The organism is Pseudomonas sp. Ant30-3 (assembly GCF_000690905.1).
GTDB lineage: Bacteria > Pseudomonadota > Gammaproteobacteria > Pseudomonadales > Pseudomonadaceae > Aquipseudomonas.
Genome location: NZ_JMCL01000001.1, coordinates 1 through 54,916, shown reverse-complemented (window position 1 = coordinate 54,916; position 54,916 = coordinate 1). Strand labels below are relative to the sequence as shown.

The following is a 54,916-nucleotide window of genomic DNA, read 5'->3' as shown; positions in this document are numbered from 1 at the left end:
TGCCAACACTTAACACAACATAGGAGCATTGAACGGCTTCACCAGCCGTCCAGTAACTCTGAGTGAGCGTTCACAGATTTAGTTCCGGAACCTCAGAAACCTTATGAAATAAGCCCGATCGATTTCTGCACTATGCGCGTTGGGTACGGGCGAAGGTTGCTGCTGGTGTGCTGATGTATAAATCTTGCACCTGATTGTGGCGAGGGGATTTATCCCCGCTGGATTGCGCAGCGATCCCCAGAATGGGACTGCTCCGCAGTCCAGCGGGGATAAATCCCCTCACCACAGGTCCCTTCTCGAGTTCTGCGCAAGAGACAGAAATCTACAAAAGCGCGATCAGTGCGCTTCGTCCCAGTTATTCCCCACGCCCACTTCGACCAGCAGTGGCACATCAAGCTTCGCGGCCTGGCTCATGTGCAAGCGAATCTCCTCGCTAACCTTGTCAACCAGGTCTTCCCGCACCTCGAGCACTAATTCATCGTGCACCTGCAGGATGACTTTGGCGTCCAGATCGGACAGGGTCAGCCAGTTATCCACAGCCACCATGGCTTTCTTGATGATGTCCGCTGCGGTGCCCTGCATCGGCGCGTTGATCGCGGTGCGTTCGGCACCTTTGCGCAAGGCCGGGTTCTTCGCATTGATGTCCGGCAGGTACAGGCGGCGGCCGAAGATGGTTTCAACGAAGCCCTGCTCGGCAGCTTGCGCCCGGGTGCGTTCCATATACTCCAGCACGCCGGGATAACGGGTGAAGTAGCGGTCGATATACGCCTGGGACTGCTTGCGATCCACGCCGATCTGCTTGGCCAGACCAAATGCGCTCATGCCGTAGATCAAACCGAAGTTGATCGCCTTGGCACTCCGGCGCTGATCAGTGCTGACATCTGCCAGCTCAACCCCGAACACTTCCGCCGCTGTGGCCCTGTGCACATCGAGGTCGTTACGAAAGGCGTGCAGCAAACCCTCGTCCTTGGCCAGGTGCGCCATGATCCGCAGTTCGATCTGCGAGTAGTCGGCGGCCAACAGTTTGTAGCCTTTTGGTGCGACGAACGCCTGACGAATCCGTCGGCCTTCGGCGGTACGGATAGGAATGTTCTGCAGGTTGGGATCAATCGACGACAAGCGCCCGGTGGCGGCGACGGCCTGTTGATAAGTTGTATGGATACGGCCGGTGCGAGAATTGATCTGTTCAGGCAGGCGATCGGTATAGGTGCTCTTGAGTTTGCTCAGCGAACGATATTGCATGAGCACTTTAGGTAGCGGGTAGTCCTGCTCGGCCAGTTCGGCCAACACCGCTTCGGCCGTGGAAGCCTGGCCCTTGGCGGTTTTGCTGAGCACTGGCAAACCGAGCTTTTCGTAGAGGATTACGCCCAACTGCTTCGGGGATCCGAGGTTGAACTCCTCACCGGCAATGGCGAAGGCTTCACGCTCCAGCGCCACCAGTTTCTCGCCCAATTCGACGCTCTGGATACCCAGCAGATTGGCGTCGACGAAGGCACCCTGGCGCTCGATCCGCGCCAGCACCGGCATCAATGGCATTTCGATTTCGTTCAGCACTTTGCCCAGACTTGGCGTCGCCGCCAGTTTTTCCTGCAAGGCCAGGTGCAAGCGGAACGTGACATCGGCATCCTCAGCCGCGTACGGACCGGCCAGCTCCAGCGAGATCTGGTCGAAACTCAGCTGTTTGACACCTTTGCCGGCAATGTCCTGGATATCGGTTTTGCTTTGCCCCAGGTACTTCAGCGCCAAACTGTCCATGTCGTGACGGGTGGCGGTCGAATCAAGCACGTAGGACTCAAGCATCGTGTCGAAGGCAATGCCCTGAACGAGAATCCCGTTGGCCTGATCACCACCGATTGCGCAGTTGGCAAGGATGTTGGTTTCGAACTTGGCATGCTGGCCGACTTTCAGCTTCTGCGGGTTTTCCAGCAGCGGCTTGAGGGCCCGCAGCACGTTGTCACGGTCCAGCTGATCCGGCACGCCCATGTAGGAATGAGTCAGCGGGATGTAGGCCGCTTCGTTGGCTGCGACGGAAAACGCCAGCCCCACCAATTGCGCGTGCTGCGCATCGATACCGTTGGTTTCGGTCACGAGGGCGATCAGCGGCGCCTTCTCGAGCTTGTCCAGCCAGACGTCGAAGCGCGCCTGATCGAGGATGGTTTCGTATTGGGCTTCGACCGCATCCGCCGGCTGCTCCTCGGCGACTTCGACAATCTCCTGGCCGGAACGCTTGGCGTCGCGCTGGTTTTCGTCGGACCAACTCTTGAATTCCAGCAGGGCGTAAAGCTCGGCGAGTTTGTCGTGATCGGGCTGGCCCATCTGCAGGTCGTCGAGGCCGATATCCAGCGGCACGTCGATTTTGATCGTTGCCAGTTGGTAAGAGAGAAAGGCCATCTCGCGGTGCTCTTCGAGCTTGGCCGGCAAGGTTTTTGCGCCGCGGATCGGCAGCGTCGGCACGATGTCGAGCTGCGCGTAAAGCTCTTTCAGGCCACCGTTGACGCCCACCAGCAAGCCGGATGCAGTCTTCGGCCCGATGCCTGGCACGCCCGGGATGTTGTCGGAAGAATCGCCCATCAGTGCCAGATAATCGATGATCTGCTCGGGAGCGACGCCGAATTTCTCTTTCACGCCCTCTACGTTCAGCGCGCTACCGGTCATGGTATTGACCAAGGTAATGTGCCCGTCGACCAGTTGTGCCATGTCCTTGTCGCCGGTGGAGATCACCACCGGTCGGTCGGCCGCCGCGCTGCTGCGGGCCAGGGTGCCGATCACGTCATCGGCCTCGACGCCATCGACACACAGCAGCGGGAAGCCCAGGGCTTTCACGCTCTGGTGCAGCGGTTCGATCTGTACACGCATGTCGTCGGGCATGCTCGGCCGGTTGGCCTTGTATTGGGCGTACATGTCATCGCGAAACGTCCCACCCTTGGCGTCGAACACCACGGCGAACGGGCTGTCCGGGTACTGCTTGCGCAGACTCTTGAGCATGTTCAACACGCCCTTGACCGCACCGGTCGGCAGTCCTCTGGACGTGGTCAGCGGTGGCAGCGCATGGAAGGCGCGATAGAGGTAAGAAGAACCGTCCACCAGGACGAGGGGGGCTTGGCTCATGAGCACGATCAACCTTTTCGGCGGGTCCGGCGCTAGAATAGCGGGACCATTGACGACAAAGGGACAAGGTTATCATGCGCACACTAAATCGCTTGCTGCTGGCTGGCTTGTTTGCAATCGCACCGCTGGCTGTCATGGCTGCCGATGATGCGCCGACATCCGAACCTGACGTCACGATCCGCACGGAAGGGGACAAGGTTATTCAGGAGTACCGCCAAAACGGATTCCTGTATGCGATCAAGGTCACGCCGAAGGGCGCACCACCGTATTTTCTGGTGCGAGCAGACGGTAGCGATGCGAATTTCATCCGCTCGGATCAGCCGGATATGCTGATACCGTCGTGGAAGATTTTCGAGTGGAAGTAGTTTCTTAATTTCAACCGGCGTTGGCTCAAGCAGCGGCGCCCGTACTGGCAGTTAAAAAATGTCTGTGTTCACCCCGCTGGCTCGGCCCGAGCTGGAAACCTTTCTCGCCCCTTACGGGCTCGGCCGCCTGCTTGATTTCCAGGGGATTGCCGCCGGTAGCGAAAACACCAATTTCTTTATCAGCCTGGAGCAGGGCGAATTCGTTCTGACGCTGGTGGAGCGTGGTCCGGTCCAGGAAATGCCGTTCTTCATCGAGCTGCTCGACGTGCTGCATGGCGCCGACCTGCCGGTGCCTTACGCGTTGCGCACCATCGATGGCGTCGCCTTGCGTGAGCTCGCCGGCAAGCCTGCCCTGTTGCAGCCGCGCCTGGCTGGTAAACACATCAAACAGGCCAATGCGCAGCATTGCGCTCAGGTCGGCGAGTTGCTGGGGCACCTGCACCTGGCGACGCGCGACAACATGATCAAGCGCAAAACCGATCGCGGGCTGGACTGGATGCAGGAAGAGGGCACTCAACTGCTGTCGCATCTGAATGACGAGCAGCAAGGTCTGTTGCAGCGAGCGCTGGAAGAAATCGCACAGCAGAAAGCGAAAATCCTGGCATTGCCACGCGCCAATATCCACGCCGACCTGTTCCGTGATAACGCGATGTTTGAAGGCACGCACCTGACCGGTCTGATCGATTTCTACAATGCCTGCTCAGGGCCGATGTTGTACGACGTGGCCATTGCGTTGAACGACTGGTGCTCGGACGACGACGGCGTCATCGACGGGCCGCGGGCGAGGGCGTTGCTGGGAGCGTATGCGGCACTGCGTCCGTTCACCGCGGCCGAGGCCGAGTTGTGGCCGACCATGCTGCGCGTGGCGTGTGTGCGGTTTTGGCTGTCGCGCCTGATTGCAGCGGAGTCGTTTGCCGGCCAGGACGTGTTGATTCATGACCCGATGGAGTTTCAGCGGCGCCTGGCGCAACGGCAGAAGGTCAGCACACCGCTGCCTTTCGCCCTTTAAAAGCATCGCGGGCAAGCCACGCTCCCACAGGTTTTGTGCCGTTCACACTATTGGCGAACGACACAAACCCTGTGGGAGCGTGGCTTGCCCGCGATTGGAGTCGACACAACTTACTGCACTACAACGACTCCAGGCACCCCGCCAGCTCATTCCCCAACTTCTCCAGCACCTGCTCATACCCCTGAGCAGTCGCTGGCGTGTATCCGCCTAACGCATCCAGTTCTGCCAGTTTCACCGGCAACCCCGCCACCAGCGTTTCCGCCAGGCGTGGGCGTAGCGGCGGCTCGCTGAACACGCACGTCTTGCCCACTTCCTGCAATCGTGTGCGCATCGCCGCTACGTGCTGGGCGCCGGGCTGGACCTCTGCGGCGACGCTGAATACACCGGCGTGCTTGAGGCCGTAAGCCTCTTCGAAATAGTCGAACGCTTCATGGAAAACGAAATAAGGTTTGCCCGCGATCCCCGCCAGACGCGCCTTCAAACGCAGGTCCAGCGCATCCAGACGTTCATCGAATGCTTTCAGGTTGCTTTGATACCGCGCTGCGTTGGCGGGATCGGCGGCACTCAAGTCAGCGGTCATTTTTGCCGCGATTACCCGCGCGTTGAGTGGCGACAACCACAAATGCGCGTCGAGGGTGCCGGGACGATGATCATGGTCATGGTCGTCCGCTTCGTCGGAATGGGAGTGGCTATCTTCGGCGAAACGGCGAAGTTTCATGCCTGGAAGGTCCTGTACTGCAACACTCGGCAACGTGCGGCCGTTGAGCACGCGGGGCATGAAGCCTTCCATGTCCGGACCGATCCAGTAAAGCAGATCGACCGACTGCACCTTCCGTACGTCGGAAGGGCGCAGCGCATAGTTATGCGGCGATGCGCCCGGCGGCAGCAGCACTTCCGGGATCGACACACCGTCCTGCACCGCTGCAGCAATCAGCTGCAGCGGCTTGATGCTGGTCAGGACCTTGACGTCGGCCTGGGCCGAGCCAAGCAGTAAAAAACTTGCGAAAAAAGCGACAAACACGGAAAAAAGTCGGGACACGATGACCACTCGAAGAGGCGAGAACGGGTAACATAATAACGTCTCTCACAAAACTCGTCGCCGCCCATGCCAAAAACTCCGATAGCCAGCCGTCCCCACGACCACTCTCATTGCGTTCACAGCGCTCTGTCGGAGGCCGATGCCTTGTGCGCCCGTCAAGGCCTGCGCCTGACCGCGCTGCGTCGGCGGGTGCTGGAACTGGTCTGGCAAAGTCACAAGCCGTTGGGCGCCTACGACATCCTTGCCGTGCTCAGTGAGCAGGACGGTCGCCGCGCCGCACCGCCGACTGTTTACCGTGCGCTGGATTTCCTCCTGGAAAACGGCCTGGTGCACCGTATCTCCTCGCTGAATGCCTTTGTTGGCTGCAACCACCCGGAGCACGCGCATCAGGGCCAGTTCCTGATCTGCCGCGAATGCCACGCCGCCATCGAGTTGGAACAGAAATCCATCAGCGACGCGATTGTCAGCAGCGCTCTGGATGTTGGCTTCATCGTGGAAAGCCAGACGGTTGAAGTGGTCGGTCTCTGCTCGGGCTGCCAGGGGGCTTGATGAGCGACGCTCTGATTCGTCTCGAGCACGTAACCGTTACGTTTGCCGGACAAAACGTATTGGATAATATTCAGCTGAGCGTTGAGCCGGGGCAAATTGTCACCTTGATCGGCCCTAACGGCGCCGGCAAGACCACGCTGGTGCGCGCCGTACTCGGCTTGTTGAAGCCCGACAACGGCAGCGTCTGGCGCAAGCCGAAATTGCGCGTCGGTTACATGCCGCAAAAACTTCACGTCGATCCGACGTTGCCGCTGTCGGTGCTGCGCTTCCTGCGATTGGTGCCGGGAGTCGACCGCGCCCGCGTTTTGGCCGCACTGAAGGAAGTCGGCGCCGAGCACGTGATCGACAGTCCCGTGCAAAGTGTTTCCGGTGGTGAAATGCAGCGGGTGCTACTGGCGCGGGCGCTGTTGCGTGAGCCGGAATTGCTGGTGCTCGACGAGCCCGTGCAAGGTGTCGATGTCGCCGGTCAGGCCGAGCTCTACAGCCTGATTACCCGGTTGCGCGACCGTCACGGCTGTGGCGTGTTGATGGTCTCCCACGACTTGCATCTGGTGATGAGCACCACCGACCAGGTGGTTTGCCTCAATCGCCACGTTTGCTGCTCCGGACACCCTGAGCAAGTCAGCGGCGACCCGGCTTTCGTCGAGTTGTTCGGCAAAAACGCACAAAGCCTGGCGATTTATCACCACCATCACGATCATGCCCACGATCTGCATGGCTCGGTTGTCAATACGGCCCCAGCGACCCAACCCCACGTTCACGGAGATGGCTGCAAGCATGGCTGATTTTCTGCTTTACGCCCTGCTTGCAGGCCTGGCTCTGGCGCTGGTCGCGGGGCCGTTGGGATCATTCGTGGTCTGGCGGCGCATGGCCTATTTTGGCGACACCCTTTCCCATGCAGCATTGCTCGGCGTGGCCTTGGGCTTTCTGCTGGACGTCAGCCCGGCGGTGGCGGTGACCGTCGGCTGTCTGCTGCTGGCGGTGCTGCTGGTGACGTTGCAACAGCGCCAGCCGCTGGCGTCCGACACGCTTTTGGGAATTCTCGCACCCAGCACGCTCTCTTTGGGCCTGGTGGTACTAAGCTTCATGCACGAGGTGCGGATCGACCTGATGGCTTATCTGTTCGGCGATTTGCTGGCGATCAGTCCGACCGACCTGGCGTGGATTCTCGGCGGCAGCGCGGCGGTTTTGGGGCTTTTGGTGGCGCTTTGGCGCCCGTTGCTGGCAATTACTGTCCATGAAGAGCTGGCCAGAGTGGAGGGCTTGCCGGTACCGGCGTTGCGCTTGACGTTGATGCTGTTGATTGCCGTGGTTATCGCCGTAGCGATGAAAATCGTTGGTGTGCTGCTGATTACCTCGCTGCTGATCATCCCGGCCGCTGCGGCACAACGTCACGCCCGCTCGCCCGAGCAGATGGCCCTGGGCGCGAGCCTGCTGGGCATGCTCGCGGTGTGTGGCGGGCTGGCCTTATCCTGGTTCAAGGACACCCCGGCGGGGCCATCGATTGTGGTTGCAGCCGCCGGGTTGTTTTTGCTGAGTTTTGTTCTGCCCCGTCGAGGGGTGTAGACTTGCTCGTTTTTTGCGCAAATAGAGAGTCGCAGGAATGAAGCCGTTCGCCTCCCGTTATCTGCTCCTTGTCGCATTTTCTCTGCTACTGGGTGCCTGCCAAAGCACGCCACCGGCGGCTACTGAAGCCCCCGACGCGCGGGCCACGGCCATCGCGCAGCTGGAGCAAAGCCTAGCCAGCAGCGAGCTAGCCACCGCCGAAGGGCAGTTGGCTGCTTTGCAGGCCGCATCACCTAATGATCAATCCCTTGAGCAATACCAGCGGCAATTGGCTGAAGCCTATCTGCGCCGCAGCCAGATCGTTCTGCAGAAAGGTGACGTCAACGCGGCCGCCACAGCACTGAGCCGCGCCCGGGTGTTGATGCCCAAGGCTCCAGCGCTGACTGGCGGAGTCAACGGTGCCATTGCTGAAGCGCGCAAAGCCGAGCTGGAAAAAGCTGAGGCTGCACTTCAGGCAGCCGAAGCCAAGCCGCCGGCGAAAGTGATCGATCCGACAGCAGAAAGCACCACGGTGGCGTTGAATCTTACTGACATGGCCAAGCTTCGCCGGCAGTTGGACGCGATTGCGGCCGACGTGGTGAATTACCAGTGCGATGTGAGTATTCAGGCGCCGCGCAACCAGGATTTCCCTTGGTTGACGACATTGCTGAACAAGCGTGTGAAGAGGCTGGATTCAGCGTTCGAGCTGAACCTGGAGAAGCAGTTGTTGCGTAATATCCCGGCGCAGATGGTATTGAGTCCGCGTAAACCGTAAGAGCGTCGTCGGAACGCCGCCCGGAGCAAGCTCGCTCCCACATTTGACCTCCGGCTTACACAATTGTGTGAGCCACTGAGATGAATTGTGGGAGCGAGCCTGCTCGCGAAAGCGTCCTTGCTATCGCAGCACGACCTTAAGCCGGAACAGCCTTGGCTTTAGGTTCGCGATCCCAGACCCGATGCTGTGCAATCGCAGCGAAGAACGGCTTGATCAGGCTCGCATCCGTGCCCACGACCAGTCCCGCATCGACTTCCAGTTTCAGCACATCCAGCAACTGCTTGGCTTCGCCATGCAGGGCGATCGCCTTCAGGTGCTTGTACGCTTCGAGCACGTAGTGCAACGCGACGCCATCACCGCTCAACGCCTTGATCGACGCCGCGCCGCCCGGAACGAATACCGCATCGAACGCAATGGACGGCATGCCTTCCATCGACGCATCAACTGGCAGCGCTTTGCCGTCCGCTGTCGTCACCGGCGCCGAGGTCGGGCCGAGCAATTTGGCATGCGCGCCTTCAGCTTTCAGCGCAGCCTTCATTGCATCGATCGCCGCGCCATCGACGCCGTTAGCCGCCAGAATCGCAACTTTACGAGTCTTGATGTCGCCCGGCAGCAGGTTGGCCTGGCTTAACGCTGGCGAGCGGTCCAGAGAGGTTTTCGGCACGTCGACAGTGCCGGCTTTCGGTGCTGGCAGGCCAAGGTTCTTGGCAACGCGAGCCGCCAGTTCCAGGTCAATGTTGGCGAGAATCTCGTTCACTTCACGGGCACGAATGTACTCACGCTCGACTTTGCCCAGCTCGAAGCTGTACGCCGCGATGATGTGCTCTTGCTCGTGCTTGCTCATGCTGTGGAAGAACAGCCGCGCTTGCGAGAAGTGGTCACTGAACGATTCGCTGCGTTGACGAATCTTGTTCGCATCGATGCGCTCTGGATACGACTCGAAACCGCCATCCTGTGCAGCAGGCGGAGTCTCTTTCGGCCAGCCGCCATCGATGGAGTTCGGTTCGTAAGAAGCGCGTCCCTTGTCGATCGTGGTGCGATGCAACGCATCCCGCTGGCCGTTGTGGAACGGTGCAACTGGACGGTTGATCGGGATTTCATGGAAGTTCGGCCCACCGAGTCGGCTGATCTGCGTATCGGTGTAGGAAAACAATCGACCTTGCAGCAGCGGATCATTGGAGAAATCGATCCCCGGCACGATATGGCCAGGACAAAACGCGACCTGCTCCACTTCGGCAAAGAAATTGTCCGGGTTACGGTTGAGCACCATTTTGCCCAGTGGCGTGATCGGAACGATTTCCTCGGGAATGATTTTGGTCGGGTCGAGAATGTCGAAATCGAAGGAATGTTCGTTTTCTTCCTCGACGATCTGAACGCCGAGTTCCCATTCCGGGTAGTCGCCCATCTCGATCGCTTCCCACAGGTCGCGACGGTGGTAATCGGTGTCTTTACCCGCCAGTTTCTGGGCTTCATCCCAGACCAGCGAGCAGGTGCCGGCAGACGGGCGCCAGTGGAATTTGACGAAGCGCGATTTGCCTTCGGCGTTGATCAGACGGAACGTGTGCACACCGAAACCCTGCATGCTGCGCAGGCTTTTCGGGATCGCCCGGTCGGACATCGCCCAGATAACCATGTGCGCCGATTCCGGCACCAGCGAGACAAAATCCCAGAAGGTATCGTGGGCCGAGCCGCCGGTAGGAATTTCGTTATGCGGTTCAGGTTTTACCGCGTGCACGAAGTCAGGAAACTTGATCGCGTCCTGAATGAAGAAGACCGGCATGTTGTTGCCGACCAGATCGAAGTTGCCTTCGTCGGTGAAAAACTTCACGGCAAAACCGCGTACGTCGCGCACGGTATCGCCCGAACCGCGTGGGCCTTGCACCGTGGAAAAGCGTGTGAACACCGGGGTTTTTTTCCCAGGGTCTTGCAGGAAACCGGCCTTGGTCAGTGCGGAATGATTTTCGTAGGTCTGAAAGTAACCATGAGCGCCGGTACCGCGGGCATGCACGATGCGCTCTGGAATGCGTTCATGGTCAAAGTGCGTGATTTTTTCACGCATGATGAAGTCTTCCAGCAGCGATGGGCCGCGAGCGCCGACTTTCAAGGTGTTCTGGTTATCCGCGATCTTTACGCCCTGGTTAGTGCGCAGGGCCTGATCGGTAGCATCGGAGCGAAATTGTTCCAGGCTTTCCAGCTTGGCATTGGTGTTGCTGCGGTCCAGGGTGTCGGTCCCGGCCAGCGCGCTTGTTGGGGCGGCAGGTTTTTTCGTACTCATCAGTCGTAAACTCCTCGTTGCGATTCCCGTCGTAGCCAGGATGCTTGTCCATTCCCCGGTCACGGCACCGGGGGCGGTGTGAGTTGCTTTATTAGTGACTGATGACCTTTTGCGGCGTTCCTTTTTTCTTACCTTTGATCGCGTTATTGCCAAATCGCAGGATCAATGCGAAATAAATGCTAAGAACCTCTATACGGACAGGCTAAAATGCGCGCCCGGCTAACCGCTGATCCTTTTCCAACGCGCCCCACAAGGTTCGCTACGTGATCGAGTTTCAAAACGTCCATAAAACCTACCGCGTCGCCGGTAGGGACATTCCCGCCCTGCATCCGACCAGTCTGTCGATTGAGAACGGTCAGGTTTTCGGCCTGATTGGTCATTCCGGTGCGGGAAAAAGTACCCTGCTGCGTCTGATCAATCGCCTGGAAAACTCCAGCGGCGGCAAGATCTTCGTCGACGGCGAAGAAGTTACCGCGCTGGATGCCAACAGCCTGCGGCGCTTCCGTCAGCAGGTCGGGATGATCTTCCAGCATTTTAATCTGCTGGCCTCCAAGACCGTCGCCGACAACGTTGCGTTGCCGTTGACCCTGGCCGGTGAACTGTCCCGTAGCGAGATCGACCAGCGCGTCGCAGAACTGTTAGCGCGAGTCGGCCTGTCTGACCACGCCAAAAAGTATCCGGCGCAATTGTCCGGCGGCCAGAAGCAGCGCGTCGGCATTGCCCGCGCGTTGGCGACCAAACCGAAAATTCTGTTGTGCGATGAAGCCACCAGCGCGCTGGACCCGCAGACCACTGCGTCGGTCCTGCAACTGCTGGCCGAGATCAATCGCGAGTTGAAGCTGACCATCGTGCTGATCACCCATGAGATGGACGTGATCCGCCGCGTGTGCGACCAGGTGGCTGTAATGGACGCGGGCGTGATTGTTGAGCAAGGCTCCGTCGCCGACGTGTTTCTGCACCCGAAACACCCGACGACCAAGCGCTTCGTGCAGGAAGATGAGCAGATCGATGAAAGCGAACAACGCGATGACTTCGCTCATGTCCCGGGCCGCATCGTGCGTCTGACGTTCCAGGGCGAAGCGACCTACGCGCCGTTGCTCGGCACCGTCGCTCGCGAAACGGGCGTGGATTACAGCATTCTTGCCGGTCGCATCGACCGCATCAAAGACGTGCCTTACGGCCAACTGACCCTGGCGATTACCGGCGGCGACATGGAGGCGGCGTTTGCGCGCTTCACCGCAGCCGACGTTCACATGGAGGTACTGCGCTGATGGAAGGTTTGCTGCATTACTTCGACAATGTCGACTGGGCGGATATCTGGATTGCGACCAGCGATACCATGATCATGCTCAGCAGCTCCCTGTTCTTCACCGTCCTTATTGGTCTGCCGTTGGGTGTCCTGCTGTTCCTGTGCAGTCCGCGCCAATTGCTTGAGCAAAAAGGCGTCTACTCTGTGCTGTCGTTCGTGATCAACGCGATTCGTTCACTGCCCTTTATTATTCTGCTGATCGTGATGATTCCAACGACCATCCTCATTACGGGGACTTCGTTGGGGGTTGCTGGCGCTATTCCACCGCTGGTGGTGGGCGCTTCGACGTTTTTCGCCCGACTGGTGGAAACCGCGTTGCGTGAGGTTGATCGCGGCATTATCGAGGCGACTCAGGCCATGGGCGCATCGACTCGGCAGATCGTCATGAAAGCCCTGTTGCCCGAAGCGCGTCCCGGCATCATCGCGGCTATCACCGTGACCGCTATCGCCTTGGTAGGCTATACCGCCATGGCCGGTGTAGTCGGCGCCGGCGGTTTGGGTGATCTGGCTATTCGCTATGGTTATCAGCGTTTCCAGGACGACGTGATGGTTGTCACCGTTGTGCTGCTGATCGTGTTGGTACAGATTTTACAAACCATCGGCGACAAGCTGGTTGTGCACTTCTCTCGTAAATGACAAATGAGCCGGCCATTCGCTGGCAGGCGCCAAACGGGCGCCCACATGGAGTTAGCTGAATGAAAAAATTACTCGTCGCATTGGCTGCCGTTACAGCGTTTTCCGCCCACGCCGAGACGCTGACCGTCGCGGCCACCCCGGTCCCGCACGCGGAAATCCTCGAATTCGTCAAACCGGCTCTGGCCAAAGAAGGCGTGGACCTGCAGGTTAAAGTCTTCACCGATTACATTCAGCCAAACGTGCAAGTGGCCGAAAAACGCCTCGACGCCAACTTCTTCCAGCACCAGCCGTACCTCGATGAGTTCAATAAGGCCAAGGGCACCAATCTGGTCTCGGTTGCCGGTGTGCACCTGGAGCCACTGGGCGCTTACTCGAGCAAGTACAAAGCGCTGACCGAATTGCCTGGCGGCGCCCACGTGGTGATCCCGAACGACGCCACCAACGGCGGCCGCGCACTCTTGCTGCTGGCGCGGGCTGGCTTGATCAAACTGAAGAACTCGAACGATATCCTGTCGACCGTCAAGGACATCACCGAGAACTCCAAGGACCTGAAATTCCGAGAACTGGAAGCGGCGACCATCCCGCGCGTGCTGACCCAGGTTGACCTGGCGCTGATCAACACCAACTACGCGCTGGAAGCCAAGCTTGATCCGGCCAAGGATGCATTGGTCATCGAAGGCAGCGATTCGCCTTACGTGAACATCCTCGTTGCGCGCCCGGAAGAAAAAGACAGCGAAGACATGAAGAAACTGATCGCCGCGCTGCACAGCCCGGAAGTCAAAGCGTTCATTATCGAGAAGTACAAAGGCGCGGTCGTGCCGGCGTTCTGATTTGAAGCAGTAATGAAAAATGGGGCGCATTGAATGCGCCCCATTTTTTTATGCCTGAAATACCGAGTCTGTAGGAGCCAGCTTGCTGGCGATGGCGTCGGTGAAATCGCTATCGCCAGCAAGCCGGCTTCTACAAATGTGTGCCGTTACTCTCGCTTCAGCATCACCGGCAACTGCACCACCAGTTTCACGTTATTCAACGGCGCCCGAATAAACCCGCGCTGTGTGCCGTCAGGGCCGATCACAGCCAGGTTGCCGCTGTGATCCACCGTGTAATTGGGCTTGCTGGTGTCCGCCGGGATAAACGGGATGCTCACCGCGTTGGCGAACTTTTGCAGGTCTTCGATCGAGGTCGGCGTCAGGCCAATAAACTGCGGATCGAAGTAACCGAGGTACTGCTTGAGTTGCTTGGGCGTGTCGCGGTTCGGGTCGACGCTGACCAGAACGATCTGCAACTTGTCCCTGACGTCTGCTGGCAGTTCGCTTTTGATCTGACGCAGCTGCGCGAGGGTGGTCGGGCAGATGTCGGGGCAGAAGGTGTAGCCGAAGAACAGCAAACTCCACTTGTCTTTCAACTCGTTGACCTGCACCGCTTTGCCGTCCTGATCGGTCATCTTCACGTCAGGCAGATTGCGGCTTTGCGGCAACAGGATAATCCCGGCGTCGATCAGCGCCGTCGGATCGCCCTGACCTTTGCCGGACAGTACTTTGTTGATGGTCAGGCCGAGAATCAGTGCGACCAGGGCGACGAGAATGAAGACGGTTTTCTGGGTTCGAGTCATAGGTTCAACAGTAAGTAGTGATCTACGAGCAGCGCGATAAACAGCAGGAACAAGTAGTAAATAGAGTACTTGAAGGTGTTGATCGCCGCGTGCGGCCGAGTGCCACGGTACAGCACGATGGCCCATTGCAGAAACCGCGCGCCGAGTGCCAGTGCGCAGACGAGATACAGCATGCCGCTCATGTGGATCACAAACGGCAGCAGGCTCACGGCCAGCAGCACGAAGGTGTAAAGCAGAATGTGCACTTTGGTGTAGTGCTCGCCATGGGTGACCGGCAGCATGGGAATGTCGGCCTTGGCGTATTCCTCTTTGCGGTGGATGGCCAGCGCCCAGAAGTGCGGCGGGGTCCAGGCAAAAATAATCAGCACCAGCAACAGCGGCTCGGCGCTGATATGGCCGGTGGCAGCCGTCCAGCCGAGCAGCGGCGGGGCGGCACCGGCGAGGCCGCCGATAACGATATTCTGTGGCGTCGCACGCTTGAGGAAACCGGTGTACACCACCGCGTAACCGAGCAGCGAGGCAAGGGTCAGCCAGGCCGTCAGTGGATTAGTGAAGGTCAGCAGCAGCGCTTGCCCCAGCAGTGCCAACACCAGCGCAAAGGTCAGCGCGGCTGCGGGCGAGATCCGGCCTTCAGCCAAGGGACGTTTATGCGTGCGCGCCATCACCGCATCGATGCGCCGGTCGACCACATGATTGACCGCCGCCGCACCGCCAGCGCACAGCGCAATGCCGAGATTGCCGAACACCAGCACCGTCCATGGCACTCCGGCGCGGGTCGCCAAAAACATGCCGACCAGCGAGGTGATCAGCATCAGCACCACGACTTTCGGCTTGGTCAGCTCCAGGTAATCACGCCAGATCGCCTGGCTGTGACGTTCGCCAATCAGAGTCGCCATGGCATTTCTCCTTTTATTGTTATGGGCCCGTGCGAGTGTTTGCGCGGGCTGAATCGCCATCGAGCAAAGCGTTGTTGCTTGACTCGAACCAGGCTGGTTCGCGCGTGATAATTGACCAGCACCATCGTCAGCAACAGCGCGGCGCCACCGGCGTTATGCGCAACGGCCACCGGCAGCGGCAGATGAAACAGCACGTTGCTGATGCCGAGCATGATTTGCGCAGCGAGGGCAATCAGCACCAGTTTGGCCAGACGGCTCATGCCGACCACTTTCAGCTGCCACGCCAGACCGAGCAGCACCAATGTCACCAGCAGTGCGCCGATACGGTGAGTCACATGAATCGCCGTGCGCGCATCGCTGTCCAGTTGCCCGCCGAGGTAGTTGGGACCGATGTGTTGCGTCAGGTGAAAACCATTGGCGAAGTCAGCCGGTGGCAGCCATTCGCCGTGGCAGGTCGGGAAATCAATGCAGGCCACCGCCGCATAGTTGGAACTGACCCAGCCGCCGAGGGCAATCTGCCCGATCACCAGCAGCAGAGCGGCCGTCGCCCAGTGCTGCAAGCGTCGGGGCACGGTAAGCGCCGGCAGCACCGCGGACAATCGCAAGGTCAGCAAAAACAGCAGGCTCAAGGTCGCAAAACCGCCAAGCAAATGCCCGGTGACCACTTGCGGCCATAGCTTGAGCGTCACCGTCCACATACCAAATGCCGCTTGAGCGATTACCACCGCCAGCAAAAACAACGGCAACTTCACCGGTTGGCCGGGATCACGCCGATGCATCCAGGCGCGTCCGGCCAGCACTGCAATGAGCAGGCCGAGTGTGCCGGCGAAGTAGCGGTGGATCATCTCGTTCCAGCCCTTGTGAGCTTGGACCGGAGCGTCCGGAAAATGCAATTCGGCATGGGCCAGTTGGGCTTCGCTTTTAGGCACGCTGATAAAGCCGTAACACCCGGGCCAGTCCGGACAGCCAAGGCCGGCGTGGGTCAGGCGGGTATACGCGCCGAGCAACACCACAATCAGTGCCAGCAGCGTGGCAAACAGCGCGAGGCGAAATCCAGGTTTGGCCATGACGATGCCCTTATCCGATGTTCGACAGTTTCAACAGGTGGCGCAGGTCGTTAAGCAGGTCTTTGCCTTTCACCGTGGGTTCGTAGCGCAGCACCAGATTGCCGTGAGGGTCGACGATCCACAGCTGCGGTCCGGCCTGCTCGCCGGTGGCCTTGCTGAAGGTGGTGAGGTCCAGTGGATAACGTTGCAGCTGCGGATACTCGCGGGTCAGTTTGGCGTCGTAATCGGTGCTCAGCGGTTGCGCCGCCGCCAAAGCGTGACTGGCGCGCCCGGCTTCACGGCCAAGGCCGATCTGGATCTGCCGGGCCATATAAACCAGCTGCTGACAGTCCACCGAACAGCCTTTCGGTGCGGTCACCAACAACTGCCAGCGCTGTTCCTGTGCCTGCACCCCGAGGTCGGCGCGGGTCTGGCCATTGCCGATCAGTTCGCCGTGATAGCTGCGGCCCTCCGGCACCCAGAACTGCAACTTGTACATGCCGGTGGCAAGGATCATCGGACCGACGACGCCGAGCAGAATCAGCAACAACTGCAGGCGTCCCTTGCGCCGGTTCAACGGCGTTTTCGCCTCAGACATGCTGGGTGGATTCATGGCCGCTCCCATGGTGTTTCTCCTTTGCGTTGTGCCAGCCGAGATAGAGATAGAGGCCGAGCAGGGCGATCGCCATGGCGAACCATTGCACGGCATAAGCGAGGTGTTTTTTCGGGCCCATGGCCACGACCGGCCAATCGGCCTGATACGTGACGGCGCCGGATTCAGCGCGTAATTCGTGGGCAAAACCTTCACGTTCGAGCGTCGCCCATAGCCGGGCCGGCTCGATGGCGGTGACCAGTTGCGGCCAGGTGGCGCTGTTCGGGTCGGCATGCAGCTGGAACGTCGCCCCGGGCGGTACGTAAACCCAGGCGTCGAGACTCACGGCGAGTTCTGGCGTGGTGAATTGCGGCGGTGTGCGCCGATCCGGCCAGGGCAGCCAGCCACGATTGACCAGTATCCAGAGCCCGGTCGCCTGATCCTGAAACGGTTGCAGCAATTCCACGCCGACCTTGCCGCCCCGCTGGCGGTTGTCCAGCAGCAAACTGTGCGCTGCATCGAACTGGCCGTGCAAACGCACACGGCGAAAGGCTGGATCTTCAAGCCCCGGCAGCGCATTGCTCGCCATCGGTTCGGCTGTCCGGCGTTCGGCATAGGTGTGCAGCAGCGCGGTTTTTTCCGCGCCCCGGCTCAGTTGCCAGCAACCGAGCACAATCATCAACGGCAGCAGCACTGCAACCACCAGGGTTGGCACGAGACCCGGCCGAAAGCGCTTCATGACGTCGCCAGAAAGTCGTTGGTCGCGATAGCTATACTCAAGTGCATCGCCTTTCCCCCGGGAGTCCTGCCATGCTCAAAACAGTCATCGGTCTGATGCTGATTGCCACGGTCGTCAGCCTGTTCAGCGGCCTGTTTTTTCTGGTCAAGGACGACAGCAGCTCGAACCGCCTCGTCATTGCCTTGAGTGTTCGTGTGGCCCTGGCCGCCATTACCGTCGGCTTGATCGCCTGGGGTTTCTTCAGCGGCCAGCTGATCTCCCAGGTTCCCTGGTAGCTGCAAGCTGCAAGCTGCAAGCTATAAGCCTCAAGCGTCGTGCGCCTTAAACTTGAGGCTTGCAGCTTCAAGCTTGCCGCTGCCCCTAAAGCACATAAACAAAGAAGAACAAGCCGATCCACACCACGTCCACGAAGTGCCAATACCAACTTGCCGCCTCGAAGCCAAACTGGTGCTCGTTGTCAAAGTGCCCGCGCAGAATGCGCATCAGCATCACGAACAGAATGATGGTGCCGATGGTCACGTGGGCGCCGTGAAAGCCGGTGAGCATGAAGAATGTTGCGCCGTAAATGCCGGAACCCAGGGTCAGGCCCAGCTCTTTATAGGCATGGACATACTCTTCGACCTGAAAGACGAGGAACGCGCAGCCCAGCAAAACAGTGATGGCCAGCCACAGTTTCAATGCGCCGCGATGGCCTTTCTTCAAGGCATGGTGGGCGAAGGTGATGGTCACGCTGGAACTGACCAGCAACACCGTGTTGAGCAACGGCAAGCCCCACGGGCTGATCACGCCTGTGGGCGCGGGGAACAGTTTTGGGTCCGGGTTGTTCAGCAGTGGCCAGGTAAATTCGAATGCTGGCCAGAGCATGTGCGCCACGCCTTTGGGGCCTTCGCCACCGAGCGCCGGGCCGGCCAGGACGCGTACATAAAACAGCGCGCCGAAGAAGGCGAAGAAGAACATCACCTCCGAGAAAATGAACCAGCCCATACCCCAGCGGAACGAACGGTCCATCTGCGGGCTGTACAAGCCCTGACGGCTTTCCTTGATCACCGTACCGAACCAGCCAAACAACATGTACGCCACCAGCAAGCTGCCGACGAAAAAGATCAGCGGGCCATTGGATTCCGGTCGTGCTGCCTTCAGATCATTGAACCAGGTCGCCAGGCCAAATACCGTTATGAACAATCCGAACGTGGCGATGATCGGCCATTTACTCTGGGCCGGAACGTAATAATGCTCATGAGTTGCCATTTATTGTTCTCCTTATCGGGCACGCTCAGCCGCCAGTGTTGACTGCCACCGGTGGATGTCGGGCGGTGATATCGAACAGCGTGTAGGACAGCGTGAGGTGCTTCACTTCCTTGGGCATGTCGCGATCAACGATGAACCGCACGGGCATCTCGATCCGCTCACCGGGTTGCAACACTTGCTGGGTAAAGCAAAAACATTCGGTCTTGTGGAAATACGCCGCCGCGTTGCTCGGCGCGATACTCGGCACGGCCTGGGCGCTCATCGGCTTGTCGGTCGGGTTGTGAGCGATGAAGACCATCTCGTTGACTGCACCGGGGTTGGCGGTCAGCTCATCGCTCTTGGGGTAGAAATTCCACGTCATGTCGGCGGAGTTGGTCGACAGAAACTGCACGCGCACCTGGCGCGAGGTATCGACCGTTTGTTCGCCCTGGTACTGCCCCCCCGTCTTGCCGTTGATGCCGAACGCCTTGCACATCACGTCGTAGATCGGCACTAGGGCAAAACCGAAAATGAACATGGCCACCACCACCAGCAACAGGCGGGTGATCAGTTTTTTCATCGAGATTGAGTCAGCCATGATTCCAAACCCCTGTGCATAACCCTGTAGGAGCTGGCTTGCCAGCGATAGCGGAGTATCTGGCACACCGCATCGAGTTCATCGCGAGCAAGCTCACTCCCACAAAGGCATGGCGTTTCATTTCACTTCCGGCGGCGTTGTAAACGTGTGATACGGCGCCGGCGACGGCACGCTCCATTCCAGACCTTCAGCGCCATCCCACGGTTTGGCAGGTGCCGGCTCGCCGCCGCGGATGGTCTTGATCACGATAAACAGGAAGAAGATCTGCGTGGCGCCAAACAGGAAGGCGCCGATCGAGGAGACCATGTTGAAGTCGGCGAATTGCAGGTTGTAGTCCGGAATCCGCCGCGGCATGCCGGCCAGGCCGACAAAGTGCATTGGGAAGAACGCCATGTTCATGCCGACGAAAGACAACCAGAAATGCAGCTTGCCGAGCGTTTCGTCATACATGTGGCCGGTCCATTTCGGCAGCCAGTAATAGGCCGACGCGAAAATCCCGAATATTGCGCCGGGCACCAATACGTAGTGGAAGTGCGCCACCACAAAGTACGTGTCCTGGTACTGGAAATCCGCCGGGGCGATGGCCAGCATCAGGCCGGAGAAGCCGCCGATGGAGAACAGAATCACGAACGCCACTGCAAACAGCATCGGTGTCTCGAAGGTCAGCGAGCCTTGCCACATGGTGCTGGCCCAGTTGAACACTTTGACCCCGGTGGGCACCGCAATCAGCATGGTCGCGTACATGAAGAACAATTCGCCCACCAATGGAATGCCGACCACGAACATGTGGTGCGCCCAAACGATGAACGAAAGGAACGCGATGGCGGCCGTGGCATAGACCATTGAGGTGTAGCCGAACAACGGCTTGCGCGAAAAGGCCGGGATGATCGAGCTCACCGCCCCGAAGGCCGGCAGGATCATGATGTACACCTCGGGGTGGCCGAAGAACCAGAACACATGCTGGAACAGCACCGGGTCACCACCCCCGGCGGCACTGAAGAAACTGGTGCCGAAGTGGATGTCCATCAGCATCATCGTCACGCACCCGGCCAGCACCGGCATCACTGCAATCAGAAGGAATGCGGTGATCAGCCAGGTCCAGACGAACAGCGGCATTTTCATCAGCGTCATGCCGGGGGCGCGCAGGTTGAGAATGGTCGCGACCACATTGATCGCGCCCATGATCGAACTGATCCCCATCAAGTGGATGGCGAAGATGAAGAACGTCACGCTTTCCGGGGCGTAGGTCGTCGATAGCGGCGCGTAGAACGTCCAGCCGAAATTCGGCCCGCCACCGGCGGTAAACAAGGTCGAGATCAACATCCCGAATGCCGCCGGCAACAGCCAGAAACTGAAGTTGTTCATGCGCGGCAGGGCCATGTCAGGCGCGCCGATCATCAACGGGATCATCCAGTTGGCCAGCCCGACAAACGCCGGCATCACCGCACCGAACACCATGATCAGGCCGTGCATGGTGGTCATCTGGTTGAAGAATTCCGGCTGGACGATTTGCAGTCCGGGCTGGAACAGTTCGGCGCGGATTACCATGGCAAACGAACCGCCGAGCAGGAACATGGTGAACGCGAACCACAAATACAGCGTCCCGATGTCCTTGTGGTTGGTGGTCAGCACCCAGCGCATCAGGCCTTTGGCTGGGCCGTGGGCGTGGCCGGCATGACCGTGGTCATCGATGACGGCGCTCATGGCTTGTCTCCTGTAAACAGATGGGCTGGGCAGGTCGGGGCGCAGTGCCCCGGCCGGTTCCTGAAGTGCGCAATAGACCGGGTCATTTGCTTTCCGCCTGTTTCAGTTCCAGCACTTCTTTGGGCGTGACCATGTCACCCTTGTTGTTGCCCCAGGCGTTGCGTTCGTAGGTCACGACTGCAGCGATATCGACTTCCGAGAGCTGCTTGCCGAACGCCGCCATCGACGTGCCGGGCTTGCCGTGGAAGACAATATCCAGGTGATCCTTGATCGGGCCGGTGGCAATTTTCGAGCCTTTGAGTGCCGGGAACATTGGCGGCAGGCCTTGGCCTTCAGCCTGGTGACAGGCCACGCAAGTGGTGTGATAGACCTTGTCGCCGCGCTCCTTGAGCTCTTCGAGGGTCCATTCCTTGCTGGTCAGCTCTTTGAGTTGAGCGGCTTCGGCCTTGCGCTCGCCGAGCCAGTTTTCGTAATCGGCCTGTTCCTTGACCTCGACCACGATCGGCATGAAACCGTGATCCTTGCCGCACAGTTCGGCGCATTGGCCGCGGTAGATGCCGGGTTTGTCGACACGGGTCCAGGCTTCATTGACGAACCCGGGAATAGCATCGCGTTTGACCGCGAAGGCCGGGACCCACCAGGAGTGGATCACGTCGGCGGAGGTGACCAGGAAGCGCACCTTGGCGCCGATCGGTAGCACCAGCGGCTTGTCGACTTCGAGCAAATAGTGCTCGCCTTTGGGTTCCTTGTTGTGGATCTGGTCGGCGGGAGTGGTCATGTTGCTAAAAAATTCGACGTCCTGACCCAGGTATTTGTAGTGCCACTTCCACTGATAGCCCGTGACCTGGATGTCGATATCCGGCTCGCTGCTGTCATACATCTGGATCAGGGTCGCTGTCGCTGGCACCGCCATGACCACCAGAATCAACACGGGCACGATGGTCCAGAGCACTTCTACGGTGGTGTTTTCATGAAATTTTGCGGCCACCTGCCCGGTCGAGCGACGGTGGAGAATCATCGACCAGAACATGGCGCCGAAGACGATCATGCCGATCACCACACAGATCCAGAAAATGATCATGTGCAGGTCAAATACTGCGTGACTGATTTCAGTCGCTCCCGGCGCCATATTCACAGTCCATGCGGCGTGCGCAGGGCTGAAAATCGACCACAACAGGAGGCCCATCCAGACATGTGGATGTCGCATCATTGCGGGTTCCCCTTATCGTTCTTGTTATCCCGCCGGCTTTCACCTGCGGCAAGGGAGCGGCTGCATCAGACTACGAACTTGATTGCCGGGCCTTGCTGCGTGTGCAGTCGGGCGTCATCAGCTAACTCCATTCCAACCCGAGTATAGACAGCGACCGGCACCTCGCAATGTGCTCGCGCAAATGATCTGAAACGTCTGTGACTTGCGCTCAAGGTCACGAATGGAGAAGGATGCAGACGAGTGGCGGTAAATGGATATAACGGAGATGTCTCAAGGATGAAACAATTATGACAAATGCGTCTTAGCATTCTTCGTAAGCCAGCTAAGTTATGTTTTTCCTATTTCATTGCCATTGTTTCCTGGAGTTTTCATGAACACCGCCGCATTGCGCGAGCAGATCCAAAAAGCCCAACAACATGAAGCCGAGACCGGCCTGCTGACCCGTCAGCTGGAAAGCAAACTGCCTCATCTCCACCCCTCGATCCAATTACCGGAAGCTGATGCCAATGGCGTGCTGACGCGTTTTGTCGCCGCTTACATCGATGAAGTGCCTGATCTGCTGGATGCAGCCAATGAAGTGGCAAAGGAAGCGGGTATCGAATCGCAGATCAAACCGGTGCTGAAAATTGCCGAGCAATATTTCCTTCAGCCGCCGACGATCATGGCCGGTCACGTCGGCCTCGACAGCCTGCTGGATGAAGCGTACCTGGCGCATCGCTTTGTTGAAGAGGTAAACGATCTGTACATCAAGCATTTTGACCAGCCGTTGATCCCATTGGACATGACGGTGGCCAACCTTATTGCTCACCAGTTGATCGGCGAAGAATTCGCCAACCAGCTCGATGAGGCCGTGCATCACGCAATAGACCAAATGCTCGACGACGAGAGCTTTGCGCTGGAGTCGGTGGAAGCCTACCGCGAGAAACTCAGCAGTCCCGACACCGGCGCCGCGTGGAAACGCTGGCCGTGCATGTCGCGGCGACTGGGGTTGAGTCTGGAGCTGGATCAGCCGGCTGCCTGACATTCAGGACCACCGATACCCCTGTGGGAGCGGGCTTGCTCGCGAATGCGGTCGATCATTCAACGTTGATGTCGACTGACACTTCGCTTTCGCGAGCAAGCCCGCTCCCACCATCCATTTGTTTTTATGCCGCTGAACCGACGCCGGTGGTGGTGCGCAAACGCCCCTCCAGCCTGCGCTTCAACCCGCGTGCCTCAATCAATAGCGTCGAGCCATTCGCCGCGTTGGCCCGTCCCCAGTCCTCCAGCAATTCCAGACACGAATGGTCGATGTAGCTCAGGTTATTGAGCGGCACATGGACGGTCGCGCCCGCAGGAATTGTCCCTAACACTTGCGTCAACGCTGGCACTTTCAGAAAGGTTGCAGCACCCATCAGGCGCAGCTCCATCTCGCCTTCCTGGGGCAAATCGATCAGGCTGATCTTCAGTCGCGAGGCTTTCCAGGCGAGTTTAGCCAAGGTCAAACCAAAGCCGATCAACACGCCGGTCAGCAAGTCGGTGAAGATGATCGCCAGTGCCGTTGCGGCGTAAGTGAACATCGGCATACGCCCATAACGACCCAGGCCCCGGAAGACTTTCAGATCGACCAGTTTGAACCCGGTGTACACCAGAACGCCCGCCAGGCTCGCCACCGGGATGCTTTGCAGCACGCTCGACAGCAGCAACACGAAAGCCAGCAGCCAGAGGCCGTGGAAGATCGTTGACATGCGCGTGGTGGCGCCGGCTTGCACGTTGGCCGAGCTGCGCACGATCACGCCGGTCATCGGCAGTGCGCCAAGCAGACCGCAGAGCATGTTGCCGACACCTTGTGCGGACAACTCCCGATCAAAATCCGAGCGCGGGCCGCTGTGCATGCGGTCTACGGCGGCCGCCGACAGTAAAGTCTCGGCGCTGGCGATAAACGCCACGGCGAACGCGGCAATCAACAGGGTAGGGTCAGCCAGATTGAGCAGATCCGCCGGCTTCAACCAATCGATAGCTTCTGCAAGATTCGCCGGCACTTCCACACGTTTGACCTGCAATGCCAGAACCAGGCTGGCGACTGTCGCCAGACCGACACCGAGCAAAGCGCCGGGCACAAAGCGCAGAGAGTGCGGGCGCAGTTTTTCCCAAAGGTACATCACGGCGATGGTCGACAAGCCGAGCAGACCGGCCTGCCAGCCAAATGACGGCAATGCCTGCGCCACGGCCGCCGGGAATGCCGTCAGGTTATCCAGCCCCGATGGCTTGGGCACTGCGTCGAGCATCACGTGTACTTGCGACAGCACGATCAGCACGCCGATCCCGGCGAGCATGCCGTAAACCACCGCAGGTGCCGTCACGCGAAACCAGCAGCCCAGTTTCAGGCGCCCGGCGACCAGTTGCAGGAAACCCGCCAGCAGCAGAATCGGCCCGAGCATGTCGATGCCATGCTGTCGTACCAGTTCGAACACCAGCACCGCAAGGCCCGCCGCAGGTCCACTGACCTGCAGCGGCGAGCCGGCGATCCAGCCCACCACCAGACCACCGATGATGCCGGTGATCAGGCCTTTTGCCGGCGGCAGGCCCGAGGCAATGGCGATGCCCATGCACAGGGGCAGGGCGACCAGGAAAACAACCACCGAAGCCAGTAGCTCCCTTGGCAAGACAGCTTTGAGTTGCGCAGCACGCATGATGATTCTCCCGAAGTTTTCTTCAGGCATGGCAAAGCCGTGCTGCTCAATCGGCAGCCACGGCTTTACCACACTGGGTGTTTAGGAGGATTTAGAAGCGCGCTTTGGGCGTCGCCACCGGAATCGGGTGGCTGCCATCGAGCGGCAGGAAACAACCCTGATCCGCGTCGTAAGCTTTGATTTCGCTGGTTTCAATGCTGTAGACCCAACCATGGATGAACAGCTGACCGTTGGCCATGCGCGATGCTACCGAGGGATGCGTGCGCAAATGTTGCAACTGAGCGATGACATTCTCTTCGGTGAGAATCTTCATGCTTTCGCCTTCATTGGCGCAATTGCAGTTTTCCGAGACCATGGTTTTGGCCACTTCGGCGTGGCGCAGCCAGGCTTTGACCGTCGGCATTTTTTCCAGGCTTTGCGGGTTGAGTACCGCACGCATGGCGCCACAATCGGAATGTCCGCAAATGATGATGTGCTGCACGCCGAGCGCGAGTACCGCGTACTCGATCGCGGTCGACACGCCACCGTTCATCTGTCCGTAAGGCGGCACTACGTTGCCAACGTTGCGGGTGACAAACAGGTCGCCAGGGGCACTTTGGGTGATCAGTTCAGGCACGATGCGCGAATCAGCGCAGGCAATGAACATTGCTCGCGGGCTCTGGGCCGTGGCGAGTTTCTTGAAAAGCTCTTCCTGCTGCGGGAAGACTTCGTGATGAAAATGCAAAAAGCCGTCAACGATATGCTTCAGCGCTGCATCGGCGGTCTCCGCCTCTGGTTGGGCTGAAGCCGACGCAGCCAGCGGCTGTTTATCCTTGTCACTCATGAATTCATCCTCTTGATCGGAATCAGGGAAGGGTCCCGTTTTTTCCGGTTGGAAGCCAGTGGCTGTTTAAAAAACGAGCGGGTCATAACCGTCGACCCGTCAGTCACTCGATGAACACGGTAGCTGTCGAAACTTAACTCAAACTGAATAAACCGCTCTAGAACGTGTGTTCCAGGTCACAAAAAACGTGACCAGCGTAGTGTCCAAGCGCTATTACACCTGCTCGACAACAGGTCTATTGTCCTTAAATCAGTGACATCTGGCGACCCGGGGGACAAAAGGAATCGCAGTCCAGATTGTAGCCGTCACGGCGATTGATCCCCAGTCGCTTGATGGCTTTGGCGAAACGTTGCGCCAACAGATCTGCAAACGGCCCCTCACCGCGCATGCGAGTGCCGAATCGACTGTCATAGAGCTCGCCGCCGCGGCTTTGGCGGATCAGGCTCAGCACGTGAGCCGCGCGTTGCGGGTAATGCGCCGCCAGCCATTCTTCGAACAGCGGAGCTACTTCCAGGGGCAAGCGCAGCATCATGTAGGCGGCACTCTGCGCACCGGCGGCGTAGGCTTGTGCCAGCAAACTTTCGAGTTCGCTGTCATTGATCATCGGAATCATCGGTGAACACAACACCCCGACCGGAACACCCGCCTCACGCATCACGCGAATCGCCCGCAATCGCGCCTTGGGTGCTGCCGCGCGAGGTTCGAGAATCCGTTTCAATTCATCGTCCAGCGTGGTCAGGCTGATCATCACGGCCACCAGGCGTTGCTCGGCCATTTCGGCCAGCAGGTCGAGGTCACGAAGAATCAGCGAGCCTTTGGTGACAATGGTTACCGGGTGACGGTAACGCAGCAGTACTTCGAGTGTTTTGCGCGTAATCCGGTGTTCACGTTCGATCGGCTGATAAGGATCTGTGTTAGTGCCCAAGGCGATGGGTGCGCATTGATAGCCGCGCCGGGAAAGCTGTTCTTCCAGGACATCGGCGGCGTTGGTCTTGGCGATCAGTTTCGTTTCGAAATCCAGCCCCGGTGACATGTCCCAATAGGCATGACTGGGCCGGGCATAGCAGTAGATACAGCCGTGCTCGCAGCCTCGATAAGGATTGATCGAGCGATCGAACGGCAGGTCTGGCGAGCTGTTGCGGGTGATGATGGTTTTCGCCGTTTCGATGCGCACCTCGGTCCCTTGCGTCGCCGGGACTTCCTGATACCAGCCGTCATCCTCGGCCACGGTGCGATTGGGGGCGAAACGGTTGTGCGGATTGGTCGCTGTGCCGCGTCCGCGGGGTGGCAATGGCGGGATCATGGGCAGAATTCTCGAGCTGTATGTGCATACAGTATCCGAGGATCACCAGATCGGCGAGTACCATTCGGCGCCTGCTGCCAGTACTTCAATCTGGTTCAACTTGAAGCAATGCCGGGAAACATATAACGAATAGCACTTGCTGATTAAGGCTTAGTAGTATCCGGTCGGTACTACTTAACATTAATTACTAGTTTAAATGGAATTTAATCATGTCGTTTTTTAATCAGCGCGGTATCTTTCTGCAGTTGTTGGCTCCAACTATTACCAACCCGCGGGAGGCACGAGTATCCATGCAACTGGGCCGTAAGGAATCAGGCTGGGATGCGGAGGCCGGCGCAGTGACGGATGTACTGGTGGACTCGGTCTACGTCGATGCGGTTTCCAATGATGGCGGGCGTTCTTTCAGTATCAAATCGGTCAGTAGCGATGTTGATGGAGACGGCGATATCGACAATGACGACAAGGCAAAACTGCTGGCACTGGCAAAAGCGTATTCCAGCATTGTGAATCCGTGATTCATAAGTACACCTGAATGGATCATCATTCAGGTGTACTTGGTTAATGCCAAAGTAAGGCGCGGCATTTACACGCGTTCAATTAATCAAGGCGTGGGAAAACATCCTGGTCAATCGGACGTTCAAGGAACACTTCAAGCGAAGTTAGCAGAGAGCGCGCATCACCCGGTGTAAAGACGGCCTCTCGAAAGGCCTTACCCGTTGCCACATGGAATACACCGTCTCGTTGAAACCGTTTGAAGGCTTCAGTTGCCAATACCCCTGACCACTTATAGGCATAAACCGATGCCTCGTAACCCGTCACCATGTAGTCGAAGCTGTTGGCGAACCGGCAATAGCTCGGCAGTTGCAGGTGCGGGATTTCTTTTTGAATGTCGTCAAACACCTGCTGCACGCTGCGGCCATCGCCGTGGCAGCGATGCAATTCAAAGTCGAAGAGCGCGCTCATCAACAGCTCTGCGGTTTGCCAACTGGTCTGAGCTTGAGTAGCAACCAGTGCCCGTTCCACCCGCTGATCGCCTAAACGCGCTCCGGTCTGATACTCGGCCGCGATCCATAGCAAAAACTCTTTCGACTGACACCAGAGTTCAAACATCTGCCCAGTGAATTCGGCGCCGTCCCGGGCGAATTCGGAGATTCCCGATAGGGTGAAATGGGGAGTGCGCGTCAGCACATGCTGCAGGCAATGGCCAAACTCATGGAAAAGCACGCGCAGATCCTGATGCACGAGTAGACAGGGCATGTCAGCCACGCCCTCAGTGAAGTTTCCATAAAGAACGGCTATGGGTAGCGCCACTTGCCCTTCAGCGTCGCGATGCCTGTTTCGTAGCGTGGCGGTCCACGCATAGTCCGTGGACCCTACTCGATGGAAAGGATCAAGATAGATATACCCAACCACGCGATCATGTTCGCTGATTTCGAACAGTCGAACATTTTCGTGCCATTGATTGAACGCTTTCTGCTCGACAATTTTGATCCCGAACATCCGCTCGCCGAACAGGCACAACCGTCGCAATGTTCCATCGAGCGGAAAGTACGATTTCAGGTTTTTCAGCGCACCGTCATGCGTGTGGCGGCGCAACTTTTCGGCAAGGAAAGCGCGATCCCACGGCTGAATATCGGCAATTTCATGCTCAATGGCGAAAGCCTTGAGTGCTTGAACATCGCTTTCGAGATCCGCTGTTACCAATGCGATTTGCTGGCGCAGGAAGGCGCTGACGTGCGCTTCGGACGCGGCCATTTTTGTTGCCAGACCCAGTTGCGCAAAGTTTGCGTACCCCAGCAGTCGGGCTTTACGTTGGCGCAGGTCCATTAACGATTCCAGCGCCGGACCGTTATCGTACTGGCCTGCGTGGGGACCTTGATCCGAGGCCCGGGTCGTGTAGGCGATGAAGTATTCCTCGCGAAGTGCTCGGTCCTCGGCGTGGGTCATCACGTGCTGGTAAGTGTTCTGGTCCAGCCGCATCAGCCATCCGGCGTGGCCAGCCTGTTGCGCATTGAGAGCAAGGCTCGCTTTCATGGCCAGGGACAAGCCGTTGAGTGGCGCTTCGTCATCGAAGCGTTTATCCCAGGCTTGCGTGGCAATATCCAGTTTCGCGATGAACAGGCCCTCGAACGCACCGATAGCATCATTGGTGCGCGCCAGTACTTGCTGTTGTTCGTTATTCAGATCGATGCCGGACATTTGAAACTTGCGCAGGATCTTGCGTAGCACAGCCTGACGAGGCTCATCGAAATTGAGCGCAATCGGACTATTTGCCAGCCGTTGATAAGTCTCGAACAACGCCCTGTTGTTCATCTTTTCGGATGTGTATCGCATAGCGGCGTTGCGACTCCAGTTGCTCGCCGTCTGCCAGGCTTCGTCGTCGACGTTAACCCCGTCGAGTGTGTCGATCACGGCCATGGTCTCGGCCAGACGTGCATCCGTTTCGTCGACGGCAATCACCAGATCGTCCCAGGTTGGAAAAATGCTTTGGCTGGCGATGATGTCGGCGAGGGCCTGACGATTGTCCGCAATGATTGCTTCGATGGCCGGCACAAGATGCTCGGCGCGGATGGAAGTCCAGGGCGGCAGTGTCCATTTCTGTAAAAGCGGATTGGTGAGGGTCATGCTGTCTTCCTTGAATGAGGGCTGATCGGTCAGCCTATTCAGGAAGTGCAGGGGAAGGGCGGTACATAGTTACCACCTCTCGCGCTGTTCAGGCGAGAGAGGTGGCAGATTTTACTCTGGTTTTTTCTTCAACTTTGGATTGGGGAAGAACTGCACAGCCTGCACTTTTGTATCCGGCGCTTTCAACGCTGACGTATTGACCCGGGTGCCCAATTCCTTCGGCACCGACAGACCTTGTTCATTCAGCGTGTCGGCATACCCGCAGGCCACACACTCACGGTGCGGAACGTCATCTTCGCTCCACATCCGCAACTTGTCCGGCTCGCTGCACGCCGGGCATACGGCCCCGGCGATGAAGCGTTTTTTTGTGATCACTGGCCCCTCACTCATGCTGCGGCGTCCTCACTCAGGCCGCTATGACGCAAGAGTGCGTCAATCGATGGCGCACGGCCACGGAAGTCGACGAACAGCACCATCGGCTCTTGGGAGCCCCCGCGCGCGAGGATCGCTTCACGGAATGCGCGGCCGGTTTCGGCATTGAGCACGCCGTCCTCTTCAAATTTTGAAAAGGCGTCGGCCGACAGCACTTCAGCCCATTTATAGCTGTAGTAACCCGCTGCGTAACCCCCGGCGAAGATGTGCGCGAAGCTGTTCGGGAAACGGTTGTAGGCTGGCGGACGCATCACCGAGACTTCGTCGCGCACGCCTTCGAGCACTTGCAGGGGGCTACGGCCATCGCCGCGGGTGGCGTGCAGTTCGAAGTCGAACAGCGAGAATTCCAGTTGGCGCACCATCATCAGGCCGGACTGGAAGTTTTTTGCCGCGAGCATTTTTTCCAACAGATCCTGCGGCAGCGGCTCGCCGGTTTCGTAATGGCCGGAAATCAGTGCCAGGCCTTCAGGCTCCCAGCACCAGTTTTCCATGAACTGGCTCGGCAGCTCGACCGCATCCCAAGCCACACCGTTGATGCCGGACACGCCGGCGTGATCGACGCGAGTCAGCAAGTGGTGCAGGCCGTGCCCGAATTCGTGGAACAGGGTAGTGACTTCATCGTGGGTCAGCAGCGCAGGTTTGCCGCTGTCGGCCGGGGTGAAGTTGCACACCAGATTGGCCACCGGGCTTTGCAGCACGCCGTCAGCGGTACGGCGACGGTCACGGGCGCCGTCCATCCAGGCACCGCCGCGTTTGTTGGCGCGGGCGTAGAGATCGAAGAAGAAACGGCCGACGTGCTGGCCATTTTCCTTGATTTCGAACAGGCGAACGTCCGGGTGCCAGGTGTCGAAGCCTTTCTGTTCAGCGATTTCGATGCCGTACAGGCGCTGGACGATGGCGAACAGGCCGCTCAGCACTTTATCGATCGGGAAGTAGGCGCGAAGGGCTTCCTGGGCAACGCTGTAGCGCTGTTCGCGCAACTTCTCCCCATAGAAACCGCTGTCCCAGCTTTGCAGGTCCGGGCAGCCTTGTTCGGCCGCGTAGGCTTTCAGTTGCGCCAGGTCCTGTGCAGCGAATGGCTTGCTGCGCTTGGCCAGATCACGCAGGAAGGTCAGCACCTGATCGCTGGATTCAGCCATTTTGGTGGCCAGGCTCAGCTCTGAAAAACTGGCGAAACCCAGCAGTTTTGCCAGCTCCTGACGCAGGTCGAGGATCTCTTCCATGATTGGGCCGTTGTCATTCTGACCGGCGTTCGGGCCTTGGTCCGAGGCGCGGGTGCAGTAGGCCGCGTACACTTCTTCACGCAGGGCGCGGTCCTGGGCATAGGTCATCACCGCGTAGTAGCTCGGAAATTCCAGGGTAATGAGGAAGCCGTCGAGGCCTTTGGCCTGTGCCGCCGCAGCCATCTGCGCTTTGGCCGAATCGGTCAGGCCGGCGAGGACGGTTTCATCGGCAACGTGTTTGGTCCAGGCTTGCGTGGCGTCAAGCAGCTGATTGGAGAAGCGGCTGCCCAGCTCGGACAATTTGCTTTGGACCTCGGCGTAGCGCTGCTGCTCGGCAGGCGGAAGATCGATACCCGACAAACGGAAGTCGCGCAGCGAGTGCTCCAGAATAGTTTTTTGCGCCACGTCGAAACTGGCGGCTTCCGGGCTGTTTGCCAAGGCTTCGAAGGCCTGGAACAGCTCGCGGTTCTGGCCCATCTCGGTCGAGTAGGCGCTCAGGGCCGGCAGGCACGACTCGTAAGCTTCGCGCAATTCGGCGCTGTTGCACACGGCATTCAAGTGACTGACCGGGCTCCAGGCCGCGCCCAGTCGATCATTGAGTTCGTCCATCGCCAGCACCAGGCCGGCCCAGGTCGGTTGTTTGCCCTGGGTTTTGAGGATTTCGATAATGGCGGCGCGGTTGTCAGCCAGGATCTGTTCAATCGCCGGTTGCACGTGTTCGGCCCGGATCGCCGAGAACGGCGGCAGGTCGTAGGACTGCAAAAGAGGGTTGTTCACGCTCACGTTTGGCACCTTGGCTGGAAGAAACATGCGCCCATCTTAATTACAATCGACGCTCACCGCAGCTATCAGCAAAAGAGAGAGAGCCTATCGTGACCCTTCGCAAGTATCAGAATCACACGCCGCTACTGGGCAAAGGCGCTTTTGTCGACAGCTCGGCGGTGGTAATCGGCGACGTCGAAATCGGCGAAGACAGCTCAGTATGGCCGCTCACAGTGATCCGTGGCGACATGCACCGTATCCGCATTGGCGCCCGCACCAGCGTGCAGGATGGCTGCGTGCTGCATATCACTCACGCCGGTCCGTTCAACCCCGATGGCTTTGCCTGTCTGATCGGTGATGACGTGACCATCGCTCACAAGGTCATGCTGCACGGTTGCAGCGTCGGCAGCCGGGTGTTGATCGGCATGGGCAGCATCGTCATGGACGGTGCAGTGATCGCCGACGATGTGATCATCGGTGCCGGCAGCCTGGTGCCGCCGGGCAAGCGTCTGGACAGCGGATTTCTCTATGTCGGCAGTCCGGTCAAACTGATCCGCCCGCTGACCGACAAGGAAAAAGCCTTTTTCACCTACAGCGCGGCGAATTACGTGAAGTTAAAGGATCTGCATCTGGCCGAAGGCTACGACAAAGATTGAATCATCCCGCCACAGGCCAGGAATTTTCATGCATTACCAAACGATTTTGTTCGACCTCGATGGCACGCTGACCGACCCGCGTGAGGGCATCACCCGTTCGATCCAGTTTGCCTTGAGCAAGCTGGGGATCGATGAGCCGGACCTGACCCGACTTGAGCACTTCATCGGCCCGCCGTTATTGCAGGCGTTCATGCAGTTCTATGACTTCGATGAAGCGAAGGCCTGGCAAGCGGTGAACTTCTACCGCGAGCGCTTCAAAGTCACCGGACTGTATGAAAACCGTGTGTTCGATGGCGTCACGCCACTGCTGGAAACCCTCGGCGGTCAAGGGCGACAGCTGTATATCGCCACGTCCAAGCCGTGGGTATTTGCCAGGGAAATCGCCCGACACTTCGACTTCGCCAAACATTTCAAGGTGATCTACGGCAGCGAACTGGATGGTACCCGCACCAACAAAGTCGAGCTGATAGCGCATCTGATGGCTGAAGAAAACCTCGACCCGGCCAATACGCTGATGGTCGGCGATCGCAAACACGACCTGATCGGCGCCCGTAGCAACGGGCTGCATGCCGCTGCGGTGGGTTACGGGTTTGGCAGCCGGGAAGAGCTGTGCGCGGAACTGCCGACGTATCATTTCGAGACGCTGGATGAGATGCATCGGGCGTTTTTACGGAGTTAACGAATTCACCTTCGGCGGCGCGGTCTTTGGTTTGCGATTTGGTGGTAGGGCGCCATTGCGGGCAAGTCGGAGTGCCGCTCCACCTGCTCCCACAGGTCGCATAGCAGGCGATGTTGTGAACGATGATATCTGTGGGAGCAAGGCTTGCCCGCGCGATCGCTGGATCACCTCAAATCTTCGCCTCTGCCAACACCTTCAGTGCTGCTTTGCGCTCCACAACCGGCAACTCCGCGAGCTTCTCAGCTGCCGCATAAAACCTCACCCAGTCCCCGCCTGCCTGCCGAAACAACGCAGCAAATGCCGGTACCCATTGATCGTACAAACCAAACGGCAGCAACCGGGCATTGTTCATCGGTGCGTAGATCCAGGCGTCATAACGTTTGTCTCCCGCCCATCGGCTGTCGCGCAACTGCCGGTACTCGGTACGCAGTCGTTCAAATTCAGCGCCTTTACGCGCGCGCATTTCTTCCACAGTCAGAGGCTGGGCATACAACCGTTCCAGCCGCGAGCGGGTGTCCAGAACCAGCTGAATAAACTGTTCCCGCTGCTGGGCCCGGGCGTTGTCTTCAGGCGGCAGCTCACGAATCGCCCGCCACTGCCGCGTACCTTCCTGCTCGACAAACGTGGCGAAAGACTCGTTGAACTCGGTGTCGTCCTTCACATAAAGGCGCTGGTGCGCCAGTTCATGAAAGATCAACGTCGCCAGCCTTTCGTCTCCCCAGCCCATCATCGAACTCATGATCGGATCATTGAACCACCCGAGCGTCGAATAAGCCTCGACGCCGCCAACCGACACGTCCATACCTTGCAACTGCATGACTGCCGCCGCGCCTCGTGCCGCGCCTTGGTTGTAGTAACCGCGATAAGCGACGCAGCCGGCGATGGGAAAACAATGGTTTTGTGGTGCCAGGGAAAATTCCGGCGTGGCGAAGACATTCCAGACTACGTAACGCCGATCGATGTCGGCATACAGTCTGTAACTCTGGTTGTCCGGCAGATGCAGATGCTGGCTGGCAAATGTCCGGGCTTTTTGCGATTGGGCGAGATGGTTGCGCAGCTTCTCATCGCGCGAAGGATCGGCGATCACTTGTGCGACCGGCACGCGAGCGTTCAGCAACCGCAGCTGGCCACTGACCAATTGGCCGTAATAGCTGACGCTGGTGCACCCACTGAGCAACAAAAACATCACGCCCGGAAACAAAATGCGCAAAACGCGATCAAGTAACCCAAGGCTTGGAAGCGGCCTGATCAAAATAAAATCATCCCTGGAAAGTCTGCTCGCAAGACTATCCCGCCTGACTGGAGCTCCGCTATGCGTAAGATGATGCTGACGAGCGGCTTATTAATGCTGACTGGCTGCGCTGGTTTTGGTTTGCCTGAACAAGACCCGGCCCAAGCCTGGATCGACCTGCACCCGCAGCAGGAAGACACCGCGCTGCAGGCTATGGAGGTCGACGATAAGGCCTCCACCGACAAACGCTATTTCGAAGTACAGCCCGGCAGCCATGAGTTGACGGTGCGCTATCAATTCCCGGTGCAGCCGACCAACATTGGTCCTGACGCCCAGCCTCTGTGGCGCGATTGCCAATTGAACGTGAAATTCAACGATTTCAACGCGGGGCAGAAGTACCAACTGCAAGCGGGAAACATCGGCTTTCGGCCGTGGGCAAAGCTCTATGATCAACAGCGAAAAGTGATTGGCGAAGGCACGCCGGCAGGCTGCCAACGTACCTGAACAGCGCTATGCTGAATGATCAGACATCGGGACATTTATCATGCGCAGGTTGACGTTGTTGCTCGCTGCCAGTGTGATGGCCGGCTGCACAAGCCCACTACCGGCGGTTAATCCGCAGATGGCGTGGGTCGATTTCTCAACGCCTTTTCCGAACGATAAACTGCTGATGGCCGAGCGCCTGGACAATCAGCGGACGCAGGACGGGCGTTACTTTCAGGTCACACCCGGCAGTCATGAGCTGATTGTTCGCTTCGATTTTGAAGTACCCGGTGGCGGTGGCATGAGCACGATGAGCAGCCCCAGGGAACGGTTGTGTTACCTGACCATCAACTACGATCATTTCGAAGCGGGCCAGCGCTATGTGCTGGAAGGACGGTCGATTTCGTTTACCCCGAGTGCTCGGCTGTACAACTCCAAGCGGGAGATCGTGGCAGAAGATCGGCAGGCCTACTGCATCATCTGAAGCCGATCCTCAATCTTCGTTTTTTTGATAGATGATGCGTTTGGTGCCGTTTTCGCAGCTGCCAACGACCATGGCTACATCGTGCTTCTCACCCTCTTCCTTCGACACGATTTCCAACGTGTAAGAGGGCACTGCTTTAGCCTGAATATCGACTTCAATCTCTTTCCTGAGCTCTTCACAGTCTTTGGGTGCCGCGAAAGCCGACGTTGCCAGCGCACTGCAGAGAACCGCCAGGGCAAAACGTTTCATGGTTGAAGCTCCTTGATGCAGCACGCACGGAAGTGCGCTTCAGCTGCTGTCATTTATTGGACCACAGCGACGCCAACGGGGTTTTGTTTCAGGACAAAAAAATCGCAGCCTGTCGAAGGCTGCGATCGCGCGTTGCAACTAAGCGATTTAGCTGATCAGCGTTGCATCCAGGCTGATCTTCGCGTTCAACACTTTAGAAACCGGGCAGCCTTCTTTGGCCTTGTTGCTCAGCTCTTCAAATTGCGCCTGGCTTGCACCAGGGATCCTGGCTTTCAGGATCAGCTTCACCGCAGTAATTGCGAAGCCACCTTCGACCTGGTCCAGCGTCACTTCAGCGTCGGTGTCGATGCTGTCAGCCTTGAGGCCGGCGTCGCCCAGGATCATCGAAAATGCCATCGAGAAACAGCCTGCGTGCGCAGCGCCGATCAGCTCTTCAGGGTTTGTACCCTTGCCACCTTCGAAACGCGCCTTGAAGCCGTAGGGCGCTTCTCTGAGGACGCCGGTTTCGGTTGAAATGGAACCGATGCCGGTTTTCAGGTCACCTTCCCAATGCGCCGATGCTTTCTTGGTAATAGCCATGTCTGCCTCCTCGAGTTCAGGCGCGAAGCGTCGCACCCTGATGATTTTCGGTTGCTAGGGTTCTGAGGATAGACGGCGGTGCAAAGTTCACCCGATCTGATTAGTCCTACCATTTTCGTAGGAAATTTTGCCCTGGCTATTGAATCTCGGGTATATGCCCTCATTGCATAGAGCACGCTTATGGATTCGGCAGGTTTTCGCTTACAAGAAAAAACCTGCGTCCTCAAATTGGAGAAGCAGGCTTATGAAACATCTGTCCGATATCAAATTCTCAGCGCTTGATCTGGTGCCCGTACGCGAAAATGGCAGCCCGGCGGAGTCCTTGCGCAACTCGCTTGACCTGGCACAGCGTGTCGAAAAGTTCGGCTACAACCGCTTCTGGGTAGCCGAGCACCACAACATGGACGGGATCGCCAGTTCGGCGACTTCGGTGTTGCTCGGTTACCTGGCCGGCGGCACCTCAACCATTCGTGTCGGCTCGGGCGGCGTGATGCTGCCCAACCACGCGCCGTTGGTGATCGCCGAGCAGTTCGGCACTCTCGAAAGCCTGTACCCGGGTCGAATCGACCTGGGCCTGGGTCGCGCGCCCGGTTCCGATCAGATGACGGCCCGCGCCCTGCGCCGTGAACGTTCAGGCAGCGCTGACGATTTTCCGGAAGACGTTGCGGAGTTGATGCGTTACCTCGGCCCGCGAACTCCGGACCAGCGCGTCATCGCCATGCCGGGTACCAACACCAATGTGCCAGTCTGGTTGCTGGGCTCGAGCCTGTTCAGTGCACAACTCGCCGGTCAGCGCGGTTTGCCCTATGCGTTCGCTTCACATTTTGCGCCGCGTTTCATGCATGAAGCCGTTCGCGTCTACCGCAATCACTTCAAGCCTTCAGCGGTGCTGGATAAGCCTTACGTCATGCTCGGCGTCCCGCTGGTGGCGGCCGACACCGATGAGCAGGCGGATTACCTGGCGACGTCGGCCTATCAGCGAATTCTCGCGCTCATGCGCGGGCAAAGCCTGGTGCAGCGTCCGCCGGTAAAAACCATGGACGGTCTGTGGTTGCCGCACGAGAAGGAAGCGGTGGGCGATTTCCTTGGCCTGGCGATGGTGGGCAGCCCGGAGAAAATTCGCGCGAAGCTGGACGTTCTTATCGAGCAGACCCAAGCTGACGAGCTGATTTTCACCAGCGATCTATACGAGCATGCTGATCGCGTGCGCTCGTATGAGCTGTTGGCGCAGGTGATGAAGGGCTGAATCGCAGGCATAAAAAAGCCGACGTGATGCGTCGGCTTTTTTAGACAATCGTGAAATCAGCCTCTCTTGTAGACGATTTCCTTGGTGCCCTTCTCACAGGTGCCGACGACCTTCCCATCAGCAGCGGTGCCTTTGTCAACGATGTCCAGCGAGTAGTTCGATGCGCCTTTGGCATCAATTTTCGCGGCAATCTCGGCCTTTAACTTTTCGCACGGTATGCCGTCAGCCAACGCCGTTCCGGCAAGGCTCAACAAACCTAACGCTAAAACAAAATTCTTCATCAGTCGCATTCCCTGGTCGGATCATTAGGGACATCCGACGATCCGCCGGATGTATTCATGTAGCGCTTTGCCATTCCCTATGGCATTCGGCCAGCGCGCAAGTTCAGAAGACTAGCTCAAACTCAGCTGCTGGCAATACGGAAGCCGACCTTGAGTGTGACCTGAAAATGAGCAGCTTTGCCATTCTCGATGTGCCCACGGGTCTCCGTCACTTCAAACCATTCCATATTTTTGATGGACTTGTTGGCTTCCGCCAGCGCGTTGTTGATTGCTTCTTCGATGCTGTTCACGGACGAGCCGACGAGCTCGATTTTCTTGTAGGTGTGGTGATCGGTCATAGCGTTCTCCTCGGGGTTTGAGTACAGCCTAGCAGTGATTTTTCCTATTCCTTCAGTGGGTAAATCCTTCATGGAAGTTCAGATTTACTGCACTTTCTCGAATCACCGCAGTCCCAACCAACACACGCCACTCATCACCAATGCAGGAGAGCCACCATGGCCAACACTTCTTTACGTAAAGCCTCATTGCAAAGCATGGAAGCCGAGATCGAGAGTCTGCTGAAGTCTTTGGAAAACCTGAAGGACGACGCTTCCGACGAGTCGCGTAAAACCCTCAAAGTCTTGAAGACCAACGCCGAGAACGCGCTGAAGCATTCGCGCCATCTGCTCAGCGATGCGTACGAAGAAGTTAAAGTCAAAACCCGTGAAACCGGGATTGCGACGCGCGATTACGCTCAGGAGCACCCTTGGACTACAGCCGGCGTAGCAGTCGGCGCAGTCGGTTTGCTGGCGGCCTACTTGCTGTGCAAGCGCGGTAACTGATCTGATTGGCGCAGCTCATTTTTTAACCACTGCGCCAATTGCCGAGCGCGCCCGTCTGCGGCGCGCTTGGGCAGCCACAACGCCAGTTGCGCCGGGGTTTCACTGAAACCCCAAGGCGCAACCAGGCGGCCGGCTTTCAAGTCCTCGGCCACTAACGGCTCAGGCGCTATCGCTACACCAAGCCCCGCCACCGCTGCTTCCAGCAAATAATACAAATGCTCAAAACCCTGGCCGTACTTCAACGCATTGGCGTCGAGGTTGCTTTGCCGTGCCCAGCTTGGCCACGCCTGCGGGCGCGAAGTGGTGTGCAATAACGGTTCTTCCAGCAGCGCGCTCGGTGGCGCTTGTTTCAGCGATTCATAGGCGGCATAACGCGGGCTCATAACCGGGCCAATGCGTTCGCTGGTCAGTTCGTAGACTTGCATATCCGCCGGCCAGGGCGGCTCGGCGAACACCAGTAATGCATCCAGGCCAGGGCGGCGTGGGTCGAGATCGCCTTCGCCGGCGGACAGGTGCAGGCGCAGGTCCGGCAAATCCGCGTTCAATCGTCCCAGCCGCGGAATGAACCAGCGGGCCAGCAGACTACCCGAGCAACCAAGGACGAACGGTGCATCAGCAGTGCTCTGGGTAAGTTCGGCACACACCGTCCGCAGTCGCTCGAAGGCCTCAGTGCTGACATCACGCAGGCGAGCGCCTGCATCTGTGAGTTTAAGGCCGCGTCCTTCCTTGATGAAAAGACTCACGCCAAGATGTTCTTCAAGGACCTTTATTTGTCGGCTAACCGCACCATGAGTAACGTGCAGCTGTTCAGCGGCCTGACTGACGCTGTTCAAGCGAGCAGTGGCTTCAAAGGCGCGGAGGGCGTTCAGCGGAGGAAGGTCGTGGCTCATGATATCTGTGAGTTTTCCTGACAGGTTGTGGCGATCTTATCGGTTTTCAGCGCAGGGCGTCAGCGGTAGAGTTAGATCATTGTTCTCTCACGCATTCAACTGGAGCGACTCATGACCCAGACCAATCTGCGCAGCGGCCCCGACGTTAATGGCCTGTTTGGCGATTTCGGCGGCCGCTACGTTGCCGAAACCTTGATGCCGTTGATCCTTGAACTGGCTCGCGAATACGAGGCGGCCAAGGAAGATCCGGCGTTCAAAGAGGAATTGGCCTACTTCCAGCGTGATTATGTCGGACGTCCAAGCCCTCTGTATTTTGCCGAACGTCTGACCGAGTTCTGCGGCGGCGCGAAGATTTATCTCAAGCGTGAAGAGCTCAATCACACCGGCGCGCACAAGATCAATAACTGCATTGGCCAGATTTTGCTGGCGCGGCGCATGGGCAAAAAACGCATCATTGCCGAGACCGGTGCCGGCATGCACGGTGTGGCAACCGCCACCGTGGCCGCACGTTTTGGTCTGGATTGCGTGATCTACATGGGCACTACGGACATCGAGCGCCAACAGGCCAACGTGTTCCGTATGAAGCTGCTGGGCGCTGAAGTGATTCCTGTTGTTGCCGGCACCGGCACGCTGAAAGATGCGATGAACGAAGCGTTGCGCGATTGGGTCACCAACGTCGACAGCACGTTCTACCTGATCGGTACCGTCGCTGGCCCGCATCCGTATCCAGCCATGGTCCGCGACTTCCAGGCGGTAATCGGCAAAGAGACCCGTGACCAGCTGCAAGCTCAGGAAGGTCGGCTGCCGGACAGCCTGGTCGCCTGCATCGGTGGCGGCTCGAACGCCATGGGCTTGTTTCACCCGTTCCTCGACGACAACAGTGTCGAGATCATCGGTGTCGAAGCAGCGGGCCACGGTATTGAAACCGGCAAACACGCCGCCAGCCTGAACGGCGGCGTACCGGGTGTGCTGCACGGCAACCGCACGTTCCTGCTGCAGGACGACGATGGCCAGATCATCGACGCTCATTCGATTTCCGCTGGCCTCGATTACCCGGGCATTGGACCCGAACACGCCTGGTTGCATGACATCGGTCGCGTTCAATACACCTCGGTGACCGACGACGAAGCCCTCGATGCGTTTCACAAATGCTGCCGCCTCGAAGGGATTATTCCTGCACTGGAAAGCGCCCATGCCTTGGCCGAAGTGTTCAAGCGGGCACCGAATCTGCCGAAGGAACACTTGATGGTGGTCAACCTGTCCGGCCGCGGCGACAAAGACATGCAAACCGTCATGCACCACATGGAGCAGGCTCAACAAGAGCGCTCCCAGCAGGAGAAACACTGATGAGCCGCCTGCAAACACGTTTTGCCGAACTCAAAGAACAGAATCGCGCTGCCCTGGTGACCTTCGTCACCGCAGGCGACCCCGGTTATGACACTTCTCTGGCGATCCTCAACGGCTTGCCCGGCGCTGGCGCTGATGTGATCGAGCTGGGCATGCCCTTCACCGACCCAATGGCTGACGGCCCGGCAATCCAGCTGGCTAACATTCGTGCATTGGCCGCCAAGCAAAACCTGACGAAAACCCTGCAAATGGTTCGTGAGTTTCGTGAAGGTAATAGCGAAACGCCGTTGGTGCTAATGGGGTACTTCAACCCGATTCACATGTATGGCGTAGCGCGTTTTATTGCTGACGCCAAAGAGTCCGGGGTTGATGGCCTGATCGTGGTTGACCTGCCACCAGAGCATAACGGCGAGTTGTGCGAGCCAGCACAAGCCGCCGGGCTGGACTTTATCCGCCTGACCACGCCGACCACCGATGATGTGCGTCTGCCGACCGTATTGAATGGCAGCTCCGGTTTTGTCTATTACGTGTCGGTCGCCGGTGTGACCGGTGCGGGCGCTGCGACCTTGGAGCACGTGGAAGAAGCAGTGGCGCGTTTGCGTCGCCACACTGATCTGCCGATCAGCATCGGTTTTGGCATTCGTACTCCAGAGCAAGCCGCATCGATCGCGCGTCTGGCCGATGGCGTCGTGGTGGGTTCGGCATTGATCGACCACATCGCGACGGCCGATACTCCGGAGCAGGCTATTGATGGGGTATTGAGTCTATGTGCGGCATTGGCTGAGGGTGTGCGTAACGCCCGTGGAAATGCGGCGGCGTAATACAGAAAAAAAAAGATCGTCCAAACGGACGATCTTTTTTCAGGGCAACTCCAGCCCACCTGCCGCCTTGTGCAATTTCCGCAAATGCTCGCCAACCTGTTTCAGGTTGGCTTCATTGGCGGCCATTTCCGCCGCACGGCTAGGCTCCAGCAACGCCCTCACTTCCTTGTCCAGATCCCCGGTTAGCGCTTGCAGCTGCTTCTGGCGCAGGCTGCTTTCCGATTCCAGACGCTGCCATTCGCTCGGTTGCGGTAATCCATAACCGCCAGTACCCAGCAGCTCCGCAGGGCGGCTGAGGAAACCACTGTTGGCGAGAATCTGTTGCAGGGTCGCGTTGGCTTTGTCCATGCCGCCGTTTTTCAGCTCGCGGGCTCCCAGGTAACGCTGCTTGACCTCATCCTGTGCCAACACCATTTGCTGACGAAAACTGGCTTGCTCAAGCAGCAGCAACGCCGCGCTGGTGCGCAGGTCAGCCTGATCAATCCACGGTCGACGTTCTTCAGCCTTAAGGGCCAGCCAGTCTTCAACCTTGTCCTGTTTGATTGGCAGATGCTTTTTCAGCACCTCGAACATCGCTTGGTAACGATCCCGGAACGAATCGAAGCGATACCCCAGGCGGAGCGCCTCGCGAGGATCATCCAGCACGCTGGTGTCGGCCAGCCCGCGGCCTTTGAGCACTTCCAGCAAACCGTTGGGCATGATGCTGTCGAGGCCAACCAACTGCGAATTATTGGAACCGCTGCGTAACAATTTCAGACCTTCAACCGCACAGTTATTGGACAGGAAGAAATAATTGCCATCGTAGCTCCAGTGCATCTCTGCGGCGTGTTCCACAACGTCTTCTACTTCGCGACGCGATAAATTCAGCGGAATAGACGCCAGGCTGCGCAGCTCTGTCTTGGTGTATTCATCAATGACTTGAGCCAGCGGCAAGACGAACAGGCGCGAAGGGTATTTGCCCACCAGCCCGTCCCAACTCGACAGCTGCACATCGCCCACGAATGCGCGATAAGACAGCACCAGGTGCTGGTCAAGATCCAGTCGACAGTCCGGACCGCGTGGCCGACCCGGGGCGCAGATCACCAGACGCAACATGCTGTGGCCCCAGCGGCTGACCCAATTCTGGTTGGCTTCGGCGAGCAGGTAATCGACGGCGTACACCCGCTCCGGATCGACTTGCCCCAACGGCAGCTTGGCGAAATCGTTGCCGGCATTGAGAAAGGCGAAGGATTTACCGCAAGTGGCTTTGTCGGCAGGCGCCCAACCGAAATGATCTTTGTAGTAGCGGTACAGCGCCGGACGACGGCAGGCATAGCTCGGGTCGAGCAGGAAATACTCCATGTTGACCGCGACAAATTCTTTCGGGCTGCTGATCTCGTAGATGTCCGGGCTGCGAGCAACCTGGCGGTTGTGCTGCTCGCGTTCCCCGCGACGGCCGACGTATTGCGGCCAGCCGGCCAGATCGAGCAGGCGCGGATCGTCACTCAGGGTGAAGCGTCGATCGGACTGGCCACGGCACTGATCAGGAATGCCAATGAGGCCAGAACTGTTGCTGCGCTGTGTGCAGCGCAGGATCAACGTCCGATCCGCATCAGGCCATAGCCGCGAGCGATCATAAATGTGGGTGAGTTCGTGCAAGACTGTGGCCAGCATTTCGCGGCGCACGGTGCCATGAGGTCGATTGGTTTTTTGGGTGGCAGCGCTGCCATCCGTGAGGCTGTCGAGCAGATTGCGATTGAGATCGAGCTCGGATACCAGCGATGCCTGACCGTAGGCATTGCTTGGCATCTTGTCGGTCCAGCCAACATCAATGCGTCGGTCGAGTTGTTCGATGAAGCGCGGCGGCAACGCCAGCATGGCTTCATCGAGCAGCGTCTGGCTCGCCTGCTGCTGCGCGGGGGTCAGACCTTCGGTCTTGAGCTTTAATTGCAAGCCAGCCTGGGCCGTGTTGCCAAGCAGCAACATGAACCCGGCCAGCAGCCAGGCGAACGACGGTTTCACAGTGCGAGGATGGCTTCGGCGAGCACCTGATCACTGGCATCACGCGCTTCCGGTACCCGGGTACGCAACGTGCTGAAGGCCGCTTCGAGGTGCGCGCCGCGAATATCGCCCTCGCTGGCGACAAAGCTGGCCGCGTCATCATGGGCTTCGCGAATGATTTTCGAGTCGCGGATGGAAGTCGTTGTATCAGAGGTGAAATCGATGGTGCGGCGGGTGGCATTGACCAGAATGTTACTGGTGGCAACCAGGGTCTGCGCCTGAGCCATATCGGCTATAAACAGCAAGCCAAGGACGGCAGCAATCAAGGGGTTACGCATGGATCGACTCCGCAAAAATTAGGATAACTATTGGACGAGAATTGCCTGCGCCAGTTCAAGGTCGCTGGCATGAAGTTTTGGCTCGGTTCTGCGCAGGTAATCAAGCGCTGATTCCAGGCGCGCGCCACGCAGTTCACCGTTGCTGGCGATGAATGCCGCCGCGTCATCCTGAGCGTCAATCAGCAGCTTACGATCGAATGGAGCCGAGGTCACCATGCTCGAGGCGTACCCCGTGACTACGATGCCTTGAGTAGACAGGTTGAACGCATCGAAAGCGTAAGCCGAACCTGTCCAGCAGGTCGTGAGAATCGGTATGAACAGGAGATTTTGGAGAAAACGCATGGGACTCGATGACAGGAAATGAGTCCCAAGGCTAGCGCAACGCCCGATCCAGAGCCAGTTCCGAAACATCGGGACACGCAGGGCATGTCCCGTCGGAACGGTGATTACAGTGTCAGGATAGCTTGGGCCAGTTGCGAGTCTGTGGCGTCCAGTTGCGGAGCCTGGACGCGGATGTGATCAAGCGCGCTTTCCAGCTTCACGCCGCGAATGGCACCTTCGGTGGCTACAAAACTTGCCGCATCGTCACGCGCTGCGCGGACGATTTTGTCATCGCGAAACGAGGATGTTATGTCGGAGGTTGCGTCCGAAGTGGCCTTCAGTGCGCCGACGATGGAGTCAGTGGTCACAATGAAGCTGGAGGCGTTGGAATTGGCAGCCACGGCAAGCAGGGCTGCAGCGCTGAGCAGGCGAAGACGGGACATGGTGTAACTCCTGTGATTGATCTGATTAGAAGTGATGCTGTTGGATCAGACGTCAGTGACACGTCGTTCGCTACTTCTAACTGCATTTTAGGCCTGCACGTCAGAATTCGCACAGCCTGTAATTCATTGAAGCTCTATGGTCGAGGTCGTCGTTTATAACTGTACTGGTTGATGTGCGATTATGAATAACTGTACTTATCGAGGATTTGAACATCCACAAACGACAAAGCCCGTCGCGGTTTCCCGCGACGGGCTTTGTTTTTTAAATTCGGTGCTGGCGGTGGACCCTGTGGGTCAGAGCCAGCGACGCTAATTTAGCGCCAGAACGGCTTGCTCAACTCTTCGTAGCGTTGTGCTTCGCTGATACCGGCGTCAGCCAGCAGACGCGAATCCAGACGAGCCAGTTGATGGCGGCTGGAGATGCGGCGCTGCCACAACATCAGGTTGGCGATAACGCGCAAAGGCATGGAAGCCTGGGTTTTTGCTGCGGTGTTTTCGAAGAACAGGTCGGAACTGAGTGTACGTTCCATGATTGACATCCTTCCGCTTGTGGCGGGATTAGGTAGTGGTTTAACTGATGCCAATGATCCTCTCGTTTGGCCAGTCTCTCTAGATACAGTTCACTTGTATTGTGAGAGACCAGTTAACTGTTAAAGGGTGGTGTACCGGTCTAAATTGAGGCAACTGTACCTGTGAGCACCGATATGGTGCGTTTTAGGGTTTTCAGACAGTGTTTATAGGAAAGCTATGTAGGAAAAGACCAGTACAGCAGTACAGTTTTTTACGCGGCGGCAGCTGGTGCTCGGAGACTGCATGCTCTCGACCATTTCCAGTCGCTATCTGTACCCGTTAAGAGGCAAGCATTCTTCCCGTTTCCTCCAGGTTAATGTGCCAGCTCAACGCATCCCGCAGGATATGCGGCGTATGCCCACCCAACGCACAGGCGGCAGTAAAGTAGTCATCAAGTGCCTGGCGGTAATCCGTGTGCACGCAGTTATCGATGATCACCCGAGCCCGCTCGCGTGGGGCCAGGCCCCGCAGGTCCGCCAAGCCTGTCTCGGTAACCAGAATGTCCACGTCATGTTCCGTGTGATCGACGTGACTCACCATCGGCACCACACTAGAGATGGCCCCGCCCTTGGCAATCGACTTGGTGACGAAAATCGCCAAATGCGCATTACGCGCAAAATCGCCCGATCCGCCAATCCCGTTCATCATTCGTGTGCCGCAGACATGCGTTGAATTGACGTTACCGTACAGGTCGAATTCCAGCGCCGTGTTAATGCCGATGATGCCCAGCCGCCGCACCACTTCAGGATGGTTGGAAATCTCCTGCGGGCGCAGAATCAGCTTGTCCTTGTAGCGCTCCAGATTGCCAAAGACATCGGCGTTGCGACGGCTCGACAAGGTGATCGAGCTGCCCGAGGCAAAACTCAGCTTGCCGGCATCGATCAGGTCGAACGTCGAATCCTGCAACACCTCGGAGTACATCGTCAGGTCTTCGAACGGTGAGTCGATCAAGCCACACATCACCGAATTGGCGATGGTGCCAATGCCGGCCTGCAACGGACCGAGCTTGTTGGTCATGCGTCCGGCAGCCACTTCTTGCTTGAAGAAGTCGATCAGGTGGTCGGCAATGGCCTGGGTCTCAACGTCCGGCGGCAACACGGTCGACGGTGAGTCAGGCTGATGGGTGATCACGATGGCGACAATCTTTTCCGGCGGAATCGGTATCGCGGTGCTGCCAATGCGATCATCGACCTTGACCAGCGGGATCGGCGTGCGCGTCGGACGGTAGGTGGGGATATAGATGTCGTGCAAGCCTTCAAGATTCGGGTTGTGCGCCAGGTTGATCTCGACAATCACCTGCTTGGCGAAAATGGCAAAGCTGGCCGAGTTGCCCACCGATGTCGTCGGCACGATATGGCCTTGCTCGGTGATTGCCACGGCTTCGATCACTGCGATGTCCGGAAGCTTGAGCTGCTGATTGCGCAGTTGCTCCACCGTTTCCGAAAGATGCTGATCAATAAACATCACCTCGCCGGCATTGATCGCCTTGCGCAATGTGCTATCGACCTGAAACGGCATACGTCGCGACAGCACGCCCGCTTCAGTGAGTTGCTTGTCGAGGTCGTTGCCCAGGCTGGCTCCGGTCATCAGGGTAATTTTAAGCGGGGAGATCTTGGCGCGTTCGGCCAATGCCTGAGGCACGGCTTTGGCCTCACCGGCGCGAGTGAAACCACTCATGCCGACGGTCATGCCGTCTTCAATCAGCGCGGCCGCATCGGCGGCACTCATCACTTTATCCAACAACGAAGACAGGCGAATACGATCACGGTACATGGAGGGTTTCTCGGGTGTCGAAAGCAAGGTCCGCAGTCTAGTGAATTTAGCGGGTGCGCGTCCCGCTACAAAAGTCGCATTCGAGGCGTCTATTTGGCGGGTTTCAGACAAAACATCGTTACCGGATCGGTAACAGACGCAAACAAAAACGCCCCAAAATGTCGGGGCGTTTGTTTAGCCGAACGGATTATTCGACAGCTTTGACCATGTCCTCGATGACTTTCTTGGCGTCGCCAAACACCATCATGGTCTTGTCCAGATAGAACAGCTCGTTATCCAGGCCGGCATAACCGCTGGCCATCGAGCGCTTGTTGACGATGATCGTCTTGGCCTTGAAGGCTTCGAGAATCGGCATGCCGGCGATTGGCGATTTCGGATCGTTCTTCGCCGCCGGGTTGACCACGTCGTTGGCGCCGAGAACCAAGACCACGTCGGCCTGACCGAACTCGGAGTTGATGTCTTCCATCTCGAACACCTGGTCATAAGGCACTTCCGCCTCGGCCAGCAAGACGTTCATGTGCCCAGGCATACGACCCGCAACCGGGTGGATCGCATACTTTACGGTCACACCACGATGGATCAGTTTTTCCGTCAGCTCTTTCAGTGCGTGCTGCGCGCGCGCTACCGCCAGACCGTAGCCTGGAACGATGATCACGGTGTCGGCGTTGGTCAGCAGGAACGTTGCATCATCGGCCGAACCGGATTTGACCGGACGAGCTTCCTTATCGCCTGCAGGACCTGCCTCGGCGGTGTTGCCGAAACCTCCCAGCAGTACATTAAAGAAGGAACGGTTCATCGCCTTGCACATGATGTAAGAGAGGATCGCACCCGACGAACCTACCAGCGAGCCGGCGATGATCAGCATCGAGTTGTTCAGCGAGAAGCCGATCCCCGCTGCCGCCCAACCGGAATAACTGTTGAGCATCGACACCACCACCGGCATGTCGGCGCCGCCGATAGGGATGATGATCAGCACACCCATCACGAACGCCAGAACCAGCATCAGCGCGAAGGCAGTCAGGTTGCCGGTCAACATGAAGGTGATACCCAGGGCCAGCGTTGCAAGGCCCAACAGCAAGTTCAGTTTGTGCTGACCGCTAAACTGTACCGGTGCGCCCTGGAACAGGCGGAACTTGTATTTGCCCGAGAGTTTGCCGAACGCGATCACCGAACCGGAGAACGTGATGGCACCGATGGCGGCGCCGAGGAACAACTCCAGACGGTTGCCGGCAGGGATCGCATCGCCCAGCTGTTTGACGATGCCCAGGGATTGCGGCTCAACCACTGCAGCGATCGCGATGAACACCGCTGCCAGCCCGATCATGCTATGCATGAAGGCAACCAGCTCCGGCATCTTGGTCATTTCAACGCGTTTGGCCATGATCGAACCGGCAGTGCCGCCGACCAGCAAGCCGACGATGACGTAACCGATGCCTACAGTCGCAAGCTCGGTGCCGAGCTTATAAATCAAACCAACGGTCGTGAGAATCGCCAGGCCCATGCCGAGCATGCCGAACAGGTTGCCGCGCCGCGATGTGGTCGGGTGCGAAAGGCCTTTGAGGGCCTGGATGAAGCAGATGGACGCGATCAAGTAGAGCGTCGTTACAAGATTCATGCTCATTACTTTGGCGCCTCTTCTTTTACTTTCGGGGCTTTTTTCTTGAACATCTCGAGCATCCTGCGGGTGACCAGGAAGCCACCAAATACGTTGACCGCCGCAAGCGCTACCGCCAGCGTGCCCATGGTTTTGCCCAGAGGCGTGACGGTCAACGCTGCTGCCAGCATGGCGCCGACGATCACGATCGCCGAGATCGCGTTGGTCACCGCCATCAATGGCGTGTGCAGTGCAGGTGTGACGTTCCAGACCACGTGATAACCGACATAAATCGCCAGCACGAAGATGATCAGGTTGTAGATACCGGGGGAGATAAGCTCTTCCATCGTCTGAATCCCTGCTTAGGCGTTTTTACGGATGACTTGGCCGTCGCGGCACATCAGGCACGCGGCGACGATGTCATCTTCGAGGTTCACTTCGAATTGGCCTTCTTTATTGAAGACCAGCTTGAGGAAGTCCAGCAGGTTGCGCGCATACAGTGCCGAAGCATCTGCCGCTACCGCGCCGGCGAGGTTGGTCGGGCCGCAAATGGTCACGCCATTTTCGACGACGACCTGGTCGGCCACGGTCAGCGGGCAGTTGCCGCCTTGCGCAGCAGCAAGATCGATGACCACAGAGCCCGGCTTCATCTGCGCCACGGTTTCGGCGCTCAACAAAGTCGGCGCCTTGCGCCCCGGAATCAGTGCGGTGGTAATGACGATGTCAGCCTGTTTGGCACGCTCGTGTACAGCCAGGGCCTGGCGTTGCATCCAGCTGGCCGGCATGGGCCGCGCATAACCGCCAACACCGACGGCGCATTCGCGCTCTTCATCGGTCTCGTACGGCACGTCGACGAATTTGGCGCCGAGGGATTCAATCTGCTCCTTAACCGCAGGCCGCACATCGGAAGCCTCGATTACTGCACCCAGCCGTTTGGCTGTGGCGATGGCCTGCAGACCGGCCACGCCGGCGCCCAGGATCAGCACGCGCGCCGCTTTGACGGTACCCGCAGCAGTCATCAGCATTGGCATGAAGCGGGGATAATGGTGCGCAGCGAGCAGGACAGCCTTGTAACCGGCGATGTTCGCTTGAGACGACAGCACATCCAGACTCTGCGCACGGGAAGTGCGCGGCGCGGCCTCCAGTGCGAAAGCGGTAATCCCGCACTCAGCCAGTTTGGAAATCGTTTCATTGCTGAACGGGTTGAGCATGCCAACCACCACGGTGCCGCTCTTTATCAGCGCCAGCTCGCTGTCACTGGGGGCGACCACCTTGAGAATCAGCTCGGCACCAAACGCATCGTTGGCGCTGCCAATCGTCGCGCCTGCCGCTTCATAGGCGCTGTCAACGACACTGGCATTTAAGCCGGCGCCGCTTTGAACGGTAATCCTATGACCTTGGCCGATCAGCTTCTTGATGGTTTCCGGGGTTGCAGCAACCCGCGTTTCACCCGTTTGGGTTTCGAGAGGAACACCAATGTGCACGTCAAATCTCCTGCGTGATCTTGTTGAGTAAACCCAGGCACTTCGGATGGTGCGCTGGGGCGGCCGATCAGCACGGTCCCGCCGAATCAGGGCGGGGCGCGGCATTTTGCAGGCGAATTTTGTGCCCTTCAAGGGATTATGACGGGTGACGGAAAATTAACTACAAGTCACCCTGTGACCGAATGTCGCAACTGCACAGCTCAATGCCTTGCAGGCCGCGCCCTGTAACGATTTTGGCTGAAATCCAACAATTTCCACATCGGCAGCTTGAATTCAGGATTATTGCGCTGTGATAGCCGCTGAAAGCCACGTTTTAAGGCGCTTGTGGGACGTTTGTGCCGCCTCTCGGTACAGTCTATGAATATGCGACAAATAGTTATATCTGTAGGGCTCTAAAATTACTGACTACGGGGTCAGCTAAAGCCGTAAGCCTTTATTCATGCAGGCTGTAGCTGTGCGCCTGGTTCACCAGCCAATCGCGAAAAGCCTTCAGCGACGCGGATTCGACTTTTCGCTCTGGAATCATCAGGTAGTAAGCCTTGATGCTGGCGAGCGCTTGAGAGTTGGCAATCACCAGACGCTTCTCCGCCAGCTCACGCTGAATCAGAAACGGCGGGATCAGCGCAATGCCCATGTCATGCATCGCCGCCTGGGCAAGCATGGAGAATAGCTCGTAGCGTGGACCTGTCATGTCTCGGGGGATATTGAGGTATTGCGAGTTGAACCACTGACGCCAGGCATAGGGGCGGGTGGTTTGCTGAAGCAGCGGCAGCTCGGCGATCTCAGCGGCACTCAGACTTGTCATCTCGGCAAGCAGGACGGGGCTGCACACGGGCATAGGATTTTCGCCCATCAGCCTGTGGGATTCGGTACCTGACCAGTCCGCATCGCCGAAGTAGATAGCGGCATCGAAGTCGGTGTCGGCGAACAGAAATGGCCGGGTGCGGTTAGTGAGGTTGACCGTCACCTCTGGATGCTTCTGCTGAAAATCCTTGAGTCGTGGCAGCAGCCATTGAGTGCCGAAGGTCGGCACCACCGCCAGTTCAATCACGTTGGCGCCCTGTTGGCCCATGACCGACAGCGTATCCCGCTCGACGGCATCCAGTTGGGTTGCAACCCTGCGGCTGTAGGAAAGCCCGGCTTCCGTCAACTTCACGCCACGTCGCGAACGTCGGAACAGCTCCACGCCCAGGAATTCTTCGAGGCTGGCAATCTGTCGGCAAATGGCTCCCTGCGTGAGGGAAAGCTCCAAGGCCGCCTTGGTAAAGCTTTCGTTGCGTGCCGCCGCCTCAAAGCTGATCAGCGCCGTAGTACTGGGTATCTTTCTGCGCATGTACTTCAACCTCACTAATACATCGCGAAAAGCCGGTTTCGCAACGTTACGGAGTGAGAAATTAGCACAACAGTATGCTAATTCCTCGTTTGCGCACACGCTAAACGGCGCCTAGGATCAGTCCACGTTATTTGACCCGATTCGAGAGGACGCACTCATGGGCGGCAAAGCTAGCTTCAACTGGATCGATCCCCTGCTACTGGATCAACAGCTCACCGAAGAAGAACGCATGATTCGCGACACGGCAGAGCAATTCGCTCAGCAGAAGCTTGCGCCGCGCGTGCTTGAAGCTTTCCGTCATGAAAAGACTGATCCGGCGATTTTTCGCGAGATGGGTGAAGTGGGCCTGTTGGGCGCAACTATCCCGGAGCAGTACGGCGGCAGCGGTCTGAATTATGTCAGCTACGGGCTCATTGCTCGTGAGGTGGAGCGCGTCGATTCGGGCTACCGCTCAATGATGAGCGTGCAATCCTCTCTGGTGATGGTGCCAATCAATGAGTTTGGTACCGAAGCCCAGAAGCAGAAATATCTGCCGAAACTGGCGACTGGCGAATGGATTGGCTGCTTCGGTCTGACAGAGCCTGACCACGGTTCCGACCCGGGTGCGATGATTACTCGTGCGCGCAAAGTGGAAGGCGGCTACAGCCTGACCGGCAGCAAGATGTGGATCACCAACAGCCCGATCGCTGACGTATTCGTGGTCTGGGGCAAGGACGACGCGGGCGACATCCGTGGTTTTGTTCTGGAAAAAGGCTGGAAAGGCCTGAGCGCACCGGCGATCCACGGCAAAGTGGGACTGCGCGCCTCCATTACCGGTGAAATCGTCATGGACAACGTTTTTGTACCGGAAGAAAACATCTTCCCTGATGTACGTGGCTTGAAAGGTCCGTTCACCTGCCTGAACTCGGCACGTTACGGCATATCCTGGGGTGCACTCGGCGCTGCCGAATTCTGCTGGCACACCGCTCGCCAGTACACGCTGGATCGCAAGCAGTTCGGTCGCCCGCTGGCCGCTACTCAACTGATCCAGAAGAAACTCGCTGACATGCAGACCGACATCACCTTGGCGTTGCAAGGCTGCCTGCGTCTGGGGCGCATGAAGGATGAAGGTACGGCAGCAGTCGAGATCACCTCGATGATGAAGCGCAACTCCTGTGGCAAGTCGCTCGATATCGCTCGCATGGCACGTGACATGTTGGGTGGTAATGGTATCTCTGATGAATTCGGCGTGGCCCGTCACCTGGTCAACCTGGAAGTGGTGAACACTTATGAGGGGACTCACGACGTGCATGCGCTGATCCTCGGCCGCGCGCAGACCGGCCTTCAGGCGTTCTATTAATAGGAGAACGTCATGGGCGCGCTTTCTCATTTGCGAGTACTGGATTTGTCGCGAGTACTCGCCGGCCCCTGGGCCGGGCAGATACTGGCGGACCTTGGCGCTGAGGTGATCAAGGTTGAGCGTCCGGGCAATGGCGATGACACGCGCGCCTGGGGGCCTCCTTTTCTGAAAGACGCCTATGGCGAGAACACCAGCGAGGCTGCCTATTACCTGTCAGCCAATCGCAACAAGCAATCGGTGACCATCGATTTCACGCGCCCGAAGGGTCAGGCGCTGGTGCGCGAACTGGCGGCCAAGTCGGACATCCTGATCGAGAACTTCAAAGTCGGCGGGCTGGCGGCTTATGGATTGGACTATGAGTCGTTGAAGGTGGCCAATCCGAATCTGATTTATTGCTCGATCACGGGTTTCGGTCAGACCGGTCCTTACGCCAAGCGCGCCGGATACGACTTCATGATTCAAGGATTGGGCGGCTTGATGAGCCTCACCGGTCAACCGGAAGGAGATGAGGGAGCGGGACCGGTGAAAGTCGGCGTGGCATTGACGGACATCCTGACCGGCCTTTATTCGACGGTAGCGATTCTTGCTGCGCTTGCGCATCGAGAACAGGTAGGTGGTGGTCAGCACATCGATATGGCATTGCTGGATGTTCAGGTGGCGTGCCTGGCTAATCAGGCGATGAACTACTTGACGACGGGGAGTGCGCCCAAGCGATTGGGCAATGCGCACCCGAATATCGTTCCCTATCAGGATTTTCCTACGGCAGATGGCGATTTCATCCTCACCGTGGGCAATGACGGCCAATTCCGTAAGTTCGCAGAGGTGGCGGGGCAGCCGCAGTGGGCAGATGACGTGCGCTTCGCCACCAACAAGTTGCGCGTAGCAAACCGGGCGGAGCTGATTCCGTTGATAAGGCAGGCAACGGTGTTCAAGACTACGGCTCAGTGGGTGACGCAATTGGAGCAGGCGGGTGTGCCGTGTGGGCCGATCAATGATCTGGCGCAGATGTTTGCAGATCCTCAGGTGAAGGCGCGTGGCTTGGCCATTGAGTTGCCTCACGTATTAGCTGGACTAGTGCCGCAGGTCGCTAGCCCTATTCGGCTGTCCGAAACGCCTGTGGAGTACCGCAACGCGCCGCCTTTGTTGGGTGAACACACAGCGGACGTTTTGCAGCGGGTATTGGGTATGGATGCCAGTGCGGTGTCGGCTCTGCAAGAGTCGGGTGTGCTGTGACTACCTCTTCTATATAGAAGGCCTGGTTTTACTCTCTATATAGGAGGCAGAACGGCTGTTTCGGGTCTTCCTGCAAGTTATTGATAGAAAAGCATAAATTAGGGGTTGACGGCAGATTCTGGAAGTCTATAATTCGCCCCACTTCCGGCGCAGTCGAAACGGAAAACTCCTTGGTAAACAATGAGTTAAGCGGTTTTCGACAGTGACTTGCTTCAGATCATCGAAGCCTGGAAGGAGTTGGAAGAGCGGTGTTGTTTGGCTCTTTTGACGATTCGATCTTCTCGGTCGAAAGCGCAGAAAAAGAGGTGTTGACAGCAGCGAGTAACGCTGTAGAATTCGCCTCCCGCTAACGAGAGATCGGAAGCGCAAGTGGTTGAAGTTGTTAAGGATTTCCAAGCGAAACTTTGAAAACTTCTTAAAATAACCGCTTGACAGAAACACGAAGCGCTGTAGAATGCGCGCCTCGGTTGAGACGAAAGATCTTAACCAACCGCTCTTTAACAACTGAATCAAGCAATTCGTGTGGGTGCTTGTGGAGTCAGACTGATAGTCAACAAGATTATCAGCATCACAAGTTACTCCGCGAGAAATCAAAGATGTAACCAACGATTGCTGAGCCAAGTTTAGGGTTTCTTAAAAACCCAAAGATGTTTGAACTGAAGAGTTT

General features: G+C 58.0%; 56 protein-coding genes. 22 read left to right on the top strand and 34 right to left on the bottom strand.

The genetic code is table 11. The features are described from left to right. Positions 1–336 precede the first annotated feature (336 nt). On the bottom strand, positions 337–3,108 hold the full coding sequence (gene polA, locus DU29_RS0100280) for a DNA polymerase I (protein WP_028619887.1): 2,772 nt from the start codon (positions 3,106–3,108) through the stop codon (positions 337–339). 74 nt (positions 3,109–3,182) lie between these two features. On the opposite strand from polA, the gene DU29_RS0100275 reads away from it, so the two are divergent. Both DU29_RS0100275 and DU29_RS0100270 read left to right on the top strand, forming a co-directional pair. After that, positions 3,183–3,473, top strand: a complete 291-nt coding sequence (locus DU29_RS0100275) for a DUF2782 domain-containing protein (protein WP_028619886.1) — start codon at positions 3,183–3,185, stop codon at positions 3,471–3,473. Positions 3,474–3,531: 58 nt separating this feature from the next. Continuing rightward, positions 3,532–4,482 carry a homoserine kinase gene (locus DU29_RS0100270; protein WP_028619885.1) on the top strand — a complete coding sequence of 317 codons (951 nt, stop codon included), beginning with the start codon at positions 3,532–3,534 and terminating at the stop codon, positions 4,480–4,482. Between the two features lie 118 nt (positions 4,483–4,600). Here the strand turns inward: DU29_RS0100270 and DU29_RS0100265 are convergent, their stop codons facing one another. Next, positions 4,601–5,521 carry a zinc ABC transporter substrate-binding protein ZnuA gene (locus DU29_RS0100265; RefSeq protein ID WP_028619884.1) on the bottom strand — a complete coding sequence of 307 codons (921 nt, stop codon included), beginning with the start codon at positions 5,519–5,521 and terminating at the stop codon, positions 4,601–4,603. Between the two features lie 66 nt (positions 5,522–5,587). Between DU29_RS0100265 and zur the strand changes: the two genes are divergently transcribed. The 4 genes from zur to DU29_RS0100245 are packed head-to-tail and all read left to right on the top strand — an operon-like array spanning position 5,588 to position 8,390. Continuing rightward, positions 5,588–6,070 carry a zinc uptake transcriptional repressor Zur gene (zur, locus tag DU29_RS0100260; RefSeq protein WP_028619883.1) on the top strand — a complete coding sequence of 161 codons (483 nt, stop codon included), beginning with the start codon at positions 5,588–5,590 and terminating at the stop codon, positions 6,068–6,070. Then, a complete protein-coding gene (znuC, locus tag DU29_RS0100255) occupies positions 6,070–6,855 on the top strand; it encodes a zinc ABC transporter ATP-binding protein ZnuC (protein ID WP_028619882.1) in 786 nt (261 codons plus the stop codon). The genes zur and znuC overlap by 1 nt, the downstream gene beginning before the upstream one ends. Further along, a complete protein-coding gene (znuB, locus tag DU29_RS0100250; RefSeq protein ID WP_028619881.1) occupies positions 6,848–7,636 on the top strand; it encodes a zinc ABC transporter permease subunit ZnuB in 789 nt (262 codons plus the stop codon). The genes znuC and znuB overlap by 8 nt, the downstream gene beginning before the upstream one ends. A 37-nt stretch (positions 7,637–7,673) precedes the next feature. Beyond that, a complete protein-coding gene (locus DU29_RS0100245) occupies positions 7,674–8,390 on the top strand; it encodes a PA5502 family lipoprotein (protein ID WP_028619880.1) in 717 nt (238 codons plus the stop codon). A gap of 136 nt (positions 8,391–8,526) precedes the next feature. On the opposite strand, the gene katE is transcribed toward DU29_RS0100245, so the two are convergent. After that, entirely contained in the window at positions 8,527–10,689 is a 2,163-nt protein-coding gene (gene katE / locus DU29_RS0100240; protein WP_268871160.1) for a catalase HPII, read from the bottom strand. 239 nt (positions 10,690–10,928) lie between these two features. On the opposite strand from katE, the gene DU29_RS0100235 reads away from it, so the two are divergent. Genes DU29_RS0100235 through DU29_RS0100225 form a run of 3 tightly spaced genes read left to right on the top strand, consistent with a single transcriptional unit; the run spans position 10,929 to position 13,440 of the window. Beyond that, positions 10,929–11,936 carry a methionine ABC transporter ATP-binding protein gene (locus DU29_RS0100235; protein WP_028619878.1) on the top strand — a complete coding sequence of 336 codons (1,008 nt, stop codon included), beginning with the start codon at positions 10,929–10,931 and terminating at the stop codon, positions 11,934–11,936. Continuing rightward, the gene (locus tag DU29_RS0100230; protein WP_028619877.1) at positions 11,936–12,610 is read left to right on the top strand and encodes a methionine ABC transporter permease; all 675 of its coding nucleotides are present in this window, start codon (positions 11,936–11,938) and stop codon (positions 12,608–12,610) included. The genes DU29_RS0100235 and DU29_RS0100230 overlap by 1 nt, the downstream gene beginning before the upstream one ends. Positions 12,611–12,669: 59 nt before the next feature. Further along, positions 12,670–13,440: a MetQ/NlpA family ABC transporter substrate-binding protein gene (locus DU29_RS0100225; RefSeq protein ID WP_028619876.1), complete on the top strand. Its 771-nt coding sequence runs from the start codon at positions 12,670–12,672 to the stop codon at positions 13,438–13,440. 146 nt (positions 13,441–13,586) lie between these two features. Here DU29_RS0100225 and DU29_RS0100220 read toward each other — a convergent pair whose 3' ends face one another. From DU29_RS0100220 to DU29_RS0100200, 5 genes are read right to left on the bottom strand one after another with little or no spacing between them, the layout of a single operon-like run. Beyond that, positions 13,587–14,222, bottom strand: a complete 636-nt coding sequence (locus DU29_RS0100220) for an SCO family protein (RefSeq protein ID WP_028619875.1) — start codon at positions 14,220–14,222, stop codon at positions 13,587–13,589. Beyond that, positions 14,219–15,118, bottom strand: a complete 900-nt coding sequence (gene cyoE, locus DU29_RS0100215; protein ID WP_028619874.1) for a heme o synthase — start codon at positions 15,116–15,118, stop codon at positions 14,219–14,221. The genes DU29_RS0100220 and cyoE overlap by 4 nt, the downstream gene beginning before the upstream one ends. Continuing rightward, the gene (locus DU29_RS0100210; RefSeq protein WP_028619873.1) at positions 15,106–16,185 is read right to left on the bottom strand and encodes a COX15/CtaA family protein; all 1,080 of its coding nucleotides are present in this window, start codon (positions 16,183–16,185) and stop codon (positions 15,106–15,108) included. The genes cyoE and DU29_RS0100210 overlap by 13 nt, the downstream gene beginning before the upstream one ends. 10 nt (positions 16,186–16,195) lie before the next feature. After that, positions 16,196–16,789 carry a hypothetical protein gene (locus tag DU29_RS0100205; RefSeq protein WP_028619872.1) on the bottom strand — a complete coding sequence of 198 codons (594 nt, stop codon included), beginning with the start codon at positions 16,787–16,789 and terminating at the stop codon, positions 16,196–16,198. After that, positions 16,755–17,495, bottom strand: a complete 741-nt coding sequence (locus tag DU29_RS0100200) for an SURF1 family protein (RefSeq protein ID WP_028619871.1) — start codon at positions 17,493–17,495, stop codon at positions 16,755–16,757. The genes DU29_RS0100205 and DU29_RS0100200 overlap by 35 nt, the downstream gene beginning before the upstream one ends. 71 nt (positions 17,496–17,566) lie before the next feature. Between DU29_RS0100200 and DU29_RS0100195 the strand changes: the two genes are divergently transcribed. Beyond that, positions 17,567–17,770 carry a twin transmembrane helix small protein gene (locus DU29_RS0100195; RefSeq protein WP_028619870.1) on the top strand — a complete coding sequence of 68 codons (204 nt, stop codon included), beginning with the start codon at positions 17,567–17,569 and terminating at the stop codon, positions 17,768–17,770. An 85-nt stretch (positions 17,771–17,855) separates the two neighbouring features. Here the strand turns inward: DU29_RS0100195 and DU29_RS0100190 are convergent, their stop codons facing one another. The 4 genes from DU29_RS0100190 to coxB all read right to left on the bottom strand — a co-directional run bounded on the left by DU29_RS0100190 (position 17,856) and on the right by coxB (position 22,234). Next, the gene (locus tag DU29_RS0100190; protein ID WP_028619869.1) at positions 17,856–18,743 is read right to left on the bottom strand and encodes a cytochrome c oxidase subunit 3; all 888 of its coding nucleotides are present in this window, start codon (positions 18,741–18,743) and stop codon (positions 17,856–17,858) included. Between the two features lie 25 nt (positions 18,744–18,768). Next, complete coding sequence (locus tag DU29_RS0100185) at positions 18,769–19,320, bottom strand: cytochrome c oxidase assembly protein (RefSeq protein ID WP_028619868.1); 552 nt, start codon at positions 19,318–19,320, stop codon at positions 18,769–18,771. A gap of 117 nt (positions 19,321–19,437) precedes the next feature. After that, positions 19,438–21,024, bottom strand: a complete 1,587-nt coding sequence (gene ctaD, locus DU29_RS0100180; RefSeq protein ID WP_028619867.1) for a cytochrome c oxidase subunit I — start codon at positions 21,022–21,024, stop codon at positions 19,438–19,440. An 82-nt stretch (positions 21,025–21,106) separates the two neighbouring features. Next, a complete protein-coding gene (gene coxB, locus DU29_RS0100175) occupies positions 21,107–22,234 on the bottom strand; it encodes a cytochrome c oxidase subunit II (RefSeq protein ID WP_028619866.1) in 1,128 nt (375 codons plus the stop codon). A 370-nt stretch (positions 22,235–22,604) separates the two neighbouring features. On the opposite strand from coxB, the gene DU29_RS0100170 reads away from it, so the two are divergent. Next, complete coding sequence (locus tag DU29_RS0100170) at positions 22,605–23,255, top strand: hypothetical protein (RefSeq protein WP_028619865.1); 651 nt, start codon at positions 22,605–22,607, stop codon at positions 23,253–23,255. Positions 23,256–23,379: 124 nt separating this feature from the next. Here the strand turns inward: DU29_RS0100170 and DU29_RS0100165 are convergent, their stop codons facing one another. The 3 genes from DU29_RS0100165 to DU29_RS0100155 form a co-directional block, all read right to left on the bottom strand. After that, positions 23,380–24,906, bottom strand: coding sequence for a SulP family inorganic anion transporter (locus DU29_RS0100165; RefSeq protein ID WP_028619864.1), 1,527 nt, complete (start codon positions 24,904–24,906; stop codon positions 23,380–23,382). Positions 24,907–24,997: 91 nt separating this feature from the next. After that, on the bottom strand, positions 24,998–25,729 hold the full coding sequence (locus tag DU29_RS0100160; RefSeq protein WP_028619863.1) for a carbonic anhydrase: 732 nt from the start codon (positions 25,727–25,729) through the stop codon (positions 24,998–25,000). A 244-nt stretch (positions 25,730–25,973) separates the two neighbouring features. Further along, positions 25,974–27,032, bottom strand: a complete 1,059-nt coding sequence (locus DU29_RS0100155) for a PA0069 family radical SAM protein (protein ID WP_028619862.1) — start codon at positions 27,030–27,032, stop codon at positions 25,974–25,976. A gap of 209 nt (positions 27,033–27,241) precedes the next feature. Between DU29_RS0100155 and DU29_RS0100150 the strand changes: the two genes are divergently transcribed. Further along, complete coding sequence (locus DU29_RS0100150) at positions 27,242–27,547, top strand: hypothetical protein (protein WP_028619861.1); 306 nt, start codon at positions 27,242–27,244, stop codon at positions 27,545–27,547. 82 nt (positions 27,548–27,629) lie between these two features. On the opposite strand, the gene DU29_RS0100145 is transcribed toward DU29_RS0100150, so the two are convergent. The 3 genes from DU29_RS0100145 to prlC all read right to left on the bottom strand — a co-directional run bounded on the left by DU29_RS0100145 (position 27,630) and on the right by prlC (position 32,122). Continuing rightward, positions 27,630–29,657, bottom strand: a complete 2,028-nt coding sequence (locus DU29_RS0100145) for a M3 family metallopeptidase (protein WP_028619860.1) — start codon at positions 29,655–29,657, stop codon at positions 27,630–27,632. Positions 29,658–29,768: 111 nt separating this feature from the next. Then, on the bottom strand, positions 29,769–30,047 hold the full coding sequence (locus DU29_RS0100140; RefSeq protein WP_028619859.1) for a YheV family putative zinc ribbon protein: 279 nt from the start codon (positions 30,045–30,047) through the stop codon (positions 29,769–29,771). Beyond that, positions 30,044–32,122: an oligopeptidase A gene (gene prlC, locus DU29_RS0100135; protein WP_177326930.1), complete on the bottom strand. Its 2,079-nt coding sequence runs from the start codon at positions 32,120–32,122 to the stop codon at positions 30,044–30,046. Before prlC ends, DU29_RS0100140 begins: the two co-directional genes overlap by 4 nt. Positions 32,123–32,184: 62 nt before the next feature. On the opposite strand from prlC, the gene DU29_RS0100130 reads away from it, so the two are divergent. Together DU29_RS0100130 and DU29_RS0100125 are read left to right on the top strand one after the other, a co-directional pair. Continuing rightward, positions 32,185–32,730 (top strand): gamma carbonic anhydrase family protein, encoded by a 546-nt coding sequence (locus DU29_RS0100130; RefSeq protein ID WP_028619857.1) that lies wholly within the window; start codon positions 32,185–32,187, stop codon positions 32,728–32,730. A 28-nt stretch (positions 32,731–32,758) separates the two neighbouring features. Then, positions 32,759–33,409, top strand: coding sequence for an HAD family hydrolase (locus tag DU29_RS0100125; RefSeq protein WP_028619856.1), 651 nt, complete (start codon positions 32,759–32,761; stop codon positions 33,407–33,409). A gap of 169 nt (positions 33,410–33,578) precedes the next feature. Here the strand turns inward: DU29_RS0100125 and DU29_RS0100120 are convergent, their stop codons facing one another. Then, entirely contained in the window at positions 33,579–34,661 is a 1,083-nt protein-coding gene (locus tag DU29_RS0100120) for an aminopeptidase (protein ID WP_028619855.1), read from the bottom strand. Between the two features lie 60 nt (positions 34,662–34,721). Here DU29_RS0100120 and DU29_RS0100115 point away from each other — a divergent pair, with 60 nt between their 5' ends. Then, complete coding sequence (locus DU29_RS0100115; protein ID WP_028619854.1) at positions 34,722–35,144, top strand: PA0061/PA0062 family lipoprotein; 423 nt, start codon at positions 34,722–34,724, stop codon at positions 35,142–35,144. 40 nt (positions 35,145–35,184) lie between these two features. Continuing rightward, positions 35,185–35,607, top strand: coding sequence for a PA0061/PA0062 family lipoprotein (locus tag DU29_RS0100110; RefSeq protein ID WP_028619853.1), 423 nt, complete (start codon positions 35,185–35,187; stop codon positions 35,605–35,607). A gap of 9 nt (positions 35,608–35,616) precedes the next feature. Here DU29_RS0100110 and DU29_RS0100105 read toward each other — a convergent pair whose 3' ends face one another. After that, complete coding sequence (locus tag DU29_RS0100105; RefSeq protein WP_028619852.1) at positions 35,617–35,856, bottom strand: DUF1161 domain-containing protein; 240 nt, start codon at positions 35,854–35,856, stop codon at positions 35,617–35,619. A 147-nt stretch (positions 35,857–36,003) separates the two neighbouring features. Beyond that, positions 36,004–36,435, bottom strand: coding sequence for an OsmC family protein (locus DU29_RS0100100; protein WP_028619851.1), 432 nt, complete (start codon positions 36,433–36,435; stop codon positions 36,004–36,006). A gap of 244 nt (positions 36,436–36,679) precedes the next feature. On the opposite strand from DU29_RS0100100, the gene DU29_RS0100095 reads away from it, so the two are divergent. Beyond that, positions 36,680–37,681, top strand: coding sequence for an LLM class flavin-dependent oxidoreductase (locus tag DU29_RS0100095; RefSeq protein WP_028619850.1), 1,002 nt, complete (start codon positions 36,680–36,682; stop codon positions 37,679–37,681). A 56-nt stretch (positions 37,682–37,737) separates the two neighbouring features. Here the strand turns inward: DU29_RS0100095 and DU29_RS0100090 are convergent, their stop codons facing one another. After that, complete coding sequence (locus DU29_RS0100090; RefSeq protein ID WP_028619849.1) at positions 37,738–37,962, bottom strand: DUF1161 domain-containing protein; 225 nt, start codon at positions 37,960–37,962, stop codon at positions 37,738–37,740. Between the two features lie 122 nt (positions 37,963–38,084). Then, positions 38,085–38,300: a dodecin gene (locus DU29_RS0100085; RefSeq protein WP_028619848.1), complete on the bottom strand. Its 216-nt coding sequence runs from the start codon at positions 38,298–38,300 to the stop codon at positions 38,085–38,087. Positions 38,301–38,456: 156 nt separating this feature from the next. On the opposite strand from DU29_RS0100085, the gene DU29_RS0100080 reads away from it, so the two are divergent. Next, complete coding sequence (locus DU29_RS0100080; protein WP_028619847.1) at positions 38,457–38,783, top strand: DUF883 family protein; 327 nt, start codon at positions 38,457–38,459, stop codon at positions 38,781–38,783. On the opposite strand, the gene DU29_RS0100075 is transcribed toward DU29_RS0100080, so the two are convergent. Further along, entirely contained in the window at positions 38,756–39,673 is a 918-nt protein-coding gene (locus tag DU29_RS0100075; protein ID WP_028619846.1) for a LysR family transcriptional regulator, read from the bottom strand. The two genes, DU29_RS0100080 and DU29_RS0100075, sit on opposite strands and share 28 nt — an antisense overlap. 111 nt (positions 39,674–39,784) lie before the next feature. On the opposite strand from DU29_RS0100075, the gene trpB reads away from it, so the two are divergent. Beyond that, the gene (gene trpB / locus DU29_RS0100070) at positions 39,785–41,020 is read left to right on the top strand and encodes a tryptophan synthase subunit beta (protein WP_028619845.1); all 1,236 of its coding nucleotides are present in this window, start codon (positions 39,785–39,787) and stop codon (positions 41,018–41,020) included. After that, positions 41,020–41,841: a tryptophan synthase subunit alpha gene (gene trpA / locus DU29_RS0100065; RefSeq protein WP_028619844.1), complete on the top strand. Its 822-nt coding sequence runs from the start codon at positions 41,020–41,022 to the stop codon at positions 41,839–41,841. The genes trpB and trpA overlap by 1 nt, the downstream gene beginning before the upstream one ends. 39 nt (positions 41,842–41,880) lie before the next feature. Here the strand turns inward: trpA and DU29_RS0100060 are convergent, their stop codons facing one another. From DU29_RS0100060 to DU29_RS0100015, 10 genes are all read right to left on the bottom strand, one after another. Next, a complete protein-coding gene (locus tag DU29_RS0100060; RefSeq protein ID WP_442961272.1) occupies positions 41,881–43,806 on the bottom strand; it encodes a DUF7844 domain-containing protein in 1,926 nt (641 codons plus the stop codon). Between the two features lie 32 nt (positions 43,807–43,838). Then, the gene (locus DU29_RS0100055; RefSeq protein ID WP_028619842.1) at positions 43,839–44,159 is read right to left on the bottom strand and encodes a DUF2388 domain-containing protein; all 321 of its coding nucleotides are present in this window, start codon (positions 44,157–44,159) and stop codon (positions 43,839–43,841) included. A gap of 27 nt (positions 44,160–44,186) precedes the next feature. Continuing rightward, a complete protein-coding gene (locus tag DU29_RS0100050; RefSeq protein WP_028619841.1) occupies positions 44,187–44,501 on the bottom strand; it encodes a DUF2388 domain-containing protein in 315 nt (104 codons plus the stop codon). A 104-nt stretch (positions 44,502–44,605) separates the two neighbouring features. Then, positions 44,606–44,923, bottom strand: a complete 318-nt coding sequence (locus DU29_RS0100045) for a DUF2388 domain-containing protein (protein WP_028619840.1) — start codon at positions 44,921–44,923, stop codon at positions 44,606–44,608. Positions 44,924–45,237: 314 nt separating this feature from the next. Continuing rightward, on the bottom strand, positions 45,238–45,453 hold the full coding sequence (locus tag DU29_RS0100040) for a DUF1127 domain-containing protein (protein WP_028619839.1): 216 nt from the start codon (positions 45,451–45,453) through the stop codon (positions 45,238–45,240). 319 nt (positions 45,454–45,772) lie between these two features. After that, entirely contained in the window at positions 45,773–47,266 is a 1,494-nt protein-coding gene (locus DU29_RS0100035; protein WP_028619838.1) for an acetyl-CoA hydrolase/transferase family protein, read from the bottom strand. A gap of 187 nt (positions 47,267–47,453) precedes the next feature. Beyond that, the gene (locus DU29_RS0100030) at positions 47,454–48,887 is read right to left on the bottom strand and encodes an NAD(P)(+) transhydrogenase (Re/Si-specific) subunit beta (RefSeq protein WP_028619837.1); all 1,434 of its coding nucleotides are present in this window, start codon (positions 48,885–48,887) and stop codon (positions 47,454–47,456) included. Beyond that, positions 48,887–49,207 (bottom strand): NAD(P) transhydrogenase subunit alpha, encoded by a 321-nt coding sequence (locus tag DU29_RS0100025; protein WP_003187417.1) that lies wholly within the window; start codon positions 49,205–49,207, stop codon positions 48,887–48,889. Before DU29_RS0100025 ends, DU29_RS0100030 begins: the two co-directional genes overlap by 1 nt. A gap of 15 nt (positions 49,208–49,222) precedes the next feature. Continuing rightward, on the bottom strand, positions 49,223–50,344 hold the full coding sequence (locus DU29_RS0100020) for a Re/Si-specific NAD(P)(+) transhydrogenase subunit alpha (protein ID WP_028619836.1): 1,122 nt from the start codon (positions 50,342–50,344) through the stop codon (positions 49,223–49,225). Between the two features lie 433 nt (positions 50,345–50,777). Then, positions 50,778–51,677, bottom strand: coding sequence for a LysR family transcriptional regulator (locus DU29_RS0100015; protein ID WP_028619835.1), 900 nt, complete (start codon positions 51,675–51,677; stop codon positions 50,778–50,780). 157 nt (positions 51,678–51,834) lie between these two features. Here DU29_RS0100015 and DU29_RS0100010 point away from each other — a divergent pair, with 157 nt between their 5' ends. Next, positions 51,835–53,016 (top strand): acyl-CoA dehydrogenase, encoded by a 1,182-nt coding sequence (locus DU29_RS0100010; protein ID WP_028619834.1) that lies wholly within the window; start codon positions 51,835–51,837, stop codon positions 53,014–53,016. Positions 53,017–53,028: 12 nt separating this feature from the next. Next, on the top strand, positions 53,029–54,249 hold the full coding sequence (locus tag DU29_RS0100005) for a CaiB/BaiF CoA transferase family protein (protein ID WP_028619833.1): 1,221 nt from the start codon (positions 53,029–53,031) through the stop codon (positions 54,247–54,249). Positions 54,250–54,916: the final 667 nt, after the last annotated feature.

What these genes read in the sequence shown, in the direction of transcription:
- polA (WP_028619887.1), bottom strand. Translation starts at nt 3,108, where the DNA reads ATGAGCCAAGCCCCCCTCGTCCTGGTGGACGGTTCTTCTTACCTCTAT.
- DU29_RS0100275 (WP_028619886.1), top strand. Translation starts at nt 3,183, where the DNA reads ATGCGCACACTAAATCGCTTGCTGCTGGCTGGCTTGTTTGCAATCGCA.
- DU29_RS0100270 (WP_028619885.1), top strand. Translation starts at nt 3,532, where the DNA reads ATGTCTGTGTTCACCCCGCTGGCTCGGCCCGAGCTGGAAACCTTTCTC.
- zur (WP_028619883.1), top strand. Translation starts at nt 5,588, where the DNA reads ATGCCAAAAACTCCGATAGCCAGCCGTCCCCACGACCACTCTCATTGC.
- znuC (WP_028619882.1), top strand. Translation starts at nt 6,070, where the DNA reads ATGAGCGACGCTCTGATTCGTCTCGAGCACGTAACCGTTACGTTTGCC.
- znuB (WP_028619881.1), top strand. Translation starts at nt 6,848, where the DNA reads ATGGCTGATTTTCTGCTTTACGCCCTGCTTGCAGGCCTGGCTCTGGCG.
- DU29_RS0100245 (WP_028619880.1), top strand. Translation starts at nt 7,674, where the DNA reads ATGAAGCCGTTCGCCTCCCGTTATCTGCTCCTTGTCGCATTTTCTCTG.
- DU29_RS0100230 (WP_028619877.1), top strand. Translation starts at nt 11,936, where the DNA reads ATGGAAGGTTTGCTGCATTACTTCGACAATGTCGACTGGGCGGATATC.
- DU29_RS0100225 (WP_028619876.1), top strand. Translation starts at nt 12,670, where the DNA reads ATGAAAAAATTACTCGTCGCATTGGCTGCCGTTACAGCGTTTTCCGCC.
- DU29_RS0100220 (WP_028619875.1), bottom strand. Translation starts at nt 14,222, where the DNA reads ATGACTCGAACCCAGAAAACCGTCTTCATTCTCGTCGCCCTGGTCGCA.
- cyoE (WP_028619874.1), bottom strand. Translation starts at nt 15,118, where the DNA reads ATGGCGACTCTGATTGGCGAACGTCACAGCCAGGCGATCTGGCGTGAT.
- DU29_RS0100210 (WP_028619873.1), bottom strand. Translation starts at nt 16,185, where the DNA reads ATGGCCAAACCTGGATTTCGCCTCGCGCTGTTTGCCACGCTGCTGGCA.
- DU29_RS0100205 (WP_028619872.1), bottom strand. Translation starts at nt 16,789, where the DNA reads ATGGGAGCGGCCATGAATCCACCCAGCATGTCTGAGGCGAAAACGCCG.
- DU29_RS0100200 (WP_028619871.1), bottom strand. Translation starts at nt 17,495, where the DNA reads ATGAAGCGCTTTCGGCCGGGTCTCGTGCCAACCCTGGTGGTTGCAGTG.
- DU29_RS0100195 (WP_028619870.1), top strand. Translation starts at nt 17,567, where the DNA reads ATGCTCAAAACAGTCATCGGTCTGATGCTGATTGCCACGGTCGTCAGC.
- DU29_RS0100190 (WP_028619869.1), bottom strand. Translation starts at nt 18,743, where the DNA reads ATGGCAACTCATGAGCATTATTACGTTCCGGCCCAGAGTAAATGGCCG.
- DU29_RS0100185 (WP_028619868.1), bottom strand. Translation starts at nt 19,320, where the DNA reads ATGGCTGACTCAATCTCGATGAAAAAACTGATCACCCGCCTGTTGCTG.
- ctaD (WP_028619867.1), bottom strand. Translation starts at nt 21,024, where the DNA reads ATGAGCGCCGTCATCGATGACCACGGTCATGCCGGCCACGCCCACGGC.
- coxB (WP_028619866.1), bottom strand. Translation starts at nt 22,234, where the DNA reads ATGATGCGACATCCACATGTCTGGATGGGCCTCCTGTTGTGGTCGATT.
- DU29_RS0100170 (WP_028619865.1), top strand. Translation starts at nt 22,605, where the DNA reads ATGAACACCGCCGCATTGCGCGAGCAGATCCAAAAAGCCCAACAACAT.
- DU29_RS0100165 (WP_028619864.1), bottom strand. Translation starts at nt 24,906, where the DNA reads ATGCGTGCTGCGCAACTCAAAGCTGTCTTGCCAAGGGAGCTACTGGCT.
- DU29_RS0100160 (WP_028619863.1), bottom strand. Translation starts at nt 25,729, where the DNA reads ATGAGTGACAAGGATAAACAGCCGCTGGCTGCGTCGGCTTCAGCCCAA.
- DU29_RS0100155 (WP_028619862.1), bottom strand. Translation starts at nt 27,032, where the DNA reads ATGATCCCGCCATTGCCACCCCGCGGACGCGGCACAGCGACCAATCCG.
- DU29_RS0100150 (WP_028619861.1), top strand. Translation starts at nt 27,242, where the DNA reads ATGTCGTTTTTTAATCAGCGCGGTATCTTTCTGCAGTTGTTGGCTCCA.
- DU29_RS0100145 (WP_028619860.1), bottom strand. Translation starts at nt 29,657, where the DNA reads ATGACCCTCACCAATCCGCTTTTACAGAAATGGACACTGCCGCCCTGG.
- DU29_RS0100140 (WP_028619859.1), bottom strand. Translation starts at nt 30,047, where the DNA reads ATGAGTGAGGGGCCAGTGATCACAAAAAAACGCTTCATCGCCGGGGCC.
- prlC (WP_177326930.1), bottom strand. Translation starts at nt 32,122, where the DNA reads ATGTTTCTTCCAGCCAAGGTGCCAAACGTGAGCGTGAACAACCCTCTT.
- DU29_RS0100125 (WP_028619856.1), top strand. Translation starts at nt 32,759, where the DNA reads ATGCATTACCAAACGATTTTGTTCGACCTCGATGGCACGCTGACCGAC.
- DU29_RS0100115 (WP_028619854.1), top strand. Translation starts at nt 34,722, where the DNA reads ATGCGTAAGATGATGCTGACGAGCGGCTTATTAATGCTGACTGGCTGC.
- DU29_RS0100110 (WP_028619853.1), top strand. Translation starts at nt 35,185, where the DNA reads ATGCGCAGGTTGACGTTGTTGCTCGCTGCCAGTGTGATGGCCGGCTGC.
- DU29_RS0100105 (WP_028619852.1), bottom strand. Translation starts at nt 35,856, where the DNA reads ATGAAACGTTTTGCCCTGGCGGTTCTCTGCAGTGCGCTGGCAACGTCG.
- DU29_RS0100100 (WP_028619851.1), bottom strand. Translation starts at nt 36,435, where the DNA reads ATGGCTATTACCAAGAAAGCATCGGCGCATTGGGAAGGTGACCTGAAA.
- DU29_RS0100095 (WP_028619850.1), top strand. Translation starts at nt 36,680, where the DNA reads ATGAAACATCTGTCCGATATCAAATTCTCAGCGCTTGATCTGGTGCCC.
- DU29_RS0100090 (WP_028619849.1), bottom strand. Translation starts at nt 37,962, where the DNA reads ATGAAGAATTTTGTTTTAGCGTTAGGTTTGTTGAGCCTTGCCGGAACG.
- DU29_RS0100085 (WP_028619848.1), bottom strand. Translation starts at nt 38,300, where the DNA reads ATGACCGATCACCACACCTACAAGAAAATCGAGCTCGTCGGCTCGTCC.
- DU29_RS0100080 (WP_028619847.1), top strand. Translation starts at nt 38,457, where the DNA reads ATGGCCAACACTTCTTTACGTAAAGCCTCATTGCAAAGCATGGAAGCC.
- DU29_RS0100075 (WP_028619846.1), bottom strand. Translation starts at nt 39,673, where the DNA reads ATGAGCCACGACCTTCCTCCGCTGAACGCCCTCCGCGCCTTTGAAGCC.
- trpB (WP_028619845.1), top strand. Translation starts at nt 39,785, where the DNA reads ATGACCCAGACCAATCTGCGCAGCGGCCCCGACGTTAATGGCCTGTTT.
- trpA (WP_028619844.1), top strand. Translation starts at nt 41,020, where the DNA reads ATGAGCCGCCTGCAAACACGTTTTGCCGAACTCAAAGAACAGAATCGC.
- DU29_RS0100060 (WP_442961272.1), bottom strand. Translation starts at nt 43,806, where the DNA reads ATGTTGCTGCTTGGCAACACGGCCCAGGCTGGCTTGCAATTAAAGCTC.
- DU29_RS0100055 (WP_028619842.1), bottom strand. Translation starts at nt 44,159, where the DNA reads ATGCGTAACCCCTTGATTGCTGCCGTCCTTGGCTTGCTGTTTATAGCC.
- DU29_RS0100050 (WP_028619841.1), bottom strand. Translation starts at nt 44,501, where the DNA reads ATGCGTTTTCTCCAAAATCTCCTGTTCATACCGATTCTCACGACCTGC.
- DU29_RS0100045 (WP_028619840.1), bottom strand. Translation starts at nt 44,923, where the DNA reads ATGTCCCGTCTTCGCCTGCTCAGCGCTGCAGCCCTGCTTGCCGTGGCT.
- DU29_RS0100040 (WP_028619839.1), bottom strand. Translation starts at nt 45,453, where the DNA reads ATGGAACGTACACTCAGTTCCGACCTGTTCTTCGAAAACACCGCAGCA.
- DU29_RS0100035 (WP_028619838.1), bottom strand. Translation starts at nt 47,266, where the DNA reads ATGTACCGTGATCGTATTCGCCTGTCTTCGTTGTTGGATAAAGTGATG.
- DU29_RS0100030 (WP_028619837.1), bottom strand. Translation starts at nt 48,887, where the DNA reads ATGAGCATGAATCTTGTAACGACGCTCTACTTGATCGCGTCCATCTGC.
- DU29_RS0100025 (WP_003187417.1), bottom strand. Translation starts at nt 49,207, where the DNA reads ATGGAAGAGCTTATCTCCCCCGGTATCTACAACCTGATCATCTTCGTG.
- DU29_RS0100015 (WP_028619835.1), bottom strand. Translation starts at nt 51,677, where the DNA reads ATGCGCAGAAAGATACCCAGTACTACGGCGCTGATCAGCTTTGAGGCG.
- DU29_RS0100010 (WP_028619834.1), top strand. Translation starts at nt 51,835, where the DNA reads ATGGGCGGCAAAGCTAGCTTCAACTGGATCGATCCCCTGCTACTGGAT.
- DU29_RS0100005 (WP_028619833.1), top strand. Translation starts at nt 53,029, where the DNA reads ATGGGCGCGCTTTCTCATTTGCGAGTACTGGATTTGTCGCGAGTACTC.